Source organism: Mycobacterium kyorinense, from assembly GCF_002101735.1.
In the GTDB taxonomy this organism is placed as follows: Bacteria; Actinomycetota; Actinomycetes; order Mycobacteriales; family Mycobacteriaceae; genus Mycobacterium; species Mycobacterium kyorinense.
Genome location: NZ_LQPE01000085.1, coordinates 55,270 through 103,999, shown reverse-complemented (window position 1 = coordinate 103,999; position 48,730 = coordinate 55,270). Strand labels below are relative to the sequence as shown.

Annotated in this window: 55 protein-coding genes and 1 riboswitch (1 of these 56 cut by a window edge); of the genes, 30 read left to right on the top strand and 25 right to left on the bottom strand. The window is 67.5% G+C overall.

Features of this window, described 5'->3' with window-relative positions:
* The first annotated feature begins 125 nt into the window (after positions 1-125).
* Both AWC14_RS10770 and AWC14_RS10765 read left to right on the top strand, forming a co-directional pair.
* On the top strand, positions 126-1,361 hold the full coding sequence (locus tag AWC14_RS10770; protein ID WP_085241244.1) for an MCE family protein: 1,236 nt from the start codon (positions 126-128) through the stop codon (positions 1,359-1,361).
* Positions 1,362-3,059: an MCE family protein gene (locus AWC14_RS10765; protein WP_045384351.1), complete on the top strand. Its 1,698-nt coding sequence runs from the start codon at positions 1,362-1,364 to the stop codon at positions 3,057-3,059.
* A 34-nt stretch (positions 3,060-3,093) separates the two neighbouring features.
* On the opposite strand, the gene AWC14_RS10760 is transcribed toward AWC14_RS10765, so the two are convergent.
* The 3 genes from AWC14_RS10760 to AWC14_RS10750 all read right to left on the bottom strand — a co-directional run bounded on the left by AWC14_RS10760 (position 3,094) and on the right by AWC14_RS10750 (position 4,953).
* Positions 3,094-3,615, bottom strand: coding sequence for an Rv2253/PknI dimerization domain-containing protein (locus AWC14_RS10760; RefSeq protein WP_045384348.1), 522 nt, complete (start codon positions 3,613-3,615; stop codon positions 3,094-3,096).
* An 85-nt stretch (positions 3,616-3,700) separates the two neighbouring features.
* Positions 3,701-4,297 carry a hypothetical protein gene (locus tag AWC14_RS10755; RefSeq protein WP_045384345.1) on the bottom strand — a complete coding sequence of 199 codons (597 nt, stop codon included), beginning with the start codon at positions 4,295-4,297 and terminating at the stop codon, positions 3,701-3,703.
* On the bottom strand, positions 4,294-4,953 hold the full coding sequence (locus AWC14_RS10750; protein ID WP_045384343.1) for a hypothetical protein: 660 nt from the start codon (positions 4,951-4,953) through the stop codon (positions 4,294-4,296). Before AWC14_RS10750 ends, AWC14_RS10755 begins: the two co-directional genes overlap by 4 nt.
* A gap of 195 nt (positions 4,954-5,148) precedes the next feature.
* Between AWC14_RS10750 and AWC14_RS10745 the strand changes: the two genes are divergently transcribed.
* Together AWC14_RS10745 and AWC14_RS10740 are read left to right on the top strand one after the other, a co-directional pair.
* Entirely contained in the window at positions 5,149-5,550 is a 402-nt protein-coding gene (locus AWC14_RS10745) for a hypothetical protein (RefSeq protein ID WP_235216033.1), read from the top strand.
* Between the two features lie 41 nt (positions 5,551-5,591).
* Complete coding sequence (locus AWC14_RS10740) at positions 5,592-7,037, top strand: adenylate/guanylate cyclase domain-containing protein (protein ID WP_045384341.1); 1,446 nt, start codon at positions 5,592-5,594, stop codon at positions 7,035-7,037.
* Here the strand turns inward: AWC14_RS10740 and AWC14_RS10735 are convergent.
* Complete coding sequence (locus AWC14_RS10735; protein WP_045384338.1) at positions 7,021-7,857, bottom strand: SDR family NAD(P)-dependent oxidoreductase; 837 nt, start codon at positions 7,855-7,857, stop codon at positions 7,021-7,023. The genes AWC14_RS10740 and AWC14_RS10735 overlap by 17 nt on opposite strands.
* Positions 7,854-9,131 (bottom strand): cytochrome P450, encoded by a 1,278-nt coding sequence (locus tag AWC14_RS10730; protein ID WP_045384335.1) that lies wholly within the window; start codon positions 9,129-9,131, stop codon positions 7,854-7,856. Before AWC14_RS10730 ends, AWC14_RS10735 begins: the two co-directional genes overlap by 4 nt.
* A 220-nt stretch (positions 9,132-9,351) precedes the next feature.
* Between AWC14_RS10730 and AWC14_RS10725 the strand changes: the two genes are divergently transcribed.
* The gene (locus AWC14_RS10725; protein ID WP_045384333.1) at positions 9,352-9,951 is read left to right on the top strand and encodes a TetR/AcrR family transcriptional regulator; all 600 of its coding nucleotides are present in this window, start codon (positions 9,352-9,354) and stop codon (positions 9,949-9,951) included.
* Here the strand turns inward: AWC14_RS10725 and AWC14_RS10720 are convergent.
* Positions 9,942-10,349, bottom strand: a complete 408-nt coding sequence (locus AWC14_RS10720) for a hypothetical protein (RefSeq protein WP_428838961.1) — start codon at positions 10,347-10,349, stop codon at positions 9,942-9,944. The two genes, AWC14_RS10725 and AWC14_RS10720, sit on opposite strands and share 10 nt — an antisense overlap.
* 5 nt (positions 10,350-10,354) lie before the next feature.
* Complete coding sequence (locus tag AWC14_RS10715; protein WP_057003178.1) at positions 10,355-11,095, bottom strand: enoyl-CoA hydratase/isomerase family protein; 741 nt, start codon at positions 11,093-11,095, stop codon at positions 10,355-10,357.
* A 157-nt stretch (positions 11,096-11,252) separates the two neighbouring features.
* Here AWC14_RS10715 and AWC14_RS10710 point away from each other — a divergent pair, with 157 nt between their 5' ends.
* From AWC14_RS10710 to AWC14_RS10695, 4 genes are read left to right on the top strand one after another with little or no spacing between them, the layout of a single operon-like run.
* On the top strand, positions 11,253-12,443 hold the full coding sequence (locus AWC14_RS10710; protein ID WP_045384330.1) for an amidohydrolase family protein: 1,191 nt from the start codon (positions 11,253-11,255) through the stop codon (positions 12,441-12,443).
* Positions 12,444-12,466: 23 nt separating this feature from the next.
* A complete protein-coding gene (locus AWC14_RS10705) occupies positions 12,467-13,870 on the top strand; it encodes a FadD3 family acyl-CoA ligase (RefSeq protein WP_045384327.1) in 1,404 nt (467 codons plus the stop codon).
* Positions 13,867-14,502, top strand: coding sequence for a hypothetical protein (locus AWC14_RS10700; protein WP_045384324.1), 636 nt, complete (start codon positions 13,867-13,869; stop codon positions 14,500-14,502). The genes AWC14_RS10705 and AWC14_RS10700 overlap by 4 nt, the downstream gene beginning before the upstream one ends.
* A complete protein-coding gene (locus AWC14_RS10695) occupies positions 14,502-14,678 on the top strand; it encodes a (2Fe-2S)-binding protein (RefSeq protein ID WP_045384321.1) in 177 nt (58 codons plus the stop codon). The genes AWC14_RS10700 and AWC14_RS10695 overlap by 1 nt, the downstream gene beginning before the upstream one ends.
* Here AWC14_RS10695 and AWC14_RS10690 read toward each other — a convergent pair.
* Positions 14,652-16,322 (bottom strand): alpha-keto acid decarboxylase family protein, encoded by a 1,671-nt coding sequence (locus AWC14_RS10690; protein WP_235216032.1) that lies wholly within the window; start codon positions 16,320-16,322, stop codon positions 14,652-14,654. The two genes, AWC14_RS10695 and AWC14_RS10690, sit on opposite strands and share 27 nt — an antisense overlap.
* Positions 16,323-16,387: 65 nt before the next feature.
* Between AWC14_RS10690 and AWC14_RS10685 the strand changes: the two genes are divergently transcribed.
* The 4 genes from AWC14_RS10685 to AWC14_RS10670 are packed head-to-tail and all read left to right on the top strand — an operon-like array spanning position 16,388 to position 18,847.
* Complete coding sequence (locus AWC14_RS10685; protein ID WP_045384318.1) at positions 16,388-16,831, top strand: SRPBCC family protein; 444 nt, start codon at positions 16,388-16,390, stop codon at positions 16,829-16,831.
* Entirely contained in the window at positions 16,828-17,901 is a 1,074-nt protein-coding gene (locus AWC14_RS10680) for a CaiB/BaiF CoA transferase family protein (RefSeq protein ID WP_045384316.1), read from the top strand. The genes AWC14_RS10685 and AWC14_RS10680 overlap by 4 nt, the downstream gene beginning before the upstream one ends.
* Before the next feature lie 47 nt (positions 17,902-17,948).
* Complete coding sequence (locus tag AWC14_RS10675) at positions 17,949-18,404, top strand: SRPBCC family protein (protein WP_045384313.1); 456 nt, start codon at positions 17,949-17,951, stop codon at positions 18,402-18,404.
* Positions 18,405-18,412: 8 nt separating this feature from the next.
* On the top strand, positions 18,413-18,847 hold the full coding sequence (locus AWC14_RS10670) for an SRPBCC family protein (RefSeq protein ID WP_045384312.1): 435 nt from the start codon (positions 18,413-18,415) through the stop codon (positions 18,845-18,847).
* Here the strand turns inward: AWC14_RS10670 and AWC14_RS10665 are convergent.
* Positions 18,844-20,010, bottom strand: a complete 1,167-nt coding sequence (locus AWC14_RS10665; RefSeq protein WP_045384310.1) for a pyridoxal phosphate-dependent aminotransferase — start codon at positions 20,008-20,010, stop codon at positions 18,844-18,846. The genes AWC14_RS10670 and AWC14_RS10665 overlap by 4 nt on opposite strands.
* A gap of 101 nt (positions 20,011-20,111) precedes the next feature.
* Here AWC14_RS10665 and AWC14_RS10660 point away from each other — a divergent pair, with 101 nt between their 5' ends.
* Entirely contained in the window at positions 20,112-21,323 is a 1,212-nt protein-coding gene (locus AWC14_RS10660; protein WP_045384308.1) for an acetyl-CoA C-acetyltransferase, read from the top strand.
* Between the two features lie 4 nt (positions 21,324-21,327).
* Positions 21,328-23,472, top strand: coding sequence for a 3-hydroxyacyl-CoA dehydrogenase NAD-binding domain-containing protein (locus AWC14_RS10655; protein ID WP_045384305.1), 2,145 nt, complete (start codon positions 21,328-21,330; stop codon positions 23,470-23,472).
* Between the two features lie 70 nt (positions 23,473-23,542).
* On the opposite strand, the gene AWC14_RS10650 is transcribed toward AWC14_RS10655, so the two are convergent.
* From AWC14_RS10650 to AWC14_RS10635, 4 genes are read right to left on the bottom strand one after another with little or no spacing between them, the layout of a single operon-like run.
* Positions 23,543-24,157: a class I SAM-dependent methyltransferase gene (locus tag AWC14_RS10650; RefSeq protein WP_045384302.1), complete on the bottom strand. Its 615-nt coding sequence runs from the start codon at positions 24,155-24,157 to the stop codon at positions 23,543-23,545.
* Position 24,158: 1 nt separating this feature from the next.
* Entirely contained in the window at positions 24,159-24,584 is a 426-nt protein-coding gene (locus AWC14_RS10645; RefSeq protein WP_045384299.1) for a pyridoxamine 5'-phosphate oxidase family protein, read from the bottom strand.
* Positions 24,585-24,606: 22 nt separating this feature from the next.
* The gene (locus AWC14_RS10640) at positions 24,607-25,461 is read right to left on the bottom strand and encodes an LLM class F420-dependent oxidoreductase (RefSeq protein ID WP_045384297.1); all 855 of its coding nucleotides are present in this window, start codon (positions 25,459-25,461) and stop codon (positions 24,607-24,609) included.
* 3 nt (positions 25,462-25,464) lie between these two features.
* Positions 25,465-26,670 carry an FAD-dependent monooxygenase gene (locus AWC14_RS10635; protein WP_057003167.1) on the bottom strand — a complete coding sequence of 402 codons (1,206 nt, stop codon included), beginning with the start codon at positions 26,668-26,670 and terminating at the stop codon, positions 25,465-25,467.
* Between the two features lie 76 nt (positions 26,671-26,746).
* Between AWC14_RS10635 and AWC14_RS10630 the strand changes: the two genes are divergently transcribed.
* From AWC14_RS10630 to AWC14_RS10615, 4 genes are read left to right on the top strand one after another with little or no spacing between them, the layout of a single operon-like run.
* Complete coding sequence (locus AWC14_RS10630; RefSeq protein WP_045384295.1) at positions 26,747-27,283, top strand: TetR/AcrR family transcriptional regulator; 537 nt, start codon at positions 26,747-26,749, stop codon at positions 27,281-27,283.
* Between the two features lie 20 nt (positions 27,284-27,303).
* On the top strand, positions 27,304-28,293 hold the full coding sequence (locus AWC14_RS10625; protein ID WP_057003166.1) for an LLM class F420-dependent oxidoreductase: 990 nt from the start codon (positions 27,304-27,306) through the stop codon (positions 28,291-28,293).
* A gap of 47 nt (positions 28,294-28,340) precedes the next feature.
* Positions 28,341-28,766, top strand: a complete 426-nt coding sequence (locus tag AWC14_RS10620; protein WP_045384292.1) for a Zn-ribbon domain-containing OB-fold protein — start codon at positions 28,341-28,343, stop codon at positions 28,764-28,766.
* Positions 28,763-29,905: a thiolase family protein gene (locus AWC14_RS10615; RefSeq protein WP_045384289.1), complete on the top strand. Its 1,143-nt coding sequence runs from the start codon at positions 28,763-28,765 to the stop codon at positions 29,903-29,905. The genes AWC14_RS10620 and AWC14_RS10615 overlap by 4 nt, the downstream gene beginning before the upstream one ends.
* Positions 29,906-29,978: 73 nt before the next feature.
* Here AWC14_RS10615 and AWC14_RS10610 read toward each other — a convergent pair whose 3' ends face one another.
* Both AWC14_RS10610 and AWC14_RS10605 read right to left on the bottom strand, forming a co-directional pair.
* Positions 29,979-31,628: a DNA repair helicase XPB gene (locus AWC14_RS10610; protein ID WP_045384419.1), complete on the bottom strand. Its 1,650-nt coding sequence runs from the start codon at positions 31,626-31,628 to the stop codon at positions 29,979-29,981.
* A gap of 8 nt (positions 31,629-31,636) precedes the next feature.
* Positions 31,637-33,871 carry a helicase-associated domain-containing protein gene (locus tag AWC14_RS10605; protein WP_057003165.1) on the bottom strand — a complete coding sequence of 745 codons (2,235 nt, stop codon included), beginning with the start codon at positions 33,869-33,871 and terminating at the stop codon, positions 31,637-31,639.
* Between the two features lie 57 nt (positions 33,872-33,928).
* Between AWC14_RS10605 and AWC14_RS10600 the strand changes: the two genes are divergently transcribed.
* Genes AWC14_RS10600 through AWC14_RS10585 form a run of 4 tightly spaced genes read left to right on the top strand, consistent with a single transcriptional unit; the run spans position 33,929 to position 35,513 of the window.
* The gene (locus tag AWC14_RS10600; RefSeq protein WP_045385508.1) at positions 33,929-34,129 is read left to right on the top strand and encodes a hypothetical protein; all 201 of its coding nucleotides are present in this window, start codon (positions 33,929-33,931) and stop codon (positions 34,127-34,129) included.
* Positions 34,130-34,612: a cyclic pyranopterin monophosphate synthase MoaC gene (moaC, locus tag AWC14_RS10595; RefSeq protein WP_081968381.1), complete on the top strand. Its 483-nt coding sequence runs from the start codon at positions 34,130-34,132 to the stop codon at positions 34,610-34,612. It begins immediately after the preceding gene.
* Entirely contained in the window at positions 34,612-35,088 is a 477-nt protein-coding gene (locus AWC14_RS10590; protein WP_045385503.1) for a MogA/MoaB family molybdenum cofactor biosynthesis protein, read from the top strand. The genes moaC and AWC14_RS10590 overlap by 1 nt, the downstream gene beginning before the upstream one ends.
* Complete coding sequence (locus tag AWC14_RS10585) at positions 35,088-35,513, top strand: molybdenum cofactor biosynthesis protein MoaE (protein ID WP_045385500.1); 426 nt, start codon at positions 35,088-35,090, stop codon at positions 35,511-35,513. The genes AWC14_RS10590 and AWC14_RS10585 overlap by 1 nt, the downstream gene beginning before the upstream one ends.
* Here the strand turns inward: AWC14_RS10585 and AWC14_RS10580 are convergent, their stop codons facing one another.
* From AWC14_RS10580 to AWC14_RS10565, 4 genes are all read right to left on the bottom strand, one after another.
* Positions 35,514-36,491: a transglycosylase family protein gene (locus tag AWC14_RS10580; protein WP_045385497.1), complete on the bottom strand. Its 978-nt coding sequence runs from the start codon at positions 36,489-36,491 to the stop codon at positions 35,514-35,516.
* 9 nt (positions 36,492-36,500) lie between these two features.
* A riboswitch (cyclic di-AMP (ydaO/yuaA leader) is annotated at positions 36,501-36,671 on the bottom strand.
* A gap of 236 nt (positions 36,672-36,907) precedes the next feature.
* A complete protein-coding gene (locus AWC14_RS10575) occupies positions 36,908-37,186 on the bottom strand; it encodes a MoaD/ThiS family protein (protein ID WP_045385494.1) in 279 nt (92 codons plus the stop codon).
* Between the two features lie 3 nt (positions 37,187-37,189).
* The gene (gene moaA / locus AWC14_RS10570) at positions 37,190-38,272 is read right to left on the bottom strand and encodes a GTP 3',8-cyclase MoaA (protein WP_045385491.1); all 1,083 of its coding nucleotides are present in this window, start codon (positions 38,270-38,272) and stop codon (positions 37,190-37,192) included.
* The gene (locus AWC14_RS10565; protein ID WP_045385489.1) at positions 38,269-38,673 is read right to left on the bottom strand and encodes a YccF domain-containing protein; all 405 of its coding nucleotides are present in this window, start codon (positions 38,671-38,673) and stop codon (positions 38,269-38,271) included. The genes moaA and AWC14_RS10565 overlap by 4 nt, the downstream gene beginning before the upstream one ends.
* Positions 38,674-38,926: 253 nt before the next feature.
* On the opposite strand from AWC14_RS10565, the gene AWC14_RS10560 reads away from it, so the two are divergent.
* The 3 genes from AWC14_RS10560 (at position 38,927) to AWC14_RS10550 (ending at position 42,378) form a co-directional block, all read left to right on the top strand.
* Positions 38,927-39,337 carry a cold-shock protein gene (locus AWC14_RS10560; RefSeq protein WP_045385487.1) on the top strand — a complete coding sequence of 137 codons (411 nt, stop codon included), beginning with the start codon at positions 38,927-38,929 and terminating at the stop codon, positions 39,335-39,337.
* Positions 39,338-39,442: 105 nt separating this feature from the next.
* Positions 39,443-41,380 carry an acyl-CoA dehydrogenase family protein gene (locus AWC14_RS10555; RefSeq protein ID WP_057003164.1) on the top strand — a complete coding sequence of 646 codons (1,938 nt, stop codon included), beginning with the start codon at positions 39,443-39,445 and terminating at the stop codon, positions 41,378-41,380.
* Positions 41,377-42,378 carry a glutathione S-transferase family protein gene (locus tag AWC14_RS10550; RefSeq protein WP_085241242.1) on the top strand — a complete coding sequence of 334 codons (1,002 nt, stop codon included), beginning with the start codon at positions 41,377-41,379 and terminating at the stop codon, positions 42,376-42,378. Before AWC14_RS10555 ends, AWC14_RS10550 begins: the two co-directional genes overlap by 4 nt.
* Before the next feature lie 62 nt (positions 42,379-42,440).
* Here AWC14_RS10550 and AWC14_RS10545 read toward each other — a convergent pair whose 3' ends face one another.
* Positions 42,441-42,929: a DUF2771 domain-containing protein gene (locus AWC14_RS10545; RefSeq protein WP_045374757.1), complete on the bottom strand. Its 489-nt coding sequence runs from the start codon at positions 42,927-42,929 to the stop codon at positions 42,441-42,443.
* A complete protein-coding gene (locus AWC14_RS10540; protein ID WP_045374760.1) occupies positions 42,926-44,476 on the bottom strand; it encodes an MFS transporter in 1,551 nt (516 codons plus the stop codon). Before AWC14_RS10540 ends, AWC14_RS10545 begins: the two co-directional genes overlap by 4 nt.
* Before the next feature lie 130 nt (positions 44,477-44,606).
* Between AWC14_RS10540 and AWC14_RS10535 the strand changes: the two genes are divergently transcribed.
* Complete coding sequence (locus tag AWC14_RS10535; protein WP_057003163.1) at positions 44,607-45,380, top strand: DUF3027 domain-containing protein; 774 nt, start codon at positions 44,607-44,609, stop codon at positions 45,378-45,380.
* Here AWC14_RS10535 and AWC14_RS10530 read toward each other — a convergent pair.
* Positions 45,377-45,829 carry an SRPBCC family protein gene (locus AWC14_RS10530; RefSeq protein WP_057003162.1) on the bottom strand — a complete coding sequence of 151 codons (453 nt, stop codon included), beginning with the start codon at positions 45,827-45,829 and terminating at the stop codon, positions 45,377-45,379. The genes AWC14_RS10535 and AWC14_RS10530 overlap by 4 nt on opposite strands.
* A gap of 13 nt (positions 45,830-45,842) precedes the next feature.
* Complete coding sequence (locus AWC14_RS10525; protein WP_045374896.1) at positions 45,843-46,115, bottom strand: DUF2530 domain-containing protein; 273 nt, start codon at positions 46,113-46,115, stop codon at positions 45,843-45,845.
* A gap of 78 nt (positions 46,116-46,193) precedes the next feature.
* Here AWC14_RS10525 and AWC14_RS10520 point away from each other — a divergent pair, with 78 nt between their 5' ends.
* The 3 genes from AWC14_RS10520 to AWC14_RS10510 are packed head-to-tail and all read left to right on the top strand — an operon-like array spanning position 46,194 to position 47,712.
* Positions 46,194-46,625, top strand: coding sequence for an Rv0880 family HTH-type transcriptional regulator (locus tag AWC14_RS10520; RefSeq protein ID WP_045374763.1), 432 nt, complete (start codon positions 46,194-46,196; stop codon positions 46,623-46,625).
* The gene (locus AWC14_RS10515) at positions 46,622-47,437 is read left to right on the top strand and encodes a TrmH family RNA methyltransferase (protein ID WP_057003161.1); all 816 of its coding nucleotides are present in this window, start codon (positions 46,622-46,624) and stop codon (positions 47,435-47,437) included. Before AWC14_RS10520 ends, AWC14_RS10515 begins: the two co-directional genes overlap by 4 nt.
* Complete coding sequence (locus AWC14_RS10510; protein WP_045374766.1) at positions 47,434-47,712, top strand: DUF2537 domain-containing protein; 279 nt, start codon at positions 47,434-47,436, stop codon at positions 47,710-47,712. The genes AWC14_RS10515 and AWC14_RS10510 overlap by 4 nt, the downstream gene beginning before the upstream one ends.
* On the opposite strand, the gene sepH is transcribed toward AWC14_RS10510, so the two are convergent.
* Together sepH and serC are read right to left on the bottom strand one after the other, a co-directional pair.
* Positions 47,709-48,482: a septation protein SepH gene (gene sepH, locus AWC14_RS10505; RefSeq protein WP_045374769.1), complete on the bottom strand. Its 774-nt coding sequence runs from the start codon at positions 48,480-48,482 to the stop codon at positions 47,709-47,711. The genes AWC14_RS10510 and sepH overlap by 4 nt on opposite strands.
* Before the next feature lie 112 nt (positions 48,483-48,594).
* Positions 48,595-48,730 carry the end of a phosphoserine transaminase gene (serC, locus tag AWC14_RS10500; RefSeq protein WP_045374771.1) on the bottom strand. Its footprint extends 983 nt past the window's final position, so 136 of the gene's 1,119 nt are visible here — the last part of the coding sequence; the start codon falls outside the window, past its right edge — the gene reads right to left on this strand; its stop codon occupies positions 48,595-48,597.

Genomic DNA, 48,730 nt, shown 5'->3' with positions numbered 1-48,730 from the left:
CTCCCCGGCTCCCGTCCCATCCCTACCACAGACGCACTCTTCGCGCCTGCAAGAGAAGAGGTACAGGAGTGACCGCCCGGGTACGGGTGCCGGGGCGGCGGGTGCTCGCCATTGGCTCCTGCGTCATGTTGACGATGACGGGATGCGCCTTTCACGGCCTGAACTCATTGCCTTTGCCCGGCGCCGTCGGACGCGGGCCGGGGGCCAACATCTACCACGTCGAGATCCCGAATGTCGGTACGATGGAGTCGAATTCACCGGTGATGATCGACGACGTCGTAGTCGGCAGTGTCGGCGAGATGAGGGTGCAAGGCTGGCATGCCGACGTCGAAATCTCGGTAAAGCGCGACGTCGTCGTGCCGGCCAATGTGGTAGCCAGCGTCGGCCAGACGAGCCTGCTGGGATCGATGCATTTGGAGCTCAATACGCCGCTGGGCCAACCGGGAACCGGACGGCTGCAGCCGGGAGCCACCATTCCGCTGGCCCGGTCGTCGGCCTATCCGTCGACCGAGCAAACCCTCGCATCGCTGGCCGCGGTCGTGAACGGCGGAGGACTGGGACAAATCGGGGAGGTCATCCATAATTTCACCGCCGCCCTGTCCGGGCGGGAGGGCGCCGTACGTGATCTGCTTACTCGCCTGGACACGTTCGTGGGAACACTCGACCAACAACGCGACAACATTGTGGCGTCCATCCAGGCGCTGAACCGGCTGTCTGCCACGTTCGCCGGACAGCGCGACGTTCTGACCCAGGCGCTGCGCAAGGTACCCCCCGCGCTCGATGTGCTGAGCAGGGAACGCCCGCGCCTGACAGCCGCCTTGGACCACTTACGCGTGTTCAGCAACACTGCGACCGGGCTGATCAACGACACCCAGGCCGACCTGGTCAAGAACCTCAAAAACCTGGAGCCGACCCTGCGCGCGCTCGCCGACGTCGGACCGGAGCTCAACGCGGCGATCGCGTACGCGACGGTCTTCCCGTTCACCCAGGACTTTGTCGACCGCGCAGTCCGCGGCGACTACTTCAACCTGCATGTCCAATTGGACCTGACGATTCCACGGCTCAAGCGGGGACTGTTGCTGGGCACCCACTGGGGGCAGCTGGACATGCCGGAGCCACCGGCGCCGGGAGAACCGTATTACTTGAACTACACCCTCGATCCGCTGCATAACCCGGTGAGGCCACCGTGGGTCGCTGCTCCGGGAGCGGAGCCCGGCGTTCCGCCCGCAGGCCCCCAGGCTCCGCCGCCCGGCCCGGTGTTTGGCCCGCCGCCGGGTCCGGCACCCGCCGAAACTTCGCCGCCGCCAACCGATCAAGGTGCTCCACCGCCTGGATCCGCGCCGACGGAGGCGGGTGGTTAGATGCTGACGCGTTTCGTCCGGATCCAGCTGGCGATCTTCACGATCGTCGGGATCATCGGTGTGATCGCGATGGTCCTCTTCTACATCCAGGCGCCGACCCTGCTGGGCATCGGCCGGATGACCGTCACGCTCGAGCTGCCGGCCGCCGGCGGCCTGTACCGGTTCTCCAATGTGACCTACCGTGGGGTCCAGGTCGGCAAGGTCACCTCGGTCGGTCTGACACCGACGGGCGCCAAAGCCATTATGTCGCTGGGCACCTCGACAAAGATTCCCGCGGACCTGACAGCCGAAGTGCGCAGTGTCTCCGCAGTGGGTGAACAGTATGTGGACTTGCGGCCAAGAACTGATTCGCCGCCCTACCTGCACAACGGCTCAGTTATCGCCATGCGCGACACCACGATTCCCCAAGCGGTCGGGCCGATGCTCGATCAGGTCAGTGCTTTGGTCAACAGCATCCCGAAGACCAAACTCGGCCAATTACTCGACGAGTCCTTCCAGGGCTTCAACGGATCCGGCTACGACCTGGGGTCGCTGTTCGACTCCTCAGCGATCGTGTCCCGCGACGCCAACGGCGTCGTCGACCGCACCCGAACTCTCACCGAAGACACTGGGCCGCTACTGGATTCGCAAGCCCGCACCACCGATTCGATCAGAACGTGGGCGCGCAGCCTCGCCGGGATTTCCGACGTGCTGGTAAACGACGACTCCCGCATCCGCACAGTGCTGCAGAACGGGCCGGGTGCCGCGAAGGAAGCGACTGCGCTATTCGAGCAAATCAAACCGACGCTGCCCATTTTGCTTGCCAACCTGACCACCATCGGGCAGATCGGCGTCACCTACCACCCGGGGTTGGAGCAGCTGCTGGTGTTGCTGCCGTCGGCGGTTGCCATCGAGCAGGCTGCCCAACCCTCGAACGATCCCGACGGTATGGCCAAAGGCGACTTCGCACTCACGATCGACGATCCGCCCATTTGCACGGTCGGCTTCATGCCGCCCAGCCAATGGCGATCCCCCGAGGACACCAGCGACATCGACACGCCGGACGGGTTGTACTGCAAACTCCCTCAGGATTCGCCGCTTTCGGTTCGTGGGGCCCGTAACTACCCCTGCATGGACAAGCCCGGCAAGCGCGCGCCTACTGTCGAAATTTGCAAGAGCGACCAGCCCTACATGCCGCTGGCGATGCGCCAGCACACGCTGGGCCCTTACCCGCTGGATCCGAACCTGCTTTCCCAGGGCATCCCGCCCGATGACCGAGTTACGTCCAACGACAGGATCTTCGGCCCGGTCGAGGGAACACCGCTGCCGCCGGGCGCGGTGCCGCGCGGCACACCGCCGGGGCCGCGGGGAGAGCCTCCGCCACCGGGCACGCCCGGGGCAGCCGCGCCGCCGGCCCCCTCGTCCGCCAACATGTCGACACAGGCGGGCGACTTCCCGCCGATAGCCCCTCTCGATGTCCCTGCGCCAGGTGAGGTTCCCTCACCACGCGTTCCCCCATCACCAGAGAAGGCCAACGGCGGACCGCCGCAGGCGGCACCAAGCTCGTTCGGAGCCAAGGCATCTAAGCCGACTGTTACCACCGCCAAGTACGACTCGCGTACCGGTCGCTATGTCGGTCCGGACGGAAAGTTGTACCAGCAGTCGGACCTTGTGACGCCCAGCGCGCCCAAGAAGTGGCAGGACATGCTTCCCACCTGAGGTGCCGGAGTGCTGAAGCGGGAACGCCGGGTGGTCAGCTTAATCTGTCCAGGCGGAGCGGCATCTCGACGCTAAGCCACTGGTTATGTCCGCAAGCTCCGCTCGGTCCGATCACCTTGTCGCGTCCGGCCATCGTCGGCGATCCGATATAAAACTCGCCGTTCGAATTCACCGGATAGAAATTGAAGATCTGTTTCCCAGTGTACGCGGTGCCGTCGGGACACCGCTCCCAGTCCGGCACATCGCGTTTGACGTACCACATGGTCCCGTCAAGCGTATATAGCGGCGCATTCCAGCCCTGGTCGCTGGTCACCGTGCCGTGGCATTCCTGAAATGTGACACATGACGAGGTTATGGTCCACGTTTGGATGACTGTTGCCTCGCCGTTGTATTGGTCATTGGTCTTGGCCCAGTCGCCGATGGATGTGGCGCGATACGTCCCGTTGATCGCGACTTCTTCTTTGGTTGTCGCCTGAGCCGTGGACGCCGTGCCCAAACCGCCGAATACCGTGGCAGCCACCAGTGTTGCGGTGGTGAGTGTTCCCATTGAACGCATCAGGTGCTCCTCGACGGCGCTCTCGAGCGGAGAATAGCATCGGCCCGGTCGGGCAGGTGCCGATTCGATCCAATCATCGCCGCGTTCATCCGACCGGGTCGAACTTTGCGATCAGCCAGGACCCGTTGACCTTTGTCAGCGTTACCACCACGCTGCTCTTGGTTATCAAGGGCTCCGGTTTTTCCTTGCTTGCGGTGTTCTGGTCGATAAACACCAACACGACGGCTGAATCCGGGTGCAGCTCCGATGCGGCCGCCCGGATCACCTTGGCGGACGCGGTGATTTGTTTCTGTTGAGCCATCGGCTTGACGAATTGCCCGGCGAATTTGTCGTAGTAGGTCAGAAAGTCGCCGGTGAGGTGCGACTTCGCATTGGCGAAATCGCGGTCGAAATCGGCAGGGGAGTATGACAGCACCGCCACGGCGCCGTCTGAAGCCGCCTTGATCGCCTGGTGTGCCGCCGCGTCGTCGATCTGACGATCCGGGCGGTAAAGAACGAAGAACAAACCGGCAGGAACCCCGATCGCGGCGGTGACCAACGCTGCGGCGAGTATGAGACGCCACCTCGCCAGAACCCGGGGGGTCCAACGCGCTATAGCGGCCAGCCGGCTCCAGCGGGCCGAATCCTCGCCGGAAGAAGGAGCTTCCATCTGGTCGGGGGACGACTCCTGCTCGACAGTCATTGCAGGAACTCGACTTTGGACATCTTGAGCTGATTACCGTCCCGCTCGATGTTGACGCTCAGCCGCCACAGGGCCGGTGGCCGTTTCGTATTGTCAGGATCGGTGACATCGGTTTTCGCGGCGACGAGCACGATTGCGGAGTTGTCGTTCACCGATTCGACAGCGACTGCTTCGGCAGTTCCCTTGCTGACCACCTTCGCATCCTCTGCCTGTTTGATCGTCACGCGTGATGTCGCTTCCAATTGGGACTTGAGCTCGCCCGTAGAAGCGTCGATGATGCGCTGGATGTCTTCCTTGGCGTGATGGGCGTCGATCGACATCAGTTTTGTCACACCGTCGCGTGCTGCCGCAGCGAACTCGGGGGCAAGCTGCCGCTTGTGCGCGACGCTGTGATGCTGCCAGAGCATGTAGCCGCTCGCCCCGAGCGAGGCGCAGCCGAGGATGATCGCGGCGGGGATCGCGATTGCTTTGCGTCCCGGGCGGCGCAACCAACGTCGCCGCGACCGGGCGGGCTTTGCCTCCGCGGTTTCGGCCGCCTCACGCAGTCGTGCCGCGCGTGCCCGGGCCGCCTCAGCGCGGGCTTCCGCGCGCGCGGCCTCGTCTTCCGCTTCCGCGACGGAGTCCGGCACCTGCGGATCGGGCACGGAGAACCACATTATCACTTCGCGCCCGGGCTCTTCGGTGCCCGTGGGCGGGCGCCCCGCGTAGCTCTTAACCTGGGTGAATTGGAGTGTGGCGCAACCAGTAAGCCGGGGTGACATTCGTGGCTGGCCGGGCGTCGGCGGGTGCTCGACTCAGCTTGTCTTCTCCAAAGAAGAGAATTTTCTTTTCGGCTATGGCAGAGTAATCGGGTGCGATTCATCGTGGCAGTGGCTGCTGCGTTGCTCTGTACCGGCGCGTTGGTGGCGCCGCCCGCTGCAGCTGGGCCGACCGTCTGCGACTACCCCGATTGCACCCCTGGGATCATGCCGCATGTCGTCCTCGGTGCGCCATGCGACAACACCACCTACTACGTCTTCGGGACGTCGGACTACAACCTTTCCTTCAATTCACAGCCGGGACGGCTGATGTTTTGCGGCTCGCCCAGGAGATACCAGCCGCGATGGTTCCGCTCGCCTCCAATGGCGGGAATCAAGGAAGAGGGCGCCGACTGCACTCAATACCAGAACTACGTAGCGCAGGCGCCCGACGGCCTGTTCCTGGTCTGCATAGCCCATGACGGTGATACGACCTGGGTGCGCGGCGACACGTAGGCCGGCACGTCGTTAGGCCCTCGATTCGGTACGCCGCCGGCTTGGCGTTCGCGCATCTGCTCAGCGTCGCCGAGGTTCTCGTCATCGTCGTCGTTCTGAGCGGTCACGGACCGGGAACGCATGCCCATTCCAGCGGGAAGTACGTGATCACGTCGCTGGCCGTGGTGCTCCTCGGCACCGCCGTCGTATTCCTCGGCGGTGTCCGGGTGATCGCTCCGTCGCTGGGCTGGTTTGTCGCCGGGCAAGAACCCGACTCGAAACAGCGTGCTGCCGCACTGAAACTCATGCGCAACCAGTCGATCCTTCTGGCGACGACATGGGTTGGCAGCGGCGGGCTCTTCATCCTGCTCGACCTGGACGGCGGCCCCACCGTGGCGATGTCGACCGGGTTAGCCATCATCTTCGGCGGGGCTGCGGCGACCGGAACCGCCGTTCTGCTCACTCAACGTACGCTGCGCCCGATCATCGCCGCTGCCACACAGGGTTTCGCGGGCTTTGTGACGGCCCCCGGTGTGCTGGCCCGGCTGATCGGGATGTGGTTGCTGTCCAGTGCGCTTCCCAGCGCGGCCATAGCCGCCCTGGTGTTCCTCCACTCGAACGGCTGGATCCTTCCCAAGTCGGCATCGGTGGAGATCGCCGTGCTGGTGCTGTCGCTTGTGGCGGTGATGCTGGGACTGCGCGGGATGATCCTTGTGGCGCGGTCGATCTCGGATCCGGTCCGCGAGGTGATCGACGCGATGGGCGAGATCGAGCACGGCCGGATCGGCACCTTCGTCGACGTCTATGAGCGCTCCGAAATCGGCCGTCTGCAAACCGGATTCAACCGCATGGCCGCCGGGCTCGCGGAACGCGATCGGCTCCGCGACCTGTTCGGACGGCATGTCGGGGCGGACGTCGCGCGGCGCGCCCTCGAGCAGGGGGCGTCGATGTCCGGAGACGTCATGGACGCCGCGATCCTGTTCGTCGACCTGGTGGGCTCGACGCAGTTGGCGGCGACCCGCCCTCCCCGGGAGGTCGCCGACGTGCTCAATGACTTCTTCCGGATCGTGGTCGTCGCCGTCGACGAAAACCACGGCCTGATCAACAAGTTCCAGGGCGACGCCGTGCTGGCGGTGTTCGGTGCGCCGCTGCGCACCAGCGGAGCCGCCTCGGCGGCATTGGCCACCGCGCGGGTGCTGGCCATTCGCCTGCGGCAGCTGCCCGTCGTCGATTTCGGCATCGGCGTATCGGCCGGGCCCGTGTTCGCCGGCAACGTCGGTGCCGAAAACCGCTACGAATACACGGTGATTGGTGACGCCGTCAACGAGGCCGCTCGGCTGGCCGATCTCGCCAAAACCTCGCCGGGGCGGGTGCTGTGCTCGGATGCGGCCACCGAGCGCGCCGATGCCGCCGAGCGGCAGCAGTGGGAATCACGGGGTTCCGCGGTACTGCGGGGCCGTTCGGAAGCCACGCACATCTCGGCGCCGCTGCTCAGCTCCACCGGTTGACGACGGCGAGGCTGCGCTCCCACAGCTCGCGGGCAAGGTCGGGGTCGTCGGCGCGGCGATTCGCTTTGGCGACCCGCCGGCGCACGTAGTACCCGCCGGATTTCCAGTCGCTTCCGGGCTTGCTCGACGCGAGCCACACCAGCTGGTCAGCCCCCTCCTCCGCGCTGGCGGTCAGATGCCGCACCGGTGTTCGTCGCATCACGGCAATGAACCGCGACCCCGACGCGGGACCGAAGTTCGTGTCGACGTAACCGGGATCGAACGCCGCCGCGGAAAGCCCGGCGTCATGGTAGCGCCGGTGTAATTCCTTGGTGAACAACACGATTCCCAACTTGGTGAGCGCATAGGCTTTGCTGGGCCGTAACCGATGGGTGTTCTCCAGGTCCTCGGCCCTCACTTTGCGGAGCAGTTTGTGCGACGCACTGGAGGTGTTCAGGACACAAGCCCGCGAGTCGACCAGCACGTCCAGCAGCAGCGTGGTGAGCAGAAACGGCGCCAGATAGTTGACCTGGTAGGCCAGTTCATACCCGTCGCCAGTCATCTGCACTGTGCTGGTCATGGCACCGGCGTTGTTGGCCAGCACGTCAATTCGGGGATGTCGCGAGCGCAACTGCTGCGCCAACGACCGCACCTGCGACAGGTCGGTGAAGTCGGCCACGTGACAGTCGGCGCCCAATTCCGTTGCCACCGACCGGGTTTTGCTTTCCGAGCGGCCGACCACGACGACCCGAGCCCCGCTGCTGGTCAACCGGCGGGCCGCCGCGGCGCCGATGCCGTCGCTCGCGCCGGTGATGACAATCGTCTTACCTGCGGCGCTCACCCCGCCATGGTAAAGGTGAGGTGCAGTTCGGAAAGCCCGCGCAGGATGTAGGTCGGCTCGTAGGTGTAGCGCCGCTCGCCGGCCGGTCCGTGTTTGGCATCGTTGATGCAGATGTCCGACATGCGGTCGAGAATGCGCTCGATCGAGACGCGACCCTCCACTCGGGCCAGCGGCGCGCCGGGACAGGAGTGCACGCCGCGCGCGAATGCCATGTGCTCGCGGACGTTCTTGCGGTCGAGCTGAAACTCGTGCGGGTTGTCGAACCGGCGCGGGTCACGGTTGACCGCACCCGGCAACACCATCACCACGGTTCCGACGGGAATGTCGACCCCGCCGATCGTGGCCGGCTTGCGGGCCAGTCGCGAGTCGCTCTTGACCGGGCTTTCCATCCGCAGCGATTCCTCGATGAACGTGGGAATCAGACTGCGGTCCTTACGCAGCTTCTGCTGAATGTCGGGTCGCTCGCCCAGCACCTGCAGCGCCACCGACAGCAGCTTGGCGGTGGTCTCCTGCCCCGCCGCGAACAGGAAGGTCGCCGAGCGAACCACCTCGATGACTTCCGGTGTGGATCCGTCTGGGTATTTGGCCGTCGCGAGCGCGGTCAGCACGTCGTCGCGGGGGTGACTGCGCCGGTCCTCGATGTAGGCGCAGAACTTGTCGTCGAGCCACTCCAGCGGATTGACTCCGACCGACCCGTGGTCGAGCGAGCCCACCCGCGCTTCCGGACGATCGGCTCCCAGCACGGTGCGGAATTGCTTGTGGTCTTCCTCCGGCACACCGAGCAGATCGGCAATCACCAGGGTGGCAAAGGGTTTCGAATACTCGGCGATGAACTCGCACTCGCCGTTGTCGAGGAACTCCTCGAGCTGGCGGTCGGCGAGGCGCCACATGAAGTCCTCGTTCTCCTTCAGTCGGCTCGGCGTCAGCAGCCGGCTGAGCAGCGAGCGCGCGCGGGTGTGCTCGGGCGGGTCCATCGTGACCATGTGCTCGAACATCGGGAACTGTTCGCGGTGCGCGTCGATCTGGGCGGACAGGTCGTCGCCCTCGGGCTCGAACGGCAATGGCGGGAACGGGCCGCCGAGCGCGACGCAGTTCGAGAACGTGTCGGGATCCTTGTAGACCGCGTTGGCTTCCTCCCAGCCGGTGACCGCGACGACGTTGTGGTGCGGCAGCCGCAGTACCGGGTTTTGGCTGCGCAAATAGTCGAAGTAGGCGTACGGGTCGGGGACCAGGGAGGCGTCGGTGAAAAAGTCGACCGATTCGAAAGTGGTCATCTACTGCGTGCCTCCCGAAGCTGAGATGGATTGACGGCGACGTGAGGTGGCGTCACCCGGAAATCGACCAAAGTGCTGAGCACTTGCTTAGCATGAGGCTAATGTCGGGGTCAAGGTTGCCGCTTGATTCATAGCGCGACCCGCTGCACTCGGCTCCCCCGAGTTTGCGGTCGCCGCTACGATCGGCGTGGTCGGCACAGTCGGAGGTTCGGAGCTACGCATGACAACGGCGCGCAGAATCGGGGCGCCGGACGCCAAGAATCGCTCCATCCTGCTCGACGCGGCCGAGCAGTTGATGCTCGAAGAGGGTTATGCGGCAGTCACTTCCCGCCGCGTTGCGCAAAAGGCCGCGCTCAAACCGCAGCTGGTGCACTACTACTTCCGCACGATGGATGATCTGTTCCTGGCCGCGTTCCGCCGCCGCGGCGAACAAGGCCTCGAGATGCAGGCGCGAGCGCTGCAGTCGCCCCAACCGCTGTGGGCGTTGTGGCAGTTCAGCATCGACCCCGCGGCTACCGCGCTGACGATGGAATACGTTGCGCTGGCCAATCACCGCAAGGCGCTCAAAGCCGAAATCGGTTACTACGCCGAGCGTTTCCGTGAAGAGCAAACCAAGGTGCTGCCGGCGATTCTGCAGCGCTACGGCATCGACCCGGGCGAGGTCCCGCCGCTGGTGTGGGCGGTGCTGATGACCAGCGTCTCCCGGGTTTTGGTGATGGAGCAGGCGCTGGGCATGTCGGCGGGCCATGCCGAAACCGTGGCGTTCGTCGAACGCTATCTGCGGCGTCTGGAGGGTGAGCCGCAGATCGCTCACCAGTGACGTATCGAGCAGAGCACGCCCTTGGGGCCGTCCTTCGACACGACAACCTTGCCGTCGACCGTGAGATCGCAGTGCAAACCCGGTGTGCCGGGTTCGGTGCCAGTGCTGGCCGTGACCAGCGCCCACACCTCAGGCTTGGCCAGGTCGAGCTCATAACTCCACGGATGGCCCGGTGAGATATCGACCTTGACGTTGGGCACGAACTGGTAAGGGTTGTGGCTGTAGTCGGCGAAGATCGGCGGTTCCTGATCCAGGTAATAGATGTCGGTGTAGATCGGGTTGGCCGCCGAGACCGTGTACTTGACGTGATGCTTGACCACGGTGTCGTCCGCGCGCACCGGCGCGGCGAAGCTGGTAGCTGCCACCAACACTGCCAACACCGCAAGTGCCCTGCCGATGGCTGTCACGTCGCACCTCCATCCCGGGAGTTGTTGCCGCGGTTCATCACTCGATCGGCGGCCTGCCAGTGGTCGTCGCTGACCCACAGCCGCGCGAAAGCCTGCACCGCCTCGTCAGCGGCAACGCCGCCCACCACACGCTTGATCTCACCGGCCGGGCGGCGGGCCAACGCGCGGGCGATCATCCGCCAATCATCGTCGAAGGTGGCCCGCGGCAACACCCGATCGACCAATCCGATGCGTTCGGCCTCGGCCGCGTCGAGCACCGTCCCGGTTCCCGCCAGCAGCAGGGCGCGGCTCTTGCCGACCAACGCGGCCAGCCTTTCCGCGCCACCCCAGGCCGGCATGATCTCCAGCGTCACCTGATTGAAGCCGATCTTGATGTCGTCGGCGGCCAGCCGGATGTCGGCCGCGACGGCCACCTCGGCACCGCCGCCGAGCGCGTGGCCGTTGAGCGCGGCGATCACCGGCGCCGGAAAGCCGGCCAGCCGATCGCAGATTGACCGCATCCGCCACGCCATCGCCGCCGCATCGTCTTCGGTCCTGATCGCGCTGAGCTCTTTGAGGTCGCCGCCCGAGACGAACGCCCGATCACCCGCGCCGGTGATGGCCAGCGCACGTGCGCCCTCGGCCGCGTCGAGCGCCTTGTCCAACTGGTCCATGGTGTCCAGGGCGATGGCGTTGCGCGCGTGCGGGCGGTCGATGGTGAGCACCGCAAGACCCTGGTCGAACTCCAAGTCCACCATCCGGCACTCCATCGCGCGATATTGGCATTCTCTTCGGCGGAGAATAGCATCGCCGTCGCTCTGGCAGGGCGTCGAGCCCAGGGTGGCCGCGACAACCGGGCGTTGCGATAGGCTCGGTATGAGAATAGTATTCTCGCAAACTGCGAAGGAGGATTTCATGGGGCAGTTGTCGCACCGGGAAGACGTCCCGTTTCCGATCTTTGACGCGGATAACCATCTCTACGAGCCGCCGGAGGCGCTGACCAAGTTCCTGCCCAAGGAGTACAAGGACTTCGTCCAGTACGTGCAGATCAACGGGCGCACCAAGATCGCGCTGCGCGGTGTGATCAGCAACTACATCCCCAACCCGACCTTCGAGGTGGTCGCCAGGCCGGGCGCCTGGGAGGAGTACTTCAAGTACGGCAACCCGGACGGCAAGAGCAAGCGCGAGCTGTTCGGTGAGCCGATGCGCGCGATCCCGGCGTTCTTCGAGCCCGGCCCGCGCCTGGAGAAGATGAACGAGCTCGGCCTGGACCGCACGCTGATGTTCCCGACGCTGGCCAGCCTGATCGAGGAGCGTTTGCGCGACGACCCGGTCGCCATCCACGTCCTGATCCACGCGCTGAACCAGTGGCTGGACGAGGTCTGGGGCTTCAACTACCAGAACCGGATCTTCACCACCCCGGTCATCACGCTGCCGATCGTGGAGAAGGCGATCGAGGAACTGGAGTGGGTGGTCAAGCGTGGTGCCCGCGCCATCCTGGTCCGCCCGGCGCCGGTCCCCGGCTTCCGCGGCCCACGGTCGTTCGCGCTGCCCGAGTTCGACCCGTTCTGGGAGCGAGTTGTCGAGTACGACGTGCTGGTCGGGATGCACTCGTCCGACAGCGGCTACTCCCGCTACACCTCCGAATGGGACGGTGCCGACCAGGAGATGCTGCCGTTCCAGACCAACGCGATGAGCATCCTCAACGAGTGGCGGCCGATCCAGGACTCGGTTGCGTCGTGGGTGATCCACGGCGCGCTCTACCGCCACCCCAAGCTGAAGGTCGCGATCGTCGAGGCCGGCTCGAAGTGGATGACGCCGTTGCTGGACGGCCTGGCCGAGGTCTTCCGGAAGGCCCCGGAGGCCTTCCCGAGCGACCCCGTCGAGATGGTGAAGAACCGGATCTACGTCAGCCCGTTCTTCGAGGACGGCATCGACGACCTGGTCAACCTCGTCGGCGTGGATCAGGTGTTGTACGGCTCGGACTGGCCGCACCCCGAAGGGCTCGCGGAGCCGACCTACTACGTCAACGCGCTGTCACACCTGGCGATAGAGGATCAGGCAAAGATCATGGGCGGCAACCTCGGTCGACTCGTCACGGTGTGATTTCTTGGCAGACCATCCCTGAGATGGCCTTGAGCGCTGCGGACCGTTTCGGCGACGCGGAAGCGGTTGTCGACGATCCGCTGCGCCTCACCTTTTCCGAGACCGCCGACAGAATCCGCTGCGCTGCAGGTGCTTTCGCCGAGTTTGGTATTGATAAAGGTGACCGGGTCGCCATCTGGGCGCCCAACTCGGCCGAGTGGATCATCGCGGCGTTCGGGCTGCTCACCGCGGGCGGCGTGGTGGTGCCCGTCAACACCCGCTTCAAGACCGAGGAAGCCGGCGACATCATCGCCCGCAGCCGGGCCAAGGCCGTCCTGGTGCAGAAGGGTTTTCTGGCCCAGGACTACACAGCGCCTGCGGGTATCCCGATCATCGATCTGAAGTCCGACTTCCTTTCCAGCGGTTCACCATTCGAGCGGACGGTGAGCGGCACCGACATCGCCGACATCATCTTCACGTCGGGCACCACGGGTCGCCCGAAGGGCGCGATGATGAATCACCAACAGACACTGCGGATGTACTCCGAATGGGCCACCCTCGCGGACCTGCGCGAGGGTGACCGCTATCTGCAGATCAACCCGTACTTCCACACCTTCGGCTTGAAGGCGGGACTGATCACGTCCTTCTTGCGAGGTGCCACGATGCTGCCGGTCGCGGTGTTCGACCTCGACGCAGTGGTGGAACTGATAGCGCGCGAACGCATCACGATGCTGCCCGGTCCGCCGACGCTGTACCACTCGCTGCTGACCGTGCGCGACAAGGACAAGCTGACGACGTTGCGTGCGGGCGTGACCGGCGCCGCGGACATTCCGGTTGAGCTGGTTCGCCGCATCCATGGCGAACTGCCGTTCCAGACACTGATGACCGGTTACGGGCTCACCGAGGCGGGCAACGTCACGTTGTCGCGGCCCGGCGACTCGTTCGAAGACGTGGCCACCACTGCCGGGCTGCCCTGCGACGGGGTCGAGGTGCGCATCGCCGACGACGGTGAGGTCCTCGTGCGCGGATACGGGGTCATGCAGGGATATTTCGACGATCCCGTCGCAACGGCGCAAGCAATCGACGCCGAAGGCTGGTTGCACACCGGTGACCTGGGTACGCTGGACGCGGCGGGGCGGCTACGGATCGACGGGCGTAAAAAGGACATGTTCATCGTCGGCGGGTTCAACGCCTACCCGGCCGAGATCGAGGGCTTTTTGCTGGAACACCCCGCGGTTGCCCAGGCCGCCGTGATCGGCGTTCCCGACCAGCGACTCGGCCAGGTGGGCAAGGCCTTCGTCGTGCCGAAATCACCGGTGTCCGAAGAGGATTTGATCGCGTGGTGCCGTGAGCGGATGGCCGGATTCAAAGCGCCGCGATCGGTCGAGTTTCTCGACGCGTTGCCGCTGAACGCCACCGGCAAGGTGATGAAGGACCAACTCCGGTGAGCACCGCGGACCTCAACTCGCATTCGATGGTGCTCGCGTCGGATTACCGGGTGCCCGATCCGGACCGGGTGTGGCCACTGCTGCAACGGCGCAAATCGGCGCTCGCCGACATCGGCGCGCATCATGTGCTGCTCTACAAGTCGACCCAGGACTATGGCCGCGTCCTGGTGACGATCGGTGTGCGCAGCCGGGAGCCGATCGTCGAGCTGCTGCGGTCGCGGGTGTTCTTCGACTGGTTCGACGCAGTGGGAGTGAACGACATTCCGGCGGTGTTCGCCGGCGAAATCGTCGAACGGTTCGACTCGTCCCGCGCTTCGGAGCCGCATGCGCCCGGAATCGTGCTGGCCGCCGTCGCGCCGGTCGACAGCGTGGCCACGCTGACCGCCCGGGTCCGGGCCGCCTGGGACCGGTTCAGCGCCGCGGGCATCCGAAAGACGTGGCTGTTCCAGGCTTTCGACGACGGGCAGGAAGTGATGATCCTGCAGGAGTTCGACGACGAGACGACGGCACAGCGCTGGATCGAGCAACCCGACCCGGCGGCCGAGTGGATGAGTGGGCCGGGAGTGGGCGCCTACCCACCGTTGTTCGTCGGCAGATTCGTCGACGTGATGCGTATCGAGGCAGGGCGTTGATGTACGTCTGCCTCTGCAACGGGATCACCAACAACAAGGTGGCCGAGGTTGTGGCCCAAGGCGCGTCGAGCACCAAGCAGATCGCGGAGGCTTGCGGCGCCGGCGCCGACTGCGGCCGCTGCCGGCACACGCTGCGCGCAATCCTCCACTCAGCGACGCGCGCTCCCGTCCGGTGACGTCGGTTTGGTCAGTTCGGCCAGCAGATCCGGGACGTCGAGGCGCGGCACGACAGCCTCGATGAGCACCATCCGGTCTTGATGGTCGGCCGCGGCGGTGAGCGCCGCGTCGAGTTCACCGTAGGTAGGTGCGCGGAATGTCAGGTGGTTGGTCACGCCCAGCGCGTTGGGGATCTCGGCCCAGTCCCAGCGCACAATGTCGTTGTAGGGGGCCGTCTTTCCGTGAATCATCCGCTCGACCGTATAGCCGTCGTTGTTGACCACCACGATCACCGGTGAGAGTCCTTCGCGGGAGAAGGTGCCCAGTTCCTGCACGGTCAACTGCGCGGCCCCGTCGCCGATCAGCAGCACCGGCCGGCGGTCGCGATGCGCCAGCCCTGCGCCGAGCGTGGCGGGCAGCGTGTAGCCGATCGAACCCCACAGCGGTTGGCCGATGAAAGTCACCCCGCGTGGCAGCCGATGACCCGCCATGCCGTAGAACGACGTGCCCTGGTCGGCCAGCACCACATTTCCGGGCGTCAGCGCTTGACAGAACCTGTCCCACAACGCTTTCTGGGTGAGCGCTGTCTCGGGCGGCGGAAGCTGTGGCGGCACACCATTATGCGTCGAGGCCACCGGCGGCGAGGTGACCCCGCGCCGGGTGAGGATGGCGGTCACGGCGTCCAGCGCCGCCTCCATCTCCAGCGGCGCGAACACCGCGGTGCCGACGGTGCTCTGCTGCGCTCCGATGTCGATGGTGCGCGCGGGATCGATGCGCTGGCTGAAGAAACCGCTGACCATGTCGGTGAACACGACCCCGGCCGTCAGTAGCACCGGCGCTTCTTCGATTGCGCGCCGAACCGGTTCGTCGCTGGCCGCCCCGGCGTAGATCCCCAGGAAATTGGGGGAGCTCTCGTCGACCAGGCTTTTGCCCCACATCAAGGTGGCGTGCGGCACCTCGTCGGCGGCCAGCAGCGCCTCGAGGTGAGAAACCGCGTCCAGTCGATGCACCAGGTAGTCGGCGAGCACCGTCAGCTGGTGATCGGCGATGAGTTCTGTTGCGGCTTCGGTGAAATGAGCCAGCGCACGGGGGCTGGTGCCGCCGGCATAGCGCGGCAGCGGTGCGGTGGGCCGCTCGACTTCGAAGCGCGCCACGTCGGTGGGTAGCAGCAGATAGCCGGGCCGCTTCTGCTCCCGCACCTCGCACAGCACCCGGTCGATTTCCCTTGTCGCCGTCGCCGGCATGAGATTGGCTTGCGCGCAAGTGATTTCCCGACTCATCCGCAGGAAGTGCTCGAAATCGCCGTCGCCCAGCGAATGATGCAGCGCGCGACGGGTGCCCTGCGCGTCTTTGGACGGCCCGCCGACGATGTGCAGCACCGGCACGTGCTCGGCGTAGCTGCCCGCGATCGCGTTGGTTGCCGAAAGCTCGCCGACACCGAATGTGGTTACCACAGCGGACATCCCGCGCAGTCGCCCGTAACCGTCCGCGGCGTAGCCGGCGTTGAGCTCGTTGGCGGTGCCGACCCACCGGACCTCTGGGCGGGCCACGATGTGGTCGAGGAACTCCAGGTTGTAGTCGCCGGGAACACCGAAGATTTCGGAGACGCCGAGTTCGGCGAGACGGTCGAGCAGGTAGTCACCGACGGTGTAGGCAGCAGTCACGGCAACGACGGTACGCCGAGCCGAAAACACCCCAGATCAGACGCCGCCTCGCTAGGGTGCGGACCATGGCCATCAAGGAATCCCGCGAAGTTGTCATTGAAGCGACCCCCGAAGAGATCATGGACGTCATTGCCGATCTCGAGTCGCTGACCGAGTGGTCGTCGTCGCACCAGAGCTCGGAGGTGGTCGAGCGGGGCGACGACGGGCGGCCCAGCGTGGCGAAGATGAAGGTCAAAGCGGCCGGCATCACCGACGAGCAGGTCGTGGCTTACACCTGGGGCGAGAACACGGTCAGCTGGACGCTGGTCAGCGCCGGCCAGCAGCGCGCGCAGGACGCCACGTACACGCTGATCCCGGAAGGGGACAAGACCCGGGTGAAGTTCAACATCACGATCGACCCGATGGTGCCGCTGCCGGGGTTTCTGCTCAAGCGCACCATCAAAGGAGTGATGGACACCTCCACCGAGGGATTGCGTAAGCGTGTGCTGAGCGTGAAGAAAGGCAAGTGACCGGCCCGTTGGCCGGTGTGCGGGTCGTCGAACTCGGCGGCATCGGGCCGGGACCGCACGCCGGCATGGTGCTGGCCGACCTCGGCGCCGACGTGGTGCGGGTGCGCCGGCCGGGTGGGCTCAGCATGCCGGCCGAGGATCGCGACTTGCTGCACCGCGGCAAGCGGAGCGTCGACCTCGACGTCAAGACGCAGCCGCAGCTGTTGCTGGACTTGGTCGCCAAGGCCGACGTGCTGCTGGACTGCTTTCGGCCCGGCACCTGTGAGCGGCTCGGGATCGGTCCCGACGACTGCGCGGCGGTCAACGCGCGGCTGATCTTCGCGCGGATCACCGGCTGGGGCCAGGACGGGCCGCGGGCCGCCACGGCCGGCCACGACATCAACTACCTGTCGCAGACCGGCGTGCTGTCGGCGCTCGGCTACCGCGACCGGCCGCCGATGCCGCCGCTGAACCTGGTGGCCGACTTCGGCGGCGGGTCGATGTTCGTGCTGCTGGGCATCGTCGCCGCGCTGTACGAACGGGAGCGCTCGGGGCGAGGCCAGGTGATCGACGCCGCGATGGTCGACGGCGTGAGCGTGCTGGCGCAGATGATGTGGACCATGAAGTCGACCGGCGCGCTGCGCGACCAACGCGAGTCGTTCCTGCTCGACGGCGGCGCCCCCTTCTACCGCTGCTACGAGACCGCCGACGGCAAGTACGTGGCCGTCGGCGCGATCGAGCCGCAGTTCTTCGCCGCATTGCTGGCCGGGCTCGGCTTCTGCGCCGACGAGGTGCCCGGTCAACTCGAGATCGGGTCGTATCCACACATGCTCGAGATGTTCACCGAGCGGTTCGCCACCAAGACCCGCGACGAATGGGCCGAGATTTTCGCGGGCACCGACGCGTGCGTCACCCCGGTGCTGACGTGGAGCGAAGCGGCCGCCGATCCGCACATGACCGCACGCGCCACCGTGATCCGCGCCCACGGTGTCGAGCAGGCGGCGCCGGCGCCGCGGTTCTCCCGCACCCCGGCCGCAGCCGTCGGGGCGCCGCCGGCGGGCACCACACCGTTGGACGAAATCGGCTGGTAATCGCGGATCTGCCGTCTGCGCGCGGCCGCGGGGCTACGTTGGGGACAGTGGCCGTACGAGCATCGCGGGAAATTGTCATCGACGCGCCGCCGGAAGCAATCATGGAGGCGCTGGCCGACATTGGCGCGGTGCCGTCTTGGTCGTCGGTACACAAGCGCGCCGAAGTCATCGACACCTATCCCGACGGCCGGCCGCACCACGTGAAGGTCACCGTCAAGGTGGTCGGCATCGTCGACAAGGAAGTGCTCGAATACCACTGGGGTCCTGACTGGGTGGTGTGGGACGCCGAGAAGACCCTTCATCAGCACGGCCAGCACGTCGAGTACACGTTGCGCCGTGAGGGACTCGACAAGACACGCGTGCGCTTCGACGTCACGCTGGAACCGTCGGCGCCGCTGCCGGAGTTCCTCATCAACCGGGCCCGCAAGAAGATCCTCAACGCCGCGACCGAAGGACTGCGCAGACGTGTCACGGGTGCCGTCGGTTCGGATCGGCGGAATTAGGCGCCGACGTGGCCGTCCGAGCGTCACGGGAAATCGTCATCGACGCACCGCCGGAGGTGGTGATGGAGGCGCTGGCCGACATCAGCACGTTGACGTCGTGGTCGCCGGTGCACAAACGCGTCGAGGTGCTCGACCGCTACGAAGACGGCCGGCCCCACCACGTGCGGGCCACCATCAAGATTTTCGGGCTGGTCGACAAGGAGATCCTCGAATACCACTGGGGCCCGGACTGGGTGGTCTGGGATGCCGAAGAGACCTTCCAGCAGCGCGGCCAGCACGTCGAGTACACGCTGCAACGTGAAGGCGTCGACAAGACGCGGGTGCGTTTCGCGATCACGGTCGAACCGTCGGGGCCGGTTCCGGAGTTCCTCGTCAAGCGGGCCAGCAACATCGTGTTGGGCACCGCGACCGAGGGCCTGCGTAAGCGGGTGATGGGCGGCTAGGGCCGGCGTAGGGTTGCCAGCCGGCGGATGGCTTCGTCGAGTGTGTCGTCGCGCTTGGCAAAGGTGAAGCGCACCAAGTGATTCCACGGCCCGCCGACCGCCGGGTCGCAGAATGCCGACATCGGGATGGCCGCCACACCCGCGCGTTCGGGCAGGGCGGCGCAGAACGCCGTGCTGTCGTCGTAGCCCAACGGTCGCGGGTCGGCGCACAGGAAGTAGGTGCCCGCGCTGTCGTGAACCTCGAAGCCGATTTCGGCCAGGCCATTGGCCAGCCGGTCACGCCGTTGCTGCAGCGACGTGCGCAGCGCGCCCACCCAATGGTCCTCGGTGTCGAGGGCGTGCGCCACGGCCGGCTGAAACGGCGCGCCGCCCACATAGCTCAGGTACTGCTTGGCCGACCGCACACCGGCGATGAGTTCGCTTGGGCCGCAAGCCCATCCGATCTTCCAGCCGGTGCAGTTGAACATCTTGGCGGCACTGGAGATGGTGATCGTGCGCTCGGCCATGCCGGCGTAGGTGGCCGGCGGAAGATGCTCGCGGCCGTCGAAGACCAAGTGCTCATAGACCTCGTCCGTGATGACCAGTAAGTCTGCGGCGACTGCGATTTCGGCGATGGCCGCGAGTTCCTCCGCCGTCAGCACCATGCCTGTCGGGTTGTGCGGCGAGTTGACGATCAACGCCCTGGTGCGCGGCGTCACCGCACGCCGCAGCGCGGCGGTGTCCAGGGCGAACCCGCGGCCGTCGGGCACCAGCGGCACCACGACCCGCTGCGCGCCGGCCATCGCCACCACCGGCGAGTAGGAGTCGTAGAACGGCTGGATCAGGATGACCTCGTCGCCGGGCTCGACCAGCCCGAGCACCGCGGCCGCGATCGCCTCGGTGGCCCCGACGGTCACCAGCGCCTCGGTGTCGGGGTCGTAGTCGACGCCGAAATGCCGCCTGCGTTGCGCGGCGATCGCGTGGCGCAGCTCTGGGACACCGATGCCCGGCGGGTACTGGTTGACCCCGTCGGCGATGGCGTCCTGCGCGGCCTTGAGCATCCCCGGCGGGCCGTCCTCGTCGGGGAAACCCTGCCCGAGGTTGACCGCACCGATGCGCGCGGCCAGCGCCGACATCTCGGCGAACACCGTCGTCGCGTATGGCCGCAGTCGCGACACCGTCATGGTCGTCGAGCTTAGGACGCCGAGCGTGCAGCCAGCCGCACGCTGGGCGCCGCGGCCGCCCAACCAACAGGTTGATCGGCCGTCCTGTTAGGGTGACGGGCATGTCCGAAGAAGCCTTCATTTATGAAGCCATCCGCACACCGCGCGGCAAGCAGAAAAACGGGTCTTTGCACGAGGTCAAGCCGCTGAACCTGGTGGTCGGCCTGATCGACGAACTGCGCAAGCGCTTCCCCGACCTGGACGAGACGCTGATCAGCGACGTCATCCTCGGTGTGGTCTCGCCGGTCGGCGACCAGGGCGGCGACATCGCCCGCACCGCGGTGCTGGCCGCCGGCCTGCCCGACACCACCGGCGGCGTGCAGCTCAACCGGTTCTGCGCCTCGGGCCTGGAGGCGGTCAACACCGCCGCGCAGAAGGTGCGCTCCGGCTGGGACGACCTGGTGCTGGCCGGCGGTGTGGAGTCGATGAGCCGGGTGCCGATGGGCTCCGACGGCGGGGCGTGGGCGTTGGACCCGGCAACCAACTACGACTTGGGCTTCGTCCCGCAAGGTATTGGCGCTGACCTGATCGCGACCATCGAGGGGTTCTCGCGGGAAGACGTCGACGCCTACGCGCTGCGCAGCCAGGAAAAGGCCGCGGCGGCCTGGTCGGGCGGCTACTTCGCCAAGTCTGTGGTGCCGGTCCGCGACCAGAACGGTCTGCTGATCCTCGACCACGACGAGCACATGCGCCCCGACACGACGATGGAGGGCCTGGCCAAGCTCAAGCCCGCTTTCGAAGGTGTTGCGGCACTGGGCGGCTTCGACGACGTGGCGCTGCAGAAGTACCACTGGGTGGAAAAGATCAACCACGTCCACACCGGCGGCAACAGCTCCGGCATTGTCGACGGCGCCGCGCTGGTGCTGGTCGGTAGTGAAAAGGCCGGCCAGTCACAAGGTCTCACCCCGCGGGCCCGCATCGTGGCGACCGCGACCAGCGGCGCCGAGCCGACGATCATGCTGACCGGGCCCACCCCGGCCACCCGCAAGGTGCTCGACCGGGCCGGCCTGACGGTCGACGACATCGACCTGTTCGAGCTCAACGAGGCGTTCGCGTCGGTGGTGCTGAAGTTCCAGAAGGACCTCAACATTCCCGACGAGAAGCTCAACGTCAACGGCGGCGCGATCGCGATGGGTCACCCGCTGGGCGCCACCGGGGCGATGATCCTGGGCACCATGGTCGACGAGCTGGAGCGACGGGGGGCGCGGCGTGCGCTGGTCACGTTGTGCATCGGCGGCGGCATGGGCGTCGCGACCATCATCGAGAGGGTTTAAGACCATGACTGAGAACACCATCCAGTGGGACAAGGATTCCGACGGCATCGTCACGCTGACCATGGACGACCCGTCGGGGTCGGCCAACGTGATGAACGAGGCCTACATCGAGTCGATGGGCAAGGCCGTGGAACGCCTTGTCGCCGAGAAGGACTCGATCACCGGTGTGGTGATCACCAGTGGCAAGAAGACCTTCTTCGCCGGCGGTGACCTGACCGCGATGGTCAAGGCGCGGCCCGAGGACGCGGGACAGTTCTTCGACACCGTCGAGCGGGTCAAGAAGGATCTGCGCACCCTGGAGACCTTCGGCAAGCCCGTCGTCGCCGCCATCAACGGCGCTGCTTTGGGCGGCGGCCTGGAGATCGCGCTGGCGTGTCATCACCGCATTGCCGCCGACGTCAAGGGCAGCCAGATCGGGCTGCCCGAGGTGACGCTGGGTCTGCTGCCCGGTGGCGGTGGGGTGACCCGCACCGTGCGAATGCTGGGTATTCAGAACGCTTTTGTGACGGTGCTGGCCCAGGGCACCCGGTTCAAGCCGGCCAAGGCCAAGGAGGTCGGTCTGGTCGACGAGGTGTTGCCGACGGTCGAGGAGCTGGTTCCCGCGGCCAAAGCGTGGATCAAGGCCAACCCGGATGCGCACGTGCAGCCGTGGGATGCCAAGGGCTACAAGATGCCTGGCGGTACCCCGAGCTCGCCGTCGCTGGCGGCGATCCTGCCGTCGTTCCCGTCGAACCTGCGCAAGCAGCTCAAGGGCGCGCCGATGCCGGCGCCGCGGGCCATCCTGGCGGCCGCGGTCGAGGGCGCGCAGGTCGACTTCGACACCGCCACCCGCATCGAAAGCCGTTATTTCGCTTCGCTGGTCACCTCTCAGGTGGCCAAGAACATGATCCAGGCGTTCTTCTTCGACCTGCAGCACATCAACTCCGGCGGCTCACGGCCCGACGGCATCGGCAAGACCCCGATCAAGAAGATCGGCGTGCTGGGCGCCGGGATGATGGGCGCCGGGATCGCCTACGTGTCGGCCAAGGCCGGCTTCGACGTGGTGCTCAAGGACGTCAGCCTGGAAGCCGCGCAGAAGGGCAAGGGTTACTCGGAGAAGCTGGAGGCCAAGGCACTGGAGCGCGGTCGCACGACGGAGGAGAAGTCCAAGGCGCTGCTGGACCGGATCAAGCCGACCGGAGACGCTGCGGACCTGGCCGGCGTGGACTTCGTGATCGAGGCGGTGTTCGAGAACCAGGAACTCAAGCACAAGGTGTTCCAGGAAATCGAGGACATCGTCGAGCCCAACGCGCTGCTCGGGTCCAACACGTCGACGCTGCCGATCACCGGTCTGGCGACCGGCGTCAAGCGCCAAGAGGACTTCATCGGCATCCACTTCTTCTCGCCGGTCGACAAGATGCCGCTGGTCGAAATCATCAAGGGCGAGAAGACATCTGACGAGGCGCTGGCCCGGGTGTTCGACTACACGCTGGCCATCGGCAAGACCCCGATCGTGGTCAACGACAGCCGCGGCTTCTTCACCTCCCGCGTGATCGGCACCTTCGTCAACGAAGCTCTGGCGATGCTCGGCGAGGGTGTGGAGCCTGCGTCGATCGAGCACGCCGGCTCGCAGGCCGGCTACCCGGCGCCGCCGCTGCAGCTCTCCGACGAGCTCAACATGGAGCTGATGCACAAGATCGCGGTCGCCACCCGCAAGGGTGTCGAGGACGCCGGCGGCACGTACGAGCCGCACCCGGCCGAGGCCGTCGTCGAGAAGATGCTCGAGCTGGGCCGGCCAAGCCGGTTGTCCGGCAAGGGTTTCTACGAGTACGCCGACGGCAAGCGGGTCGGCCTGTGGCCGGGGCTGCGCGAGACGTTCAACTCCGGTTCGTCGCAGCCGCCGCTGCAGGACATGATCGACCGGATGCTGTTCGCCGAGGCGCTGGAAACCCAGAAGTGCCTCGACGAGGGCGTGCTGACGTCGACCGCCGACGCCAACATCGGCTCGATCATGGGCATCGGCTTTCCGCCGTGGACCGGTGGCACCGCGCAGTTCGTGGTCGGCTATGAGGGCGCGCACGGCACGGGTAAGCAAGCCTTCGTCGCCCGCGCCCGCGAGCTGGCGGCCAAGTACGGCGACCGGTTCCTCCCGCCGGCGTCGCTCACCTAAGGTTCGGCGAACAGACGCAGAATCGCACGCGAGGTGCGCTCGCAATGCGATTCTGCGTCTGCTCGCGCAACTACTGGCGCTGCAATATGTAGCTGCGGGCTTTAAATCGGGCCGCAAACCTGCCAGCGATTCCGCCCTGCGGCGTCCACTGCGGTTCATCGTCCGCCGACAGCAGCGCCCATGCGGGTGTGAATCGGCGCTCAATCTCCGCCTGTTCGACTCCTGCCGGCCCGGGGCCGCCGCTGGGTTTGAATGCGATCATCAGCAGGCGCGCGCCGGGGGCGGCCGCCGCGCTGATCTCTTGGACATAAAGGTCACGATCGGCAGCGCTCATGCCGTGAAAGCAGCCGTTGTCGACGATCAACTGGAAGGGCCCGGTGATTCCAGCCTGACGCAAGTGCGTGACGTCGGCGTGGACAAAGTTGACGGCAGCGTTCGCGGCTCCGGCCTTGGCACGCGCCTTGTCCAGAGCCTTTGGCGTGAAGTCCGCCCCGGTGACTTGCCATCCGTGTTGGGCAAGGTAGATCGAGGTGTCTCCGGTGCCGCATCCGACGTCGAGCGCCGATCCGGGCGGCGTGTCGGTTCCCTCGACGAGATCTCGCAGCTTCGCCGAGAGCGGATGACCGTCCCACGGAGTGAATCCGAGCGCGTAGAAGACCCGAAACAATAAGTGCCGAGAAGCCATCTCACAGTCCTCCTAGGTCAGCGGAAAGCCAATGTTGCGGCTGCAGATAGATTGCGACGCTCTCGCCCAGCTCGTTGCGCGCGTAGTCGAGGTAGGGCTCCACCTTCTCCGGCGGCATGTAACGGCGGGTCATCTCGACGAGGTGGTCGTCGGTGCCGGGCTCGATTCGGCTCACCGGGCCGTCGACCGCGACGTACCGCACCGTCGGCTCGAGCCGTTCGGCCATCAGCGAGAAGTAGCCGGCGGCCTCGATGAGGCGCGTCTTGCGTGAGCCGGCTCCGGTCAGCACCCACGGCTCGCCGCCGGGTGTGTACTGGTACCAGATGGGGACGGTCAACGGGCCGCGGCTGTCGCCGGCATACACCGACAGCGCCGCGATGTGTGGTTCGGCAAGAAACTCTTCGCGTTCGTCCTTCGACAGGGGCATGACCCGAGGCTAGCCGGGAGGGTCAGCCAATGCAGGCGGCTGCGATTCGCCGCCACTGCTCACGCGGGAAGTCCTGCGGGTCGGGCAGTAACACTTGCAGGCAGACATGGTCGGCGCCGGCCGTGCGATGCTCGTCGACTCGGCGCACGACGGCCTCCTCGTCGCCCCAGGCGATGATCGCGTCGAAGAGCCGATCACTGACCTGCGCCAGGTCATCGGCTGTGAATCCGCTGCGCAGCAGGTTGTTGGCGTAGTTCGGCAAGGCCAAATACGGGCGCAGCCAATCGGTTCCGATGGCGCGGGCCTGGTCGGGGTCGTCGGTGAGGATCACCGTCTGTTCGGGCAGCAGCAGTGGGCCGGTACCCAAAACCGAGCGGGCAGTAGCCGTGTGCTCGGGCGTGACGAGGTAGGGATGGGCGCCGCGGGCCCGGTTTGCCGCCAGCGTCAGCATCTTTGGACCCAGCGCGGCCAGCACCCGATTTTCGGGCGGCACCGGTTGTTCCGAGGCATCGAGCCCGTCCAGGAACGATGCGGTGGCCGCCAGCGGCTTGCGGTAGCGATCCGACCCGATGAGCGGCGCGTGGCTGACGCCGATCCCCAGCAGGAAGCGCTCCCCGTGCGCGGCGGTCAGCTGCGCATAGGAGGCCGCGACGTCAGCCGGCCCGTGCATCCACAGGTTGAGGATGCCGGTCGCGATCACGGTCCGTTTGGTTGCGGCCAGCAGGCGTTCGACTGCGTCCAGGACCGGCCCGCCGACATCGGGAATCCACAGGGCGTCGAACCCGAGCTCGTCCAATTCGGCTGCGGCCTCGGCGGATTCGGCCGGGTCGCCGTAGCGCAGTTGGCTGCTCCATATTCCGACACCGGAAAGCTCCATGCGTCAATGCTGCCAAACGCCGGCACCGTAGTCGGGCACCGGTATCGAGTCGTGCATGCGCACACCTTTGGTGTTGAGCTTGGCGACGGCGCGGCTGACCGGACTCGGCAGCGCCGACACCAGTTGCGCGCCCCGCGTCACCACCCACAGCGCGGCGGCCGAACCGGGCACGACGGTCTTGGCGGCGGCACGCGCGAAAGCGCGGCTGTGGCGCACCGGTTCGCGCATCCGCTGTTCGTAGGCCGCGAATGCGCGCTCGTAGTCGCCGCGTGCCTGCGCCAGCTCGCCGGCCAGCATGTAGGCGCCGACTACCGCGAGGCTGGTGCTGCCGCCGACCGCCGGTCCCGGGCAGTAGCCGGCGTCGCCGACAAGACTGACCCGTCCGCGCGACCAGCTGTCGGTCTGTAGCTGGGTGATCGAGTCGAAGTAGAACGCCGGCGTGGTGTCGAGCTGGTCGAGCCAGCCGTCCACTCGTGGATGCATTCCCGCGAACGCCTCGCGCAGTAAGTCCTTCTGCCGCTGCACATCTCGATGGTGGTAGGCCAGTTCGGGGCTGTGGAACATGAACAGCACCCGCGCGTCGTCCAAATGCCGTGCGCTGTACGTCCCCGCGAGGCGACCGACATCGATCTGGACGACCATCTCGCCTTCGGGCGCAAGCGTTTTCGGTGCCGACGCCACAGCCAGGTAACCCCCGAGGTAGCGGGTCAGGCCGGCCTCGTCGCCGAAGACCAGCCGCCGGACGTTGGAATGCAGCCCGTCGGCGCCGATCACGACGTCGAACCGGCGCGGTGCCGCGTGCTCGAAGGTCACCTCGCCGTCGGCGGAGATGGCCGTGATCGAGTCGCCGAACAGATACTCGACATCGGCTGCGCCGTAATAGATTTCGCTGAGGTCGTCGCGCATGATCTCGACGTGGCGGTCGGAGGCGGCGCGGTAGAGCTTGGTGAGGTCGACACGGATCGGCTCCGCAGCGCGCCCGCGGTAGATACTCAGTCGCGTCGTCTCGGTGGCGCGTTCCTCGATGCGCGGCAGCACGCCCATCTTCTCCGAGATCTCCATGGCCGGCCGGAACAAGTCGACGGCGTGGCCACCGGTCTTGCGCAACGTCGGCGCTCGCTCGACGACTGTCACGTCGAACCCGTACCGGTCGAGCCAGTACGCCAGTACCGGGCCGGCGATGCTCGCGCCCGAGATCAGAACCCGCATGCTGCACCTCCTTACTTAACGATCGGTAAGCGTAGCACGCGGGTTTACTTATCGGTAGGTCAGATAAACTGGCGCGGTGAGCAGACCCCGCTCGGACACCCGGGAGCGCATTCAAGAAGTCGCCCGGGAGCTGTTCGCGCAGCAAGGTGTGCAGCGCACCAGCCTGCAGGACATCGCCGACAGGTTGGGCATCACCAAACCGGCCTTGTACTACCACTTCACCTCGCGTGAGGAGCTGGTCCGCAGCATCGTGCAGCCGTTGATCGACGACGGGGAGCAGTTCGTCGCCGATCAAGAAGCCCGCGGCGTGGTCGATGTGCGTGAATTGCTCGAGGGCTACTTCGACTTCCATTACCGGCACCGGCGGGATCTCGTTGTGGTGCTGGCGGAATTCGCGATCCTGGAAGACCTCGGCCTGATCGAGATGGTGCTGGCGTGGCGGGAACGGCTGGGCCGGTTGGTGTTCGGTCCCAAGCCGACGCTGCAGCAAGCGGCCCGGGCGGTGATCGCGTTGGGCGGGCTGCAGGACTGCTGTATCCACTTCTTCGACGGGCCGGTCGACAAGGTACGCGCCGCGTCGGTCGAAGCTGCGCTCGCCGCCTTGGGTCTCTGACGGGTTTAGAGTCGGCAGCTATGCGCTTCGGACTTTTCATTCCACAGGGCTGGCGGCTGGATCTGGTCGGGATCGAACCCGACAAACACTGGGCGGTGATGCGCGATCTGGCCGGCTACGCCGACGACAGCGCGTGGGATTCGTTGTGGGTGTACGACCATTTTCACACCGTGCCGATGCCGACCGGGGAGGCCACCCACGAGGCGTGGTCGCTGATGTCGGCGTATGCGGCGACGACGTCGCGGATCAAGCTGGGCCAGATGTGCACGGCGATGAGCTATCGCAACCCGGTCTACCTGGCCAAGGTCGCCGCCACCGCCGACGTCATCTCCGGCGGCCGCATCCAGATGGGCATCGGCGGCGGCTGGTACGAACACGAATGGCGCGCTTACGGTTACGGCTTTCCGTCGGCGAAGGTGCGCCTGGGGCGCCTCGACGAGGGCGTGCAGATCATGCGCGACGCCTGGCGCGACGGCAAGGTCAGCTTCGCCGGTGAGCACTACCAGGTCGACGGCGCGATCGTTGCGCCGAAACCGTTGCAGGAGGGCGGGATTCCGTTCTGGATCGCCGGCGGCGGGGAGAAGGTGACGCTGCGGATCGCGGCCAAATACGCCCAATACACCAATTTCACGCCTGAGCCGCAAGCTTTCGCCCACAAGTCCGAGGTGCTCGCGCAACACTGCCGCGACGTGGGCACCGATTTCGACGCGATCGTGCGCTCGGTCAACGTCAATGCCGTACTCGGTGCTTCGGAGGCGGAGGTCACCGACCGCCAGCGGCAGATCCGCGACCGGCTGGTTGGCTATGTACCCGAATCGGCGGCGGATGCGATGATCGCCGGCACCAGCGGGCCCGAGTCGGCGACCGGGACCACCGAGCAGGTGATCGAACGGCTGGCGCGCCTGCGCGGGCTGGGCTGCCAGTACGTCATTTGCTACTTCCCCGAAGCCGCCTACGACCGCTCGAGCATCGAGCTCTTCGAGCGCGAGGTGATACCCGCCCTGACGTAGGAGAATGGGGTTTCCGTTTTTGCCCAACGCTGTTGTACCGTTCGGGTATGCAGAAGGCACTGGCGCCTGAGATTTCGACCTGGCCCGACGACAACCCGCAGCTGATCGGCAGTAAATGCGGCGCGTGCGGGGCCACCACCTTCCCGGTGCAGGAGCGTTGCCCGCGATGCAGCGCCGCCGAGATGTCCGAGCTGCTGCTGCCGCGGCGCGGAACCCTGGTGGCCTGGACCACCCAGGGCTTCCCACCGGGACCGCCCTACGCCGGCCCGACGGGTAAGGATTTCGTCCCGTTCGGTGTCGGGCTGGTCCAACTTGGCGACGTGATTCGCGTCGAGGGCCGGCTCACCGAGAACGATCCGGACAAGCTGCAGTTCGACATGGACGTCGAGCTGACCATGGTGCCGTTCACCACCGACGACGAGGGCAACGAGATCGTCACGTTCGCCTTCGCACCGATTGGAGCCGGGAAATGAACGATGTGGCGATCATCGGCGTGGGCCTGCATCCCTTCGGCAGGTTCGCGAAGACGGCGATGCAGATGGGCGCCGAGGCCATCCAAGCCGCGCTGACCGATGCCGGTGTGGAATGGAAGGACATCCAATTCGGGTTCGGCGGTAGCCACGAGGTGTCCAACCCCGACGCCGTGACCCGCCTAGTCGGCCTGACCGGGATCACGTTCACCAACGTGTTCAACGCCTGCGCCACCGCGGCCAGCGCTATCCAGCAGACCGCCGACACCATCCGGTTGGGCAAGTACGACATCGGCATTGCCATCGGGCTGGACAAGCATCCGCGCGGTGCGTTCACCGACGACCCGGCCAAGCTGGCGCTGCCGCAGTGGTATGCCCAGAACGGGCAGTTCGTCACCACCAAGTTCTTCGGGATGAAGGCCAACAAGTACCTGCATGACCACAACATCTCGCAGGCCACGCTGGCCAAGGTGGCGGCCAAGAACTATCGCAATGGCGCGCTGAACCCAAATGCGTTCCGCCGCAAGGCACTTTCCGAGGAAGAGATCCTCAACTCGGCCGTGCTCAACTACCCTTTGACCCAGTACATGTTCTGCGCGCCCGACGAGGGTGCGGCCGCGGTGGTGATGTGCCGGGCCGACATCGCGCACAAGTACACGGATAAACCGGTCTATGTGCGAGCCTGCGAAATCCGCACCCGCCGCTACGGCGCTTACGAGGTGCACGCCACCTTCGCGCCCGTTGAAGAGGACGTCTCCCCAACGGTTTACGCGTCCAAGGCGGCCTACGAGGCGGCGGGTATCGGGCCCGAGGATGTCGACGTGGCCCAGCTGCAGGACACCGACGCCGGTAACGAGGTCATCCACATGGCCGAGACGGGCCTATGTGCCGACGGTGAGCAGGAGAAATTGCTGGCCGACGGCGCCACCGAGATCCACGGCTCGATGCCGATCAACACCGACGGCGGTCTGATCGCCAACGGTGAGCCCATCGGCGCATCGGGCCTTCGGCAGATGCATGAGCTGGTGCGCCAGCTGCGGGGCGAGGCGGGCGAGCGTCAGGTGCCCGGCAACCCACGCGTCGGCCTGGCGCAGGTGTACGGGGCTCCCGGCACAGCGTCGGCGACCATCGTCTCGCTCTAACTTAGCTACCGCGCGAGCAGACGCAGAATCGCACTAAACGCCTTGCGTGAGTGCGATTCTGCGTCTGCTCGCCCTAAATCGCCGGGCCCAGAAGGTCGTCCGCGTCACGGATGACGTAGCCGTAGCCTTGCTCGGCCAGGAAGCGCTGCCGGTGTGCGGCGTACTCGGCGTCCTGGCTGTCGCGGGCCACCACCGAGTAGAAGATGGCGCCGCCGCCCTCGGCCTTGGGCCGCAGCAACCGGCCCAGCCGCTGCGCCTCCTCCTGTCGCGACCCGAATGTCCCCGAAACCTGCACGGCCACAGATGCTTCGGGCAAGTCGATGGAGAAGTTGGCCACCTTGGACACCACCAGCGTGGTCACCTCGCCGCGGCGGAACGCGTCGAACAGCGCCTCGCGTTCGGCGGTCTTGGTCGAGCCTTGGATCACCGGCGCGTTCAGCACCTCGCCGAGCTCTTCCAGTTGATCCAGGTAGGCGCCGATCACCAGCGTCTGTTCGCCGGGATGCCGGCTCAGAATCGATTTGACCACCGCGATCTTCGAATGGGCCGTCGAACAGATCCGGTAGCGTTCGTCCGGCTCGGCGGTGGCGTAGGTCATCCGTTCGCTGTCGGTCAGCGTGACGCGCACCTCGACGCATTCCGCGGGCGCGATCCAGCCTTGCGCCTCAATGTCTTTCCACGGCGCGTCGTAGCGTTTGGGGCCGATCAGGGAAAACACGTCGCCCTCGCGGCCGTCCTCCCGGATCAGGGTGGCGGTCAGGCCCAGCCGGCGCCGCGACTGCAGATCGGCGGTCATCCGGAACACCGGCGCCGGCAGCAGATGCACCTCGTCGTAGATGATCAGCCCCCAGTCGCGGCTGTCGAACAGCTCCAGATGCCGGTACTCGCCCTTGGTTCGCCGGGTGATCACCTGATAGGTGGCGATCGTGACCGGCCGGATCTCCTTGCGCTCCCCGGAGTACTCGCCGATCTCGTTCTCGGTCAGCGAGGTTCGGGCGATCAGCTCACGTTTCCACTGCCGGCCGGCGACGGTGTTGGTGACCAGAATCAGCGTCGTCGCACTGGCTTTCGCCATCGCGGCCGCACCGACCAGCGTCTTGCCCGCCCCGCACGGCAGCACCACCACGCCCGAGCCGCCGGACCAGAACGACTCGGTGGCCATCTCCTGGTAGTCGCGCAGATGCCAGCCGTTCTGGCGCAGGCTGATCGGATGCGCCTCGCCGTCCACGTAGCCGGCCAGATCCTCGGCGGGCCAGCCGATCTTGAGCAGCATCTGCTTGACCCGGCCGCGTTCGCTGGGGTGAACAATCACGGTGTCGTCGTCGATGCGGGCACCGAGCATCGGTGCGATCTTCTTGTGCCGCAACACTTCTTCGAGCACCGCGCGGTCCAGGCTGACCAGCGTCAGGCCGTGGGCAGGGTTCTTGACCAACTGCAGCCGGCCGTAGCGGGCCATGGTGTCGACGATGTCGACGAGCAGCGGCTGCGGCACCGCGTAGCGGGAGAAGCTGACCAGCGCGTCGACCACCTGCTCGGCGTCGTGGCCGGCGGCGCGGGCGTTCCACAGTGCCAGGGGAGTGATGCGGTAGGTGTGCACGTGCTCGGGCGCGCGCTCCAGCTCGGCGAACGGCGCGATCGCCGCACGCGCGGCGCCCGCCAGCTCGTGGTCGACCTCGAGCAGCACCGTCTTGTCGGACTGCACGATCAACGGCCCGTCAGTCATAGAACCCATTATTCGGGCACCACCGACGTGATGCGGTGGACGGCGAACTCGCGGGCCTGCCCGGACGTCGAATCGAAGGCCACCAATTGGCCGCCGACCACGGCGATCGGTGACACCACCCGCTGGGTGGCCACCCCGGCGGCGTCGACGTAGCCGATCACCACCGTCTCGTCACGCTGGGCGGCGCGCTGCAGTAGCGACATGGCGACCGCCGGGTCGACGCGGACGTTGGCGAACGGCGCGCTGGTCACCTTGCGGAGCACGGCGACGATCCCGGCCAGCGACTCGCTGCTCGGCCGGGGGATCGGCCGCGGCGCCCGGCGTTGCTGGGGAGTGGGCACCCGCGCGCCGCGGGCGCGGATGTCGACGATGGTGCCCGTGGAGTCCTCGGCGGCAGGCGCGAACCCGGCGTCGCGCAACTTCGCAAGCACCTCGGCGATGGGCGCCTGCGAGATCGCCACCGTCGGCGCAAGAATCCGCAGCCCCAGCTGTTCGGCCGCGGCCGCCGCCTGGGCCAGCAACGCCGGGTCTTCGCAACGGACGAACGAGGTGGCCATGCCGATCCGCAGCTGCCCGTGCCGACGGGCCACGTCGTCGACGAGGTAGGTAAGCGATTGCGGCACAGGCGTTTTGGAGTACTTCTCGAACAACGCACGGATACCGTCGGCGGTTTTGCCGATGTCGAGGGCATGCCGGATCGAGGCCTCGCTGATCCGGTAGACCATTGCCGCTCCGGCTGACTCGACGGTGGCCACGGCGGCGAGCTCCTCGGTCAGCCGGCGTTCCAGCGGTCCGGGCACCACCACGGTCAGGTCGGCCTGCACCAGGAAGTGGTCGATCGGCTCGGGCAGCGCCCGGTTCATCGCGTCGACGACGGAGTCGTCTTGGTTCAGCAGCGCTCGACCCGGTGTGCTGATCGCTCCGCGGCCCACCAAACCAAGGAAGTGGGCCTCGTCGAGCAGGTCGGCCACCGGGCCGGGCCGCAGCCGCTTGCCCCAGCGCGGCCGTCGCCACACCAGGGCCGCGGACGCCGACGTTTCGTCGACACCAGCGCCGGGAGGAAGCTCGGCCAGCAGCGACAACAACAGCTTGCGGTCGAGCGGCGCAGCCGTGGAATACACCGAATCCGACAGTGCCCCATAGGGTTTGGTGTCCGGTCCGCGAGTGCCGATCAGCCCGGGGCGCCGCGGCAGGTCGAGCCAGGTGCGGGCCAGCAGGTGCCAGCGCTCGGCGGTGGGCGCCTCGGCATAGCGGTCGGCGGCAACCGTCGGCGCCCAGTAGGGCCCCTCGCCGTCCTCGGGTTGCGGTTCGGGCATGCCGGCCGCGATCAGTCCGGCCGCCGCTGCCACCTCCAGAAGCAGGCTCAGCCGCGCCTCGTCGATGCCGGTGGACTTGGCCAGCCGCTTGACTTCGCGGACCCCGAGTCCGCCGCTTCTCAACTCGGGAACCGGTGCGGCGCTGAGTGTTTCGAGCAGCACGTCGAGTTCGCGCAGCAGGTCGATGACCGCTCCGGCCGCCGCCGCGTCGGCATCGCCGGGTGTGGTGCTGGTGACGACCGCATCAGGTGGCGTCAGCTGCGAAGGGCCGGGATCCTCGCCGCGCAGCACGTGCCCGACCTGGCGCGGCAGGATCACCGTGTCGGCGTCGATTCGGCGCAGCAGGCCCTTGGCCAGCAACCGTGGCACCGGGCGGTCCGGCGGCGCGCCGGGCGCGGCGTCTCGGGTGCGCCCCAGCGGCGACCCCTCCGACAGCTTGTCCAGCACCAGGAGAGCGTCGTCGTCGAGTTCATCGAGCAGCGCGGTGATGTGGTCGCGGGTGTGGGGTTCGTCCTCGAGGATGGCTTGCCCGGGATACCAGGGCAGCCCCGCCCCGGCCTCGGCTGCCACTCTGACCTCGGCGTCACCCCACACCAGGGCGCGCTCCCTGAGGTCGTCGAGCGCGCCGAGCACGTCGGCTTCGGGCGCGCGGTCGCCGATCAGCGCGACGAGCTTGGCGACCGGGACCGGCTCGGTATCGGCGTGCAGCACCAGCAGCGCGTCGATGACCGCCAGCCGCAGGAAGTCCAGCTCGTCGGTGGCGGCCCGGATCGACTGGCGGGCCTGAGCACGGGCGGCCAGCGCAGCGATGCTGGCCGGCGGCGGCTGGGCAAGATCCGGGCGCAGTTCCAGCAGGCGGACCAGCCGCTCGTCGGGCAGGTCGGCCAGCCAGGACCCAAGCGGGATGCTCGGGGTGTGTTCTGTCATTGCTGACCAGCGTAAAGCAGCGGCCCGACGGCCCGAGTTCGCTCGCAACCTGTCAGAATGGACCGCGTGGCTGACAACGCTGACAAGAAGACCAGGTACGTCGACCCAGGCTGGCCGACCACCGACCCCGACGAACACGCGGTGAGCGAACTCGCGACCGACCGCACCGGCGCGCTGTCCCCGTTCGGTGACCTGGTGTTCCCGCTGCCGTCCGACGAACTGCCCTACGTACACCCGGTCACCGTCGTCAACCGGTAGATGTCCGGCTCCCCGTCTTCTCGGCTTTCGCATATCGACGAGCGCGGAGCCGCGCACATGGTCGACGTCACCGACAAGGGAGCCACCAAGCGCACCGCCGTCGCGGCCGGCACGTTCCACACGTCCGCGCAGGTGGTGTCGCTGATCTCGGCCGGGGGTCTGCCCAAGGGCGACGCGCTGGCCACCGCGCGGGTGGCGGGCATTCTGGCCGCCAAGCACACCAGCGACCTGATCCCGCTGTGCCACCAGCTGGCGCTCACCGGGGTCGAGGTCGACTTCACCGTCGGCGAGTCGGCCATCGACATCACCGCGACGGTGCGCAGCACCGACCGCACCGGGGTGGAGATGGAGGCCTTGACCGCCGTCAGCGTGGCCGGCCTGACGCTCTACGACATGGTCAAGGCGGTGGACCCGGCCGCCCGCATCGACGACATCCGGGTGCTGCGCAAAGACGGCGGCAAGACCGGAACCTGGACGCGGTGATGGCCGGACGGTCTGCGCGCGTCATCATCGCCTCGACCCGGGCGTCGGCCGGCGTGTACGAGGATCGGTGCGGCCCGATCATCGCCGAATGGCTTGAGAAGCGCGGCTTTTCGCGCGTAGAGCCGACAGTGGTGCCCGACGGTGACCCGGTTGGCCAGGCGTTGCGCGACGCCGTCGGCGCCGGTGTCGACGTCGTCATCACCTCCGGCGGCACCGGCATCTCGCCCAGCGACGACACTCCGGCCCAGACGTCGGCAGTGCTCGACTACGAGATCCCCGGGCTGGCCGACGCGATCCGCCGCTCGGGGCTGCCGAAGGTGCCGACGTCGGTGCTCTCGCGCGGCGTGTGCGGGGTGGCCGGCCGGACCCTGGTGGTCAACCTGCCGGGGTCGACCGGCGGCGTGCGCGACGGCCTCGGAGTGCTCGCCGACGTGCTGGACCATGCGCTGGACCAACTCGGGGGCGGGGATCACTGATGGCACAGGTATTGCGTGCCGCGCTGACCGATCAGCCGATTGTGCTGGCCGAGCACGAAGAGCTGGTGAGCCATGAGGCCGCCGGCGCGATCGTCGGCTTCGTCGGGATGATCCGCAACCACGACGGCGCCCGCGAGGTGCTGCGGCTGGAGTATTCCGCGCACCCGTCGGCCGAACAGGTGATGGCCGAGGTGCTGGCCGAGGTCGCCGAGCAGAGCAGCGGGGTGCGGGCCATCGCAGCCAGCCACCGCGTCGGTGTCCTGCAGATCGGCGAGGCGGCGCTGGTGGCGGCGGTGGCCGCCGACCATCGCCGGGCCGCGTTCGAGACCTGCGCGCATCTGGTGGACACCATCAAGGCGCGGCTACCGGTGTGGAAGCACCAGTTCTTCGCCGACGGAACCGACGAGTGGGTGGGCTCGGCCTGACTACGGCTGCTGGGCCAGCGCGGCCAGCGCGTCGTTGCCGTTGATGCCCTGCGCCTGGATCGCCTGCCACAAGTCCTTGAGGTAGCCGGGGTCCATGTTCTGCGGCGCCGTGGCGGGCTGCCCGTTGGCGTTGGAGGGCAGGTTGGTCGCCTGGTCGAGAAGCGGCGCGAACTGCGTCGGCACCTGCAGGTCGTGTGCGGCCGAACCGGCGGCGGCCGGATCGATCGGCAGCGCCGGTGCAGGATCGCTCGGAGCGGGGGCCAGCGGTGCGTCGGTGACGACGGTCCACGTGCTCACCGACTGGGCTTCGTGAACCCCTTCGGGAGCGTCCGCGGGTGGCGCCTCGTCGAGCACGACGGGCTCTGCCGGCGGGACGGGCTCGTCCACGGGCGCCGGCTCGTCAACCGGAGCGGGCGCGTCGAAAGCGGCGGGCTCGACCGGCTCGTCGGCGGGGACGGACTCGTCGACGGCTGCCAGCTCTACCGGCGGGGCCTCCTGCGGCGGCGGGGCATCGTCGGGAGGCGGCGGGGCGTCGAGCGCGGCGGGCTCGGCCTCGGGAGCCGGGTTGTCCTCCGGCGGGTTCGCGTGAGCGTCGGCGACGACGGTGCGCGGTGTCGGGCCCGACAAACCGTGGCCGCATACCGGCCAGGCGCCGCGACCCTGGGTGGCCAGCACCCGCTCGGCGACCGCGATCTGCTGCTCCCGGGTGGCCATGTTGGCGGCCGGGGCGAACTCGCCGCCGCCGTGTGCGGCCCAGGTGCCGCGGTTGAACTGCAGGCCGCCCTGATATCCGTTGCCTGTGTTGATCGACCAGTTGCCGCCCGACTCGCAACGAGCGACCTGATCCCATTCGCCGTCGCTGGCCGCCGATGCGTGGCCTGCGAGGGCGATGCCGCCGCCGCCGATCACCGCGCCGGTAAAGGCGATCTTGGCGACGCTGACGCTGGATGTCGTGGGCTTACGATGCCGTCCACTCATACGCCGGTGATGTCCTCTCTGTATGCGCCTACGAGGTCAGCTGTCGGGTTCGGGCTGGAGAGGTTGCCCGGCCACCTCGGTGGCTTCACCCCAAGGAGCCGCGCACGGCTCCGGTCCGATCACGGCGGACTGATTGGGTCCCCCGCCTCCATCCACGGTTGTCGTCGGCCCCCGCCTGCTGGATGGAGCTCGGCGCGACAAGCGGGGAAGGCTGCCGCTCAACAAGATTCGGCGAGCCCGCGGAGAACGGTAGCGGGTCGTGGCGGATGAGTCACGTCATAGCGAATGCGGCGTTTTCGCCTGCGATGCCTCGCAAAAACGCCAGGAAAGCGTTCGATTTGCGCAGCTCAGAGCCCATCGCAACCGTGCCGTTGCCGCGCTGTGATCAATCCGTTATGTGACGCAAATCACGGGCGTCAGCCGCCGGCGAAGGGCGGCAGCACGTCAATCGTCTGGCCTGTTTGCAGCACGGCGTCCTGGTCGCGGACGGCGATGCCGTCGCACAGATACGAGCACCGCTTCAGCACGGTGGCCAGACGTTCGTTGTGCCGGCCGAGGGTGTCGACCAGCTCGGCGACGGTGGCGCCGGGCCGCAGCGCGGCGGTCTCGGTCTCGGTGCCGGCCGCGGCCCGCGCCGCCGCGAAGTAGCGGACCATGACCTGGATTCCGGTGAGTTCGTCGGGCACTTGTGTCATGGGTCAGCCGCCGATCGCGCTCATCGGACGAGCCGGCTGGATGAAGTCGGGGTCGTTGATGCCGTGCCCGGCCGGTTTACCCCACATTGCGGCACGCCACGTCGCCTCGATCGCGTCGTCGTCGGCGCCGGTGCGCAACAGCCCGCGCAGGTCGGTCTCCTCGGTGGCGAACAGGCAGCTGCGGATCTGGCCGTCGGCGGTCAGCCGGGTGCGGTCACAGTCCCCGCAGAACGGGTGCGAAACCGAAGCGATGATCCCGACCTTGCCCGACGGCCCGCCCGGGCCGGTGTCGACCAGCCAGAGCTCGGCCGGCGCCGAACCGCGCGGCGCGGGGTCGGGCCGTAGCCGGAAGTGCGGGCGCAGCGCGGCCAGCACATCTTCGCCGCTCAGCGAAGCGCCCCGGCGCCATTGATGCCCGGCATCCAGGGGCATTTGTTCGATCACCCGCAACTGGTAGCCGTGTTCGAGGCAGAACCGCAGCAGCTCGACGACGTCGTGGCGGCCGGTCACCGGGTCGAGCACCGCGTTCACCTTGACCGGCTCGAAGCCCGCCGCTTTCGCCGCGGCCAGCCCGGTCAGCACGTCGGGGAGTCGGTCGCGGCGGGTGATCGCCGCGAAGTGGTCACGGTCCACGGTGTCCAGCGATACGTTGACCCGGTCCAGACCAGCCCGCGCGAGGGCGGCCGCCCGTCGCTCCAGGCCGAGGCCGTTGGTGGTCAGGGAAATCTCCGGGCGGGGGCGCAACACGGCGGCCGCCGCCACCACGTCCTCGAGGTGGCGGGCCAGCAATGGCTCACCGCCGGTGAACCGCACGCTGGTGATGCCGAGCCGCGTCACTGCGATGCGCAGTAGCCGCGCCAGTTCGTCGGGCTGCAGCAGGTCCTCGCGGGGTAGCCAGTCCAGCCCTTCGGCCGGCATGCAGTAGTTGCAGCGCAGGTTGCAACGGTCGGTCAGTGACACCCGCAGGTCCGTGGCCACCCGGCCGTACGTGTCGACCAGCGGCCCGGTGGCGGGCGCGGGCCCGTGCACGCCCGGGTCGTCTGCGGGGCGGCGCACCGTCGGCACGCCGAGTGCGATCACTGTCATCCCACTACCGATTCGGGTCGGATCGGACGGTCGACCGGAACAATCTCTTTGCCCAGCGGCACCAGCGACACCGGGATCAGCTTGAGATTGGCCAACGCCAGCGGGATGCCGATGATCGTCACCGCCATCGCGATGGCGCTGGCCAGATGCCCGATGGCCAGCCAGATGCCGAACAACAGCACCCAGATCACGTTGCCGATCAGCGCGCCGGTGCCGGCGCCCGGCTTTTCGACGATGGTGCGGCCGAACGGCCACAGCGTGTACGACGCGATGCGCAGTGCCGCGAAGCCGAAGGGAATGGTGACGATCAGCAGGAAGCAGACAAGCGCCGCCAGCAGATAGCCGACGGCCAACCAGAGGCCGCCGAAGATCAGCCAGATGACGTTCAGGATCAGGCGCATATCTTCCTCCAGCGGTAGTGCCAGCCTACCCAGTGGCGATCGCAAGCGCGGCGGAGCCGGGCGCAGCGGGTCGCCACGATGAGTACAAGTGCGATCGCAAGCGCGGCGGAGCCGGGCGCAGCGGGTCGCCACGATGGTCCGCGATCGGGGATGATCGGGCGCACGGCATCCGAGTAGGATCACCAGTCATCGCGTCCTGCGCTCGCGGGACGCTTCGTCGTGTAGGGATCCGTCAGACAAGCAGGTGAGACCAGTGCCGACCGGCAAGGTGAAGTGGTACGACCCGGACAAGGGGTTCGGCTTCCTGTCACAGGAGGACGGCGAGGACGTCTACGTCCGCTCCTCGGCGTTGCCTGAGGGTGTCGAGGGGCTCAAGGCGGGCCAGCGCGTCGAGTTCGGCATCGCCACCGGGCGCCGGGGACCGCAGGCGTTGAGCCTCAAGCTGATTGATCCGCCGCCGAGCCTGTCCCGTGCTCGCCGCGAGGGACCCGCCGCCGAACACAAGCACAGTCCCGACGAGCTGCACGGCATGGTCGAGGACATGATCACGTTGCTGGAAAGCACGGTGCAACCGGAACTTCGCAAGGGCCGCTACCCGGACCGCAAGACCGCCCGCAGGGTCTCCGAGGTCGTCAGAGCAGTGGCCCGAGAGCTCGACGGCTGACGCTTCGGCGGCGGCCATTCCGCCAAAGCGCGTGTAGAGAAGTGCGCCACGGGCAACACTAGTTACTGACGAGTAAACTAGTGTCGCAACACCAGGGAGTGTCCGATGGCGCAGCAAGTACAGGTCACCGAGGAGCAGGCCAGAGCCGTAGCCGAGGAGTCGCGCGAAAGCGGTTGGGATAAGCCCTCTTTCGCCAAGGAACTCTTCCTGGGCCGCTTCCCGTTGGAGCTCATCCATCCGTTTCCACGCCCGTCCGACGACGAGGCGGCCCGCACCGAGGCTTTCCTGGCCAAGCTGCGCGAGTTTCTCGGCACGATCGATGGTGCCGTCATCGAGCGCGATGCCCAGATTCCCGACGAGTACGTCAAGGGCCTGGCCGATCTCGGCTGTTTCGGCATGAAGATTCCCGCCGAGTACGGCGGTTTGGGCATGTCGCAGGTCGCCTACAACCGGGCGTTGATGATGGCGTCGTCGGTGCACCCGAGCTTCGGTGCGCTGCTGAGCGCGCATCAGTCGATCGGGGTGCCCGAACCGCTCAAACTGGCCGGGACCGAAGAACAGAAGCGGAAGTTCTTGCCGCGGTGTGCCGCCGGGGGGATATCGGCGTTCCTGCTCACCGAACCGGACGTGGGTTCCGACCCGGCGCGGCTGGCCTCGACCGCGACGCCGATCGACGACGGCGCGGCGTACGAACTGGAGGGGGTCAAGCTCTGGACCACCAACGGCGTCGTCGCCGATCTGCTGGTGGTGATGGCCCGGGTGCCCAAGAGCGACGGACACCGGGGCGGCATCAGCGCGTTCGTCGTCGAGGCCGATTCCCCCGGCATCACCGTCGAACGGCGCAACAAATTCATGGGACTGCGCGGCATCGAAAACGGCCTGACCCGACTGCATAAAGTCCGGGTCCCGCGCGAAAACCTGATCGGGCGGGAAGGCGACGGCCTGAGGATCGCCCTGACAACGCTGAACGCCGGGCGGTTGTCGATTCCGGCGATGGCCGCCGGGGCGGCCAAGTGGTGCCTGAAGATCGCGCGGGAGTGGTCGTGCGAACGGGTGCAGTGGGGCAAGCCGGTCGGCGAGCACGCCGCGGTGGCCAACAAGATCTCGTTCATCGCCGCCACCACCTACGCGCTGGAGGCGGTGCTGGAACTGTCCGGCCAGATGGCCGACGAGGGCCGCAACGACATCCGGATCGAGGCCGCGCTGGCCAAACTGTGGTCCAGCGAGATGGCCTGCGTGATCGCCGATGAGCTGGTGCAGATCCGCGGCGGGCGCGGCTACGAGAGCGCCGAGTCGCTGGCCGCCCGCGGTGAGCGCGCAGTGCCGGTGGAACAGATCGTGCGCGACCTTCGGATCAATCGGATCTTCGAAGGCTCCAGCGAGATCATGCGGCTGCTGATCGCCCGGGAGGCGGTGGACGCGCACCTTACCGCGGCCGGAGATCTGGCCAACCCGAAGGCCGATGTGCGGCAGAAGGCCAAGGCGGCTGCCGGCGCGAGCGGCTTCTACGCAAAGTGGTTGCCGCAGCTGGTCTTCGGCGAAGGTCAGCTGCCCACCACCTACCGCGACTTCGGCAGGCTGGCAACGCAACTGCGCTTTGTCGAGCGCTCGTCACGCAAGCTGGCCCGCAACACCTTCTACGGGATGGCACGCTGGCAGGCCGCGCTGGAGCAAAAGCAGGGATTCCTGGGCCGCGTCGTGGACATCGGCGCGGAATTGTTCGCCATGGCGGCGGCATGTGTTCGTGCTGAGGCGCAACGGGTTTCGGATCAGGCCGAAGGCGAGCAGGCATACGAGTTGGCCGACGCGTTCTGTCAGCAGGCCACTTTGCGGGTCGAGGCGCTGTTTCATGCGTTGTGGTCCAACACCGACAGCACGGACGTGGGCCTGGCCCGAAATGTGTTGGGGGGGCACTACACCTGGCTGGAGGAGGGGGTCCTCGACCAGTCCGAGGGCACCGGGCCGTGGATCGCGCACTGGGAGCCGGGCCCGTCCACCGAGGAGAACTTGGCGCGGCGGTTCTTGACCGTGTCGGAACCATGAGCGCCGCGTACGTGGCCGAGTCGGGGGAGTTCACCCGCGACACCAACTACATCGCGACCCGCATCACCGCCGACGGGCGGGACGGCTACCCGGTCGAGCCCGGCCGCTACCGGCTGATCGTGGCCCGCGCCTGCCCGTGGGCCAATCGCGCGATCATCGTGCGCCGCCTGCTGGGCCTGGAAAAGGTTATCTCCATTGGGTTTTGTGGACCCACCCACGACGAGCGGAGTTGGACGTTCGACCTGGATCCCGGCGGTGTCGACCCGGTGCTGAAGATTCCGCGGCTGCAGGACGCCTATTTCAAGCGGTTTCCCGACTACCCGAAGGGCATCACCGTCCCGGCGATCGTCGACGTGCCGTCCGGCGCGGTGGTCACCAACGATTTCGCGCAGATCACGTTGGACTTCTCCACCGAATGGACGGCCTACCACCGCGAGGGCGCACCGCAGCTGTACCCGCAGCCGTTGCGCGCCGAGATCGACGAAGTAGCGCAACGGATCTACACCGAAATCAACAACGGGGTATACCGGTGCGGGTTCGCCTGCTCACAGCAGGCCTACGACGCCGCCTACGACCGGTTGTTCACCGCGCTCGACTGGGTGAGCGATCGGCTGGCGCGGCAGCGATACCTGGTGGGCGACAACATCACCGAAGCCGACGTGCGGCTGTTCACCACGCTGGCCCGCTTCGATCCGGTCTATCACGGGCACTTCAAATGCAACCGCTCCAAGCTGTCCGAGATGCCGGTGCTGTGGGCGTATGCGCGTGACCTCTTCGGTACGCCGGGTTTCGGCGACACGGTCGACTTCGTCCAGATCAAGCAGCACTACTACATGGTGCACACCGACATCAATCCCACTCGAATCGTGCCAAAAGGTCCCGATCTGGCCAACTGGCTCGCCCCGCATGGCCGGGAAGCCTTGGGCGGCAGGCCATTCGGTGACGGCACTCCGCCAGGGCCGCCGCTCGAGGGCGAACGGGTGCCCGCTCAATTTTGAGTGCCGAGCGTCGACTTGTTGTGCGCAATCGATGATTCTGCCCAACAACTCGACGTTCGGCGCTAAAACACAGTTCGCACCGACCACTCGGCGTGCGGGACGTCGTGTAGCTCGCCGGCAGGATCGACCACCAGGGTCATCAACTGCACGACGATGCCGCTCAGCCGGCCGCGTTGCGGGTCGACGGTGGCGATTGTGACGGCCAGCCGGCTGCCCGGCCGGAAGACGGTGGTCGTGGTGTTGGCGGGGTCCTCGTACACCCGCAGCAGCCGCCACGGCGCCCGGCCGATCGCCGCCGGTACCGAAAGCTGCACGGGGTCACGGGAATTCACCGGCAGCTCCCCCTGGGCGTGTGGGGTTTTACAGTCGTTGAGGTCGAGCACGTTGCAGTACAGGTACGGCCCGACCCGGCTGAGGTGGCCATGCGAATAGGCGCTGATCTCAGGCAGCGACGGGCCGTGCCCACGCGCAAGCAGCCACGCGCCGACACCGGCGGCCGCCGACGCTGCGAGCACCAAGGCCGCGAGCAGCGCGACGACGAGCCGCTTCACCGCGGCGTCGCCATCGCGCGGTCGCCCTCCTGCTCGACCATCACCGGCCGGTTACCGCCGAAGCCCGGGATCAGCGAGTCGCCGCGAAAGCTGACGATGGTCTGCGCCAGGCCCGGGATGAGCAGCGCGCTGACGGCGGTGAACCCGATCCACAACTCCGTGTACACCAGCACGCCCAGCGCGCCGCCGAGCACCCACGCCAGTTGCAGCGTCGATTCCGAACGCCCGAACGCCGACGCCCGGGACTCCTCGGGCAGGTCATCCTGCAACGAGGCGTCCAGCGCCGCCTTGGCGATCGCGCTGGCCCCCGAGGTGACCAACGTAGCGACGGTCGCGACCACCAAGGTGCCGGCCACCGCCCCGGCCAGCGCGGCCACCGTGACCGCGACGGCGCAGCGCACCACCAGCACGGCGGGCCGGCCCAGCTGCAGGCGCGCGCTGGTGAAGTTGCCGACGAAGTTGCCGACGGCCGCGGCCGCACCGATCAGCCCCAGCATGCCCAACTGCACCCATCCGCTGGCGTCGTGGGCCTTGGCGACGAACGCCGGATACAAGAACAAGAACCCGACCATGACCTTGATGGTGCAATTGCCCCACAGCGCGGTAATGATGTTGCGGCCCAATGGTTGTCGAAGCGCGCGGTGCAGTGGGTCGCTGCGCCGGCGATAACTCAGCGTGGCGGGGACCTCGCCCGCGGTCACCTCCACCCAGCGCGGAATGCGCATCGAGAGCCACGCACCCGCCAGCGTCACCGCGACGATCACGAACAACGCGCCCGGCAGCTCGAACAGGTGGTTGCAGACGAACTCGACGCCGCTGGCGATCGCGCCGCCCGCGATGGTGCCACCCAGCAGACCGAACATGGTCAGTCGCGAGTTGACCCGCACCAGGTCGATGCTCGGCGGCATCACCCGCGGGGTCACCGCGCTGCGCAGCACCGAGAAGGATTTCGACAGCACCATCATGGCCAGCGCACACGGGTAGAGCACCCACGACGGGAAGCTACCGGTCACCCCGTCGTAGTTGGCGACCAGCACCAGGGCCAGCGCGGTGCGCAGCACGAACGAGAGCGCCAGCGCGACGCGCCGGCCGTGCTGCAGCCGGTCCAGCGCCGGACCGATCAGCGGCGCGATCACCGCGAACGGCGCGATCGTGATCAACAGGTACAGCGCCACCCGGTCCTTGCTTTCGCCGGTGGCCGCCGCGAAGAACAGCGTGTTGGCCAGCGCGACGGCCATCGCGGCGTCCACCGCGGAATTCGCCACCACCGGCCAGGTCAGCGCGGTCAGCCCGGACTTGTCGGCGCCGTCTGCGGTCGCGGCCCGATGCACCAATCCGTACATGCGCGAACCCATTTCGCGGCTGCGCTGCGCCGCCGCGCGGGTGACGGTGATGCGTTCGGCGCCGCGCGGGGCGGGCGGCGGCTCGCGGCGGGAGCCGGGGTCGGACTCACGGTGCAGCGGCGGCAGGTAGCGGTTGGCACTGGGCATCGGGGCGCGCGGCGACCGCCGACGGTAACCGGTGTCGTCGGCCGGATAGTTGGCCATGCCGGGGTGCTGGGTGGGTTGATCACGCCGCCGTCCGGACACGCATCAATTCTCACCCATCGCCGGTGATCGAGCGCGCAGGCGACCGGTGTGGCTGGCCACTGGGCCGCTGCGGCAGTATTGAACACGTATGGAAACCGCGGACAGCGTGACCACGGCCGAGTGGGCGGACGGCCTGGCGCAGATCCTCACCGGTGCCGTCGAGCAGGCGCGCGCCGCCGTCGCCGAATTCAGCGGCGCCGACACGGTCGGCGACTACCTCGGCGTCAGCTACGAGGATCCGACCGCCGCCACCCACCGGTTCCTGGCCCACCTGCCGGGCTACCAGGGCTGGCAGTGGGCCGTCGTGGTGGCCGCCTACCCGGGTGCCGACCACGCCACCGTCAGCGAAGTGGTGCTGGTGCCGGGGCCGACGGCGTTGCTGGCGCCGGAATGGGTGCCGTGGGATCAGCGGGTCCGGCCCGGCGACCTGAGCCCGGGCGACCTGCTGGCGCCGCCGCCGGACGACCCGCGTTTGGTGCCCGGTTACCTGGCCAGCGGCGATCCGCAGGTTGACGACGTCGCCGTCGAGCTCGGGCTCGGCCGGCGACGGGTGATGAGCGCCTGGGGCCGCGCGCAGGCCGCGCAGCGCTGGCATGACGGCGACCACGGGCCCGGCTCGCCGATGGCACGCTCGACCAAGCGGGTGTGTCGCGACTGCGGCTTCTACCTGCCGCTGGCCGGCTCGCTGGGCACGATGTTCGGGGTGTGCGGCAATGAGATGTCCGCCGACGGGCATGTCGTCGACTCCGAATACGGCTGCGGCGCGCACTCCGACACCCCGGCCCCGGCGGGCAGCGGATCGCCGATGTACGACCCCTACGACGACGGCGTACTCGACCTCGTCGACAAGCCCGACGACTAACTCTCGGCGGCGGCCTTGATCTTGGCCAGCGAGGTGTTCATCCCGTCGACCAATTCCCGCTCGAAGCTGTCCACTCCGCCCAGCAGCGCGTTCACCGTCATCGTCGAGATGGGTTTGACGCCGTTCTCGGCGTGCCGGCTTTCGATCAGCCGCGTGCCCTCCGGGAGCGGCTGTAGCTCGTAGCTCCAGATGGTGCCGTTGGCGTTGACCTTGAATGCCAGCTTCTGCTCGGGAATGACCTCGGTGAACGTGCATGTCGTCGGCCAGAACAGAAAGTTGCGGCGGTTCAGGTTGAGCGTGCGGGTGCCCTGGCGCACCGGACCGAGCGGCTTCATCCAGCGACACTGGGGACTCCACTGCGGCATCCGGCGGACATCCGACACCAATTCCCACACCTTCGCGACCGGCGCGTTGATGTCGACCTGTGCTTGCAATAGCGGTGCTGCCATTGACCGTTCCCTCCTATTTGGTGGTCCGCAAGTGCCCGAGCCCCGTTTGCGCACCGCGTGCCCCGCGCCGGACGGCGTCGCGCTGCCACAGGAAGATACCCGTGCCCAGCAGCCCGACGCCCAGCCCGGCCAGCGTCACCGGGCGCCAGCTGTCCAGGCCCGGGACGAGGAAGGCGGCCACCGTCGCACCCAGCCAGGCCAGGGCGCCGATCCCGACGACCGGCCACACCTCCAGCAGCGCGGCCGGAAGCATCGGCGGGTTGGGTGTGGAGCCGGGCTCGGACATCGAGATCACGCTAACCGATGACCGGTGACGCGGTGGTTCGGTGTTGACCCTGTGCGGTTGTGTCGTAACCTTCGCGCTGTGACCGACGGCGATACGCGGCTGGCCAGCGACCTGTCGCTGGCAGTCATGCGATTGTCGCGGCAGCTGCGATTCCGGCGGCCGCAGTCGCCGGTGTCGTTGTCGCAGCTGTCGGCGCTGTCGACGTTGGCCAAAGAAGGGCCGATGACGCCCGGCGCGTTGGCCATCCGGGAACGGGTGCGCCCGCCGTCGATGACACGGGTAATCGCGTCGTTGGCCGAACTGGGGTTCGTGGACCGGGTCGCCCACCCCGACGACGGCCGGCAAGTCCTGGTGTCGGTGTCCGACGCCGGCGCCGAGCTGCTGGAGGCCGAACGCCGGGCCAGCCAGGAATGGCTGGCGCAGCGGCTGGCCTGTCTGGGCCCCGCCGACCGCGAAACCCTGCGCGACGCCGCCGATCTGATGCTGGCCATCGTCGACGAAACCCCGTGAGCGCCGTCTGCGACGTCAGCGATCCCGACGATCCGCGGCTGGACAACTTCCGCGACCTCAACAGCGTCGATCGCCGCCCGGATCTGCCGACCGGCAAGGGCCTGGTGATCGCCGAGGGCGTGCTGGTGGTGCAGCGCATGCTGGCGTCGCGGTTCGCGCCGCTGGCGTTGCTGGGCACCGACCGCCGGCTCGCTGAACTGCGGGCCGACCTGGACGGCTGCGACGCACCGTACTACCGGGTCTCCGCCGAGGTGATGGCCCAGGTGGTCGGGTTTCACCTCAACCGCGGCGTGCTGGCCGCGGCGCGCCGGGTCCCCGAGCCGAGTGTGGCCGAAGTGCTCGACGGCGCCCGCACGGTCGCCGTGCTCGAGGGCGTCAACGACCACGAGAACCTGGGTTCGATCTTCCGCAACGCCGCAGGCCTCGACGTCGACGCGGTGGTCTTCGGCAGCGGCTGCGCCGATCCGCTCTACCGGCGCGCGGTGCGGGTGTCGATGGGCCATGCCCTGCTGGTGCCGTATGCCCGTGCCACAAACTGGCCCGGTGATTTGAAGCTGTTGCAGGAGAAGGGTTTTCGACTGCTGGCGATGACGCCGAGCCGCGATGCCATGACGCTCTCGGCGGCGATGTCGACGGTCGGGGACGAGCCGGTGGCGGTATTGGTGGGTGCCGAGGGGCCCGGCCTGAGCCATGCCGCGATGCGGGCAAGCGACCTGCGGGTACGGATCCCGATGTCGCGTGGCACCGACTCGCTCAATGTCGCCACCGCCGCGGCGCTGGCCTTTTACGAGCGGGTTAGGCTCGGCTCGTGAAGGACGAATCCACGCCCTGGGCAACGGGTTTGACGGTGGCCACGTTCGTCGCCGCGGTGACCGCCGTGGCGATCGTGGTGCTCAGTCTCGGCCTGGAGCGCGTGCACCCGTTGCTGGCCGTCGGACTCAACGTCGTCGCAGCCGGGGGATTGGCGCCGACGCTGTGGGGGTGGCGGCACACGCCGGTGTTGCGCTGGTTCGTGCTGGGCGCGGGCGTGGGCGTGACGGGGGCGTGGTTGGCGTTGGTCGCGCTGGCGATCGTCGGAGCCGGTTAGCGCTGCCCGCCGGAGCGGACGCCGAGCAGCACGTCCTCCCACGCCGGCACGGGTGGCTTGCGGCGGCGGGCACGCGCCGGCTGGTGTTGCGGTTCGGGCGCGGCTTCTTCCGCGGGCGCGGGCTCGGGCTCGGGTTCGTCGAAGTCCAGCTGCGCCACCGGAGCCAGCGGCCGCAGCGGGCGGTCGAAGTCGGGGTCGATCAGCTCGCTGGCGGCGTCGTCGACCGCGGTGACCGTGCCGCCGTGCGCGCCGGGGGCGAAGCGGAAATGCGCGAGGTTGTCCGAGCGGCCGGCCTTCCAACCGAGTTGTACCGTCCAGCGCCCGTCCTCGTTGCGCCAGGCATCCCAGGTGGTGCTGTCCGGGTTGAGGCCGCGGGCCACCAGCGCGGCGGTGACGGTCTCCAGCAGTGTCAGCACCGCCGGCCCGTCGGCGAGCACCGGGTGCGCGGCGGTTGCCAGCTCGGCGGCGCGGGATCGCTCCAGCAGCACCGGGTGGGCGAATCGCTGGACGCGTTCGATGTCCACCCCGGCGGCCGCCGCGACCTGCTCGACGGATGCCCCGGCGCGGATGCGGGCCTGAATTTCCTTGGGACGCAGCATGCTGGGGACCTCGTAGTCGATCTGGGTTTGTGCTACCCGCGCGCCGTCGCCGCGTACCGCGGCGCGCAGCCGGTCGTCGACCCGCAGCTTGAACTTCTCGGCCGGATCGTCACCTTCGCAGATGATGTGTTTGCCATCGACGTCGAGTCCAACGACTTTGAGCTCCCGCATGGCACCTCCTCCGGGCCGCCGAACCGGACCCGATTGCTGCGCACTCTAGTGCAGGCGACGGCCCAGACCGGGCTGACACGCCGCCCAGCTCAGCGGGTCGCCGCCAGACTGGTCAGAGCCTTTCGACCACCCAGTCGATGCACTCGGTGAGCGCGCTGACATCGTCGGGCTCCACGGCGGGGAACATCGCGACCCGCAACTGGTTGCGGCCGAGTTTGCGGTACGGCTCGGTGTCGACGATTCCGTTG

Bases quoted from the DNA above. Each gene is read 5' to 3' on its own strand.
- AWC14_RS10540 (WP_045374760.1), bottom strand. From the start codon at position 44,476: ATGGCCAACTATCCGGCCGACGACACCGGTTACCGTCGGCGGTCGCCG.
- AWC14_RS10635 (WP_057003167.1), bottom strand. From the start codon at position 26,670: ATGCGGGTTCTGATCTCGGGCGCGAGCATCGCCGGCCCGGTACTGGCG.
- sepH (WP_045374769.1), bottom strand. From the start codon at position 48,482: ATGCGGGAGCTCAAAGTCGTTGGACTCGACGTCGATGGCAAACACATC.
- AWC14_RS10715 (WP_057003178.1), bottom strand. From the start codon at position 11,095: ATGGTGGACTTGGAGTTCGACCAGGGTCTTGCGGTGCTCACCATCGAC.
- AWC14_RS10650 (WP_045384302.1), bottom strand. From the start codon at position 24,157: ATGGCTTCTCGGCACTTATTGTTTCGGGTCTTCTACGCGCTCGGATTC.
- AWC14_RS10755 (WP_045384345.1), bottom strand. From the start codon at position 4,297: ATGACTGTCGAGCAGGAGTCGTCCCCCGACCAGATGGAAGCTCCTTCT.
- AWC14_RS10555 (WP_057003164.1), top strand. From the start codon at position 39,443: ATGGCGCAGCAAGTACAGGTCACCGAGGAGCAGGCCAGAGCCGTAGCC.
- moaC (WP_081968381.1), top strand. From the start codon at position 34,130: ATGTCCGGCTCCCCGTCTTCTCGGCTTTCGCATATCGACGAGCGCGGA.
- AWC14_RS10600 (WP_045385508.1), top strand. From the start codon at position 33,929: ATGGACCGCGTGGCTGACAACGCTGACAAGAAGACCAGGTACGTCGAC.
- moaA (WP_045385491.1), bottom strand. From the start codon at position 38,272: ATGACAGTGATCGCACTCGGCGTGCCGACGGTGCGCCGCCCCGCAGAC.
- AWC14_RS10760 (WP_045384348.1), bottom strand. From the start codon at position 3,615: ATGCGTTCAATGGGAACACTCACCACCGCAACACTGGTGGCTGCCACG.
- AWC14_RS10685 (WP_045384318.1), top strand. From the start codon at position 16,388: ATGGCCATCAAGGAATCCCGCGAAGTTGTCATTGAAGCGACCCCCGAA.
- AWC14_RS10640 (WP_045384297.1), bottom strand. From the start codon at position 25,461: ATGGAGCTTTCCGGTGTCGGAATATGGAGCAGCCAACTGCGCTACGGC.
- AWC14_RS10765 (WP_045384351.1), top strand. From the start codon at position 1,362: ATGCTGACGCGTTTCGTCCGGATCCAGCTGGCGATCTTCACGATCGTC.
- AWC14_RS10695 (WP_045384321.1), top strand. From the start codon at position 14,502: ATGTACGTCTGCCTCTGCAACGGGATCACCAACAACAAGGTGGCCGAG.
- AWC14_RS10575 (WP_045385494.1), bottom strand. From the start codon at position 37,186: ATGACACAAGTGCCCGACGAACTCACCGGAATCCAGGTCATGGTCCGC.
- AWC14_RS10665 (WP_045384310.1), bottom strand. From the start codon at position 20,010: ATGACGGTGTCGCGACTGCGGCCATACGCGACGACGGTGTTCGCCGAG.
- AWC14_RS10590 (WP_045385503.1), top strand. From the start codon at position 34,612: ATGGCCGGACGGTCTGCGCGCGTCATCATCGCCTCGACCCGGGCGTCG.
- AWC14_RS10625 (WP_057003166.1), top strand. From the start codon at position 27,304: ATGCGCTTCGGACTTTTCATTCCACAGGGCTGGCGGCTGGATCTGGTC.
- AWC14_RS10535 (WP_057003163.1), top strand. From the start codon at position 44,607: ATGGAAACCGCGGACAGCGTGACCACGGCCGAGTGGGCGGACGGCCTG.
- AWC14_RS10525 (WP_045374896.1), bottom strand. From the start codon at position 46,115: ATGTCCGAGCCCGGCTCCACACCCAACCCGCCGATGCTTCCGGCCGCG.
- AWC14_RS10730 (WP_045384335.1), bottom strand. From the start codon at position 9,131: ATGACCACTTTCGAATCGGTCGACTTTTTCACCGACGCCTCCCTGGTC.
- AWC14_RS10580 (WP_045385497.1), bottom strand. From the start codon at position 36,491: ATGAGTGGACGGCATCGTAAGCCCACGACATCCAGCGTCAGCGTCGCC.
- AWC14_RS10620 (WP_045384292.1), top strand. From the start codon at position 28,341: ATGCAGAAGGCACTGGCGCCTGAGATTTCGACCTGGCCCGACGACAAC.
- AWC14_RS10565 (WP_045385489.1), bottom strand. From the start codon at position 38,673: ATGCGCCTGATCCTGAACGTCATCTGGCTGATCTTCGGCGGCCTCTGG.
- AWC14_RS10610 (WP_045384419.1), bottom strand. From the start codon at position 31,628: ATGACTGACGGGCCGTTGATCGTGCAGTCCGACAAGACGGTGCTGCTC.
- AWC14_RS10615 (WP_045384289.1), top strand. From the start codon at position 28,763: ATGAACGATGTGGCGATCATCGGCGTGGGCCTGCATCCCTTCGGCAGG.
- AWC14_RS10770 (WP_085241244.1), top strand. From the start codon at position 126: ATGTTGACGATGACGGGATGCGCCTTTCACGGCCTGAACTCATTGCCT.
- AWC14_RS10585 (WP_045385500.1), top strand. From the start codon at position 35,088: ATGGCACAGGTATTGCGTGCCGCGCTGACCGATCAGCCGATTGTGCTG.
- AWC14_RS10605 (WP_057003165.1), bottom strand. From the start codon at position 33,871: ATGACAGAACACACCCCGAGCATCCCGCTTGGGTCCTGGCTGGCCGAC.
- AWC14_RS10530 (WP_057003162.1), bottom strand. From the start codon at position 45,829: ATGGCAGCACCGCTATTGCAAGCACAGGTCGACATCAACGCGCCGGTC.
- AWC14_RS10655 (WP_045384305.1), top strand. From the start codon at position 21,328: ATGACTGAGAACACCATCCAGTGGGACAAGGATTCCGACGGCATCGTC.
- AWC14_RS10550 (WP_085241242.1), top strand. From the start codon at position 41,377: ATGAGCGCCGCGTACGTGGCCGAGTCGGGGGAGTTCACCCGCGACACC.
- AWC14_RS10710 (WP_045384330.1), top strand. From the start codon at position 11,253: ATGGGGCAGTTGTCGCACCGGGAAGACGTCCCGTTTCCGATCTTTGAC.
- AWC14_RS10750 (WP_045384343.1), bottom strand. From the start codon at position 4,953: ATGTGGTTCTCCGTGCCCGATCCGCAGGTGCCGGACTCCGTCGCGGAA.
- AWC14_RS10725 (WP_045384333.1), top strand. From the start codon at position 9,352: ATGACAACGGCGCGCAGAATCGGGGCGCCGGACGCCAAGAATCGCTCC.
- AWC14_RS10705 (WP_045384327.1), top strand. From the start codon at position 12,467: ATGGCCTTGAGCGCTGCGGACCGTTTCGGCGACGCGGAAGCGGTTGTC.
- AWC14_RS10660 (WP_045384308.1), top strand. From the start codon at position 20,112: ATGTCCGAAGAAGCCTTCATTTATGAAGCCATCCGCACACCGCGCGGC.
- AWC14_RS10645 (WP_045384299.1), bottom strand. From the start codon at position 24,584: ATGCCCCTGTCGAAGGACGAACGCGAAGAGTTTCTTGCCGAACCACAC.